This window comes from Eubacterium sp. (assembly GCF_057858645.1).
In genome coordinates, this window is record NZ_DBLZZO010000016.1 from 1 (window position 1) to 57,671 (window position 57,671).

Annotated in this window: 64 protein-coding genes (1 of these 64 running past the window's edge); 6 read left to right on the forward strand and 58 right to left on the reverse strand. The window is 33.1% G+C overall.

What is annotated here, in order from left to right:
* Window positions 1-418: 418 nt before the first annotated feature.
* A complete protein-coding gene (locus ACZM4J_RS06895) occupies window positions 419-1,594 on the forward strand; it encodes an IS110 family RNA-guided transposase (protein WP_428244844.1) in 1,176 nt (391 codons plus the stop codon).
* 155 nt (window positions 1,595-1,749) lie between these two features.
* Here the strand turns inward: ACZM4J_RS06895 and ACZM4J_RS06900 are convergent, their stop codons facing one another.
* From ACZM4J_RS06900 to ACZM4J_RS06965, 14 genes are all read right to left on the reverse strand, one after another.
* On the reverse strand, window positions 1,750-2,118 hold the full coding sequence (locus tag ACZM4J_RS06900; protein WP_428244846.1) for a reverse transcriptase domain-containing protein: 369 nt from the start codon (window positions 2,116-2,118) through the stop codon (window positions 1,750-1,752).
* Window positions 2,119-2,770: 652 nt separating this feature from the next.
* Window positions 2,771-3,859 (reverse strand): PDDEXK nuclease domain-containing protein, encoded by a 1,089-nt coding sequence (locus ACZM4J_RS06905; RefSeq protein WP_288933080.1) that lies wholly within the window; start codon window positions 3,857-3,859, stop codon window positions 2,771-2,773.
* A 71-nt stretch (window positions 3,860-3,930) separates the two neighbouring features.
* On the reverse strand, window positions 3,931-4,683 hold the full coding sequence (locus tag ACZM4J_RS06910; RefSeq protein ID WP_186840661.1) for a class I SAM-dependent methyltransferase: 753 nt from the start codon (window positions 4,681-4,683) through the stop codon (window positions 3,931-3,933).
* Window positions 4,684-4,961: 278 nt separating this feature from the next.
* On the reverse strand, window positions 4,962-5,420 hold the full coding sequence (locus tag ACZM4J_RS06915) for an NUDIX hydrolase (protein ID WP_118231551.1): 459 nt from the start codon (window positions 5,418-5,420) through the stop codon (window positions 4,962-4,964).
* Window positions 5,421-6,002: 582 nt separating this feature from the next.
* Entirely contained in the window at window positions 6,003-8,636 is a 2,634-nt protein-coding gene (gene ppdK, locus ACZM4J_RS06920) for a pyruvate, phosphate dikinase (RefSeq protein ID WP_428244847.1), read from the reverse strand.
* A 236-nt stretch (window positions 8,637-8,872) separates the two neighbouring features.
* Complete coding sequence (locus ACZM4J_RS06925; protein ID WP_428244848.1) at window positions 8,873-10,249, reverse strand: glycoside hydrolase family 30 protein; 1,377 nt, start codon at window positions 10,247-10,249, stop codon at window positions 8,873-8,875.
* Window positions 10,250-10,848: 599 nt separating this feature from the next.
* On the reverse strand, window positions 10,849-12,246 hold the full coding sequence (locus ACZM4J_RS06930; protein WP_022165704.1) for a glycine--tRNA ligase: 1,398 nt from the start codon (window positions 12,244-12,246) through the stop codon (window positions 10,849-10,851).
* A gap of 56 nt (window positions 12,247-12,302) precedes the next feature.
* Window positions 12,303-12,932 carry a hypothetical protein gene (locus ACZM4J_RS06935; protein ID WP_022165703.1) on the reverse strand — a complete coding sequence of 210 codons (630 nt, stop codon included), beginning with the start codon at window positions 12,930-12,932 and terminating at the stop codon, window positions 12,303-12,305.
* A 61-nt stretch (window positions 12,933-12,993) separates the two neighbouring features.
* On the reverse strand, window positions 12,994-13,737 hold the full coding sequence (recO, locus tag ACZM4J_RS06940) for a DNA repair protein RecO (protein WP_022165702.1): 744 nt from the start codon (window positions 13,735-13,737) through the stop codon (window positions 12,994-12,996).
* The gene (locus ACZM4J_RS06945; RefSeq protein WP_022165701.1) at window positions 13,682-13,867 is read right to left on the reverse strand and encodes a hypothetical protein; all 186 of its coding nucleotides are present in this window, start codon (window positions 13,865-13,867) and stop codon (window positions 13,682-13,684) included. Before ACZM4J_RS06945 ends, recO begins: the two co-directional genes overlap by 56 nt.
* Before the next feature lie 160 nt (window positions 13,868-14,027).
* Complete coding sequence (gene era, locus ACZM4J_RS06950) at window positions 14,028-14,930, reverse strand: GTPase Era (RefSeq protein ID WP_022165700.1); 903 nt, start codon at window positions 14,928-14,930, stop codon at window positions 14,028-14,030.
* Window positions 14,931-14,939: 9 nt separating this feature from the next.
* Window positions 14,940-17,864 (reverse strand): insulinase family protein, encoded by a 2,925-nt coding sequence (locus tag ACZM4J_RS06955; protein ID WP_489485907.1) that lies wholly within the window; start codon window positions 17,862-17,864, stop codon window positions 14,940-14,942.
* 127 nt (window positions 17,865-17,991) lie between these two features.
* On the reverse strand, window positions 17,992-18,390 hold the full coding sequence (locus tag ACZM4J_RS06960) for a DUF1284 domain-containing protein (protein WP_022164653.1): 399 nt from the start codon (window positions 18,388-18,390) through the stop codon (window positions 17,992-17,994).
* Window positions 18,371-18,934, reverse strand: coding sequence for a biotin transporter BioY (locus ACZM4J_RS06965; protein WP_022164652.1), 564 nt, complete (start codon window positions 18,932-18,934; stop codon window positions 18,371-18,373). The genes ACZM4J_RS06960 and ACZM4J_RS06965 overlap by 20 nt, the downstream gene beginning before the upstream one ends.
* A 250-nt stretch (window positions 18,935-19,184) precedes the next feature.
* Between ACZM4J_RS06965 and ACZM4J_RS06970 the strand changes: the two genes are divergently transcribed.
* Window positions 19,185-20,162, forward strand: a complete 978-nt coding sequence (locus ACZM4J_RS06970) for a biotin--[acetyl-CoA-carboxylase] ligase (protein WP_118000069.1) — start codon at window positions 19,185-19,187, stop codon at window positions 20,160-20,162.
* Window positions 20,163-20,279: 117 nt separating this feature from the next.
* Here ACZM4J_RS06970 and ACZM4J_RS06975 read toward each other — a convergent pair whose 3' ends face one another.
* From ACZM4J_RS06975 to fucO, 11 genes are all read right to left on the reverse strand, one after another.
* The gene (locus tag ACZM4J_RS06975; protein WP_022165594.1) at window positions 20,280-20,648 is read right to left on the reverse strand and encodes a hypothetical protein; all 369 of its coding nucleotides are present in this window, start codon (window positions 20,646-20,648) and stop codon (window positions 20,280-20,282) included.
* Window positions 20,645-23,344, reverse strand: a complete 2,700-nt coding sequence (locus ACZM4J_RS06980) for an autotransporter outer membrane beta-barrel domain-containing protein (protein ID WP_022165593.1) — start codon at window positions 23,342-23,344, stop codon at window positions 20,645-20,647. Before ACZM4J_RS06980 ends, ACZM4J_RS06975 begins: the two co-directional genes overlap by 4 nt.
* Window positions 23,334-23,678: a hypothetical protein gene (locus ACZM4J_RS06985; RefSeq protein WP_022165592.1), complete on the reverse strand. Its 345-nt coding sequence runs from the start codon at window positions 23,676-23,678 to the stop codon at window positions 23,334-23,336. The genes ACZM4J_RS06980 and ACZM4J_RS06985 overlap by 11 nt, the downstream gene beginning before the upstream one ends.
* Before the next feature lie 3 nt (window positions 23,679-23,681).
* Window positions 23,682-24,086: a DUF5011/hyalin repeat domain-containing protein gene (locus tag ACZM4J_RS06990; RefSeq protein ID WP_022165591.1), complete on the reverse strand. Its 405-nt coding sequence runs from the start codon at window positions 24,084-24,086 to the stop codon at window positions 23,682-23,684.
* A gap of 147 nt (window positions 24,087-24,233) precedes the next feature.
* Complete coding sequence (locus ACZM4J_RS06995; RefSeq protein ID WP_022165590.1) at window positions 24,234-24,374, reverse strand: hypothetical protein; 141 nt, start codon at window positions 24,372-24,374, stop codon at window positions 24,234-24,236.
* A gap of 58 nt (window positions 24,375-24,432) precedes the next feature.
* Window positions 24,433-24,579, reverse strand: coding sequence for a hypothetical protein (locus ACZM4J_RS07000; protein WP_022165589.1), 147 nt, complete (start codon window positions 24,577-24,579; stop codon window positions 24,433-24,435).
* A gap of 53 nt (window positions 24,580-24,632) precedes the next feature.
* Window positions 24,633-25,946, reverse strand: coding sequence for a hypothetical protein (locus ACZM4J_RS07005; protein WP_022165588.1), 1,314 nt, complete (start codon window positions 25,944-25,946; stop codon window positions 24,633-24,635).
* Window positions 25,947-26,024: 78 nt separating this feature from the next.
* Window positions 26,025-27,032 carry an ATPase, T2SS/T4P/T4SS family gene (locus tag ACZM4J_RS07010; protein ID WP_022165587.1) on the reverse strand — a complete coding sequence of 336 codons (1,008 nt, stop codon included), beginning with the start codon at window positions 27,030-27,032 and terminating at the stop codon, window positions 26,025-26,027.
* A gap of 50 nt (window positions 27,033-27,082) precedes the next feature.
* Window positions 27,083-27,265, reverse strand: coding sequence for a hypothetical protein (locus ACZM4J_RS07015; protein WP_022165586.1), 183 nt, complete (start codon window positions 27,263-27,265; stop codon window positions 27,083-27,085).
* 434 nt (window positions 27,266-27,699) lie between these two features.
* Complete coding sequence (locus tag ACZM4J_RS07020) at window positions 27,700-28,605, reverse strand: hypothetical protein (protein ID WP_022165585.1); 906 nt, start codon at window positions 28,603-28,605, stop codon at window positions 27,700-27,702.
* A gap of 182 nt (window positions 28,606-28,787) precedes the next feature.
* The gene (gene fucO, locus ACZM4J_RS07025) at window positions 28,788-29,936 is read right to left on the reverse strand and encodes a lactaldehyde reductase (RefSeq protein ID WP_022165584.1); all 1,149 of its coding nucleotides are present in this window, start codon (window positions 29,934-29,936) and stop codon (window positions 28,788-28,790) included.
* A 160-nt stretch (window positions 29,937-30,096) separates the two neighbouring features.
* Here fucO and ACZM4J_RS07030 point away from each other — a divergent pair, with 160 nt between their 5' ends.
* Window positions 30,097-30,732 (forward strand): endonuclease III domain-containing protein, encoded by a 636-nt coding sequence (locus tag ACZM4J_RS07030; RefSeq protein WP_302690084.1) that lies wholly within the window; start codon window positions 30,097-30,099, stop codon window positions 30,730-30,732.
* Window positions 30,733-30,920: 188 nt separating this feature from the next.
* On the opposite strand, the gene ACZM4J_RS07035 is transcribed toward ACZM4J_RS07030, so the two are convergent.
* The 23 genes from ACZM4J_RS07035 to pcrA all read right to left on the reverse strand — a co-directional run bounded on the left by ACZM4J_RS07035 (window position 30,921) and on the right by pcrA (window position 47,916).
* A complete protein-coding gene (locus tag ACZM4J_RS07035) occupies window positions 30,921-32,297 on the reverse strand; it encodes a sodium-dependent transporter (RefSeq protein WP_022165583.1) in 1,377 nt (458 codons plus the stop codon).
* Window positions 32,298-32,449: 152 nt separating this feature from the next.
* Window positions 32,450-32,707, reverse strand: coding sequence for a heavy-metal-associated domain-containing protein (locus ACZM4J_RS07040; protein WP_022165582.1), 258 nt, complete (start codon window positions 32,705-32,707; stop codon window positions 32,450-32,452).
* 63 nt (window positions 32,708-32,770) lie between these two features.
* Window positions 32,771-33,538 carry an SDR family NAD(P)-dependent oxidoreductase gene (locus ACZM4J_RS07045; RefSeq protein WP_022165581.1) on the reverse strand — a complete coding sequence of 256 codons (768 nt, stop codon included), beginning with the start codon at window positions 33,536-33,538 and terminating at the stop codon, window positions 32,771-32,773.
* A gap of 323 nt (window positions 33,539-33,861) precedes the next feature.
* Complete coding sequence (locus tag ACZM4J_RS07050; protein WP_022165580.1) at window positions 33,862-34,131, reverse strand: hypothetical protein; 270 nt, start codon at window positions 34,129-34,131, stop codon at window positions 33,862-33,864.
* Window positions 34,132-34,483: 352 nt separating this feature from the next.
* Entirely contained in the window at window positions 34,484-34,813 is a 330-nt protein-coding gene (locus ACZM4J_RS07055) for a hypothetical protein (protein ID WP_022165579.1), read from the reverse strand.
* A gap of 38 nt (window positions 34,814-34,851) precedes the next feature.
* Window positions 34,852-35,472: a methylated-DNA--[protein]-cysteine S-methyltransferase gene (locus tag ACZM4J_RS07060; protein ID WP_022165578.1), complete on the reverse strand. Its 621-nt coding sequence runs from the start codon at window positions 35,470-35,472 to the stop codon at window positions 34,852-34,854.
* A 49-nt stretch (window positions 35,473-35,521) separates the two neighbouring features.
* A complete protein-coding gene (locus tag ACZM4J_RS07065; protein WP_428244855.1) occupies window positions 35,522-35,980 on the reverse strand; it encodes a hypothetical protein in 459 nt (152 codons plus the stop codon).
* Window positions 35,959-36,309 carry an arsenate reductase family protein gene (locus tag ACZM4J_RS07070; protein ID WP_022165576.1) on the reverse strand — a complete coding sequence of 117 codons (351 nt, stop codon included), beginning with the start codon at window positions 36,307-36,309 and terminating at the stop codon, window positions 35,959-35,961. The genes ACZM4J_RS07065 and ACZM4J_RS07070 overlap by 22 nt, the downstream gene beginning before the upstream one ends.
* Before the next feature lie 32 nt (window positions 36,310-36,341).
* Window positions 36,342-36,794 (reverse strand): 8-oxo-dGTP diphosphatase, encoded by a 453-nt coding sequence (locus ACZM4J_RS07075; RefSeq protein ID WP_022165575.1) that lies wholly within the window; start codon window positions 36,792-36,794, stop codon window positions 36,342-36,344.
* Window positions 36,748-36,966, reverse strand: a complete 219-nt coding sequence (locus tag ACZM4J_RS07080; protein ID WP_022165574.1) for a hypothetical protein — start codon at window positions 36,964-36,966, stop codon at window positions 36,748-36,750. The genes ACZM4J_RS07075 and ACZM4J_RS07080 overlap by 47 nt, the downstream gene beginning before the upstream one ends.
* A 224-nt stretch (window positions 36,967-37,190) precedes the next feature.
* The gene (locus tag ACZM4J_RS07085) at window positions 37,191-37,730 is read right to left on the reverse strand and encodes a hypothetical protein (RefSeq protein WP_428244856.1); all 540 of its coding nucleotides are present in this window, start codon (window positions 37,728-37,730) and stop codon (window positions 37,191-37,193) included.
* A 3-nt stretch (window positions 37,731-37,733) separates the two neighbouring features.
* The gene (locus ACZM4J_RS07090; protein WP_302690074.1) at window positions 37,734-38,012 is read right to left on the reverse strand and encodes a helix-turn-helix domain-containing protein; all 279 of its coding nucleotides are present in this window, start codon (window positions 38,010-38,012) and stop codon (window positions 37,734-37,736) included.
* A gap of 162 nt (window positions 38,013-38,174) precedes the next feature.
* Entirely contained in the window at window positions 38,175-38,297 is a 123-nt protein-coding gene (locus tag ACZM4J_RS07095) for a hypothetical protein (RefSeq protein ID WP_428244857.1), read from the reverse strand.
* A gap of 43 nt (window positions 38,298-38,340) precedes the next feature.
* Window positions 38,341-39,102 carry a class I SAM-dependent methyltransferase gene (locus tag ACZM4J_RS07100; protein ID WP_022164698.1) on the reverse strand — a complete coding sequence of 254 codons (762 nt, stop codon included), beginning with the start codon at window positions 39,100-39,102 and terminating at the stop codon, window positions 38,341-38,343.
* A gap of 49 nt (window positions 39,103-39,151) precedes the next feature.
* Window positions 39,152-39,766: a YdcF family protein gene (locus tag ACZM4J_RS07105; protein ID WP_022164699.1), complete on the reverse strand. Its 615-nt coding sequence runs from the start codon at window positions 39,764-39,766 to the stop codon at window positions 39,152-39,154.
* Window positions 39,767-40,014: 248 nt separating this feature from the next.
* Window positions 40,015-40,569 (reverse strand): hypothetical protein, encoded by a 555-nt coding sequence (locus ACZM4J_RS07110; protein ID WP_412622954.1) that lies wholly within the window; start codon window positions 40,567-40,569, stop codon window positions 40,015-40,017.
* A 3-nt stretch (window positions 40,570-40,572) separates the two neighbouring features.
* Entirely contained in the window at window positions 40,573-40,851 is a 279-nt protein-coding gene (locus ACZM4J_RS07115; RefSeq protein ID WP_428244859.1) for a resolvase, read from the reverse strand.
* Between the two features lie 197 nt (window positions 40,852-41,048).
* The gene (locus ACZM4J_RS07120; RefSeq protein WP_428244861.1) at window positions 41,049-42,566 is read right to left on the reverse strand and encodes a hypothetical protein; all 1,518 of its coding nucleotides are present in this window, start codon (window positions 42,564-42,566) and stop codon (window positions 41,049-41,051) included.
* A 94-nt stretch (window positions 42,567-42,660) separates the two neighbouring features.
* Window positions 42,661-42,873, reverse strand: a complete 213-nt coding sequence (locus tag ACZM4J_RS07125) for an NUDIX hydrolase (RefSeq protein ID WP_302690220.1) — start codon at window positions 42,871-42,873, stop codon at window positions 42,661-42,663.
* Between the two features lie 106 nt (window positions 42,874-42,979).
* On the reverse strand, window positions 42,980-43,270 hold the full coding sequence (locus ACZM4J_RS07130; RefSeq protein WP_022164607.1) for a hypothetical protein: 291 nt from the start codon (window positions 43,268-43,270) through the stop codon (window positions 42,980-42,982).
* Window positions 43,271-43,534: 264 nt separating this feature from the next.
* Window positions 43,535-44,905 (reverse strand): 23S rRNA (uracil(1939)-C(5))-methyltransferase RlmD, encoded by a 1,371-nt coding sequence (rlmD, locus tag ACZM4J_RS07135; protein WP_428244862.1) that lies wholly within the window; start codon window positions 44,903-44,905, stop codon window positions 43,535-43,537.
* A 384-nt stretch (window positions 44,906-45,289) separates the two neighbouring features.
* Complete coding sequence (locus ACZM4J_RS07140; RefSeq protein WP_022164518.1) at window positions 45,290-45,526, reverse strand: hypothetical protein; 237 nt, start codon at window positions 45,524-45,526, stop codon at window positions 45,290-45,292.
* A 68-nt stretch (window positions 45,527-45,594) separates the two neighbouring features.
* On the reverse strand, window positions 45,595-47,916 hold the full coding sequence (gene pcrA, locus ACZM4J_RS07145) for a DNA helicase PcrA (protein WP_302690218.1): 2,322 nt from the start codon (window positions 47,914-47,916) through the stop codon (window positions 45,595-45,597).
* Between the two features lie 370 nt (window positions 47,917-48,286).
* On the opposite strand from pcrA, the gene ACZM4J_RS07150 reads away from it, so the two are divergent.
* Window positions 48,287-48,868, forward strand: coding sequence for a DUF1836 domain-containing protein (locus ACZM4J_RS07150; protein ID WP_302690217.1), 582 nt, complete (start codon window positions 48,287-48,289; stop codon window positions 48,866-48,868).
* 90 nt (window positions 48,869-48,958) lie between these two features.
* Here ACZM4J_RS07150 and ACZM4J_RS07155 read toward each other — a convergent pair whose 3' ends face one another.
* From ACZM4J_RS07155 to ACZM4J_RS07165, 3 genes are all read right to left on the reverse strand, one after another.
* Entirely contained in the window at window positions 48,959-49,270 is a 312-nt protein-coding gene (locus tag ACZM4J_RS07155; RefSeq protein ID WP_299056801.1) for a YerC/YecD family TrpR-related protein, read from the reverse strand.
* A gap of 227 nt (window positions 49,271-49,497) precedes the next feature.
* The gene (gene hslO / locus ACZM4J_RS07160) at window positions 49,498-50,373 is read right to left on the reverse strand and encodes an Hsp33 family molecular chaperone HslO (protein WP_022165646.1); all 876 of its coding nucleotides are present in this window, start codon (window positions 50,371-50,373) and stop codon (window positions 49,498-49,500) included.
* A gap of 16 nt (window positions 50,374-50,389) precedes the next feature.
* Complete coding sequence (locus ACZM4J_RS07165) at window positions 50,390-51,136, reverse strand: class I SAM-dependent DNA methyltransferase (protein ID WP_022165647.1); 747 nt, start codon at window positions 51,134-51,136, stop codon at window positions 50,390-50,392.
* 169 nt (window positions 51,137-51,305) lie between these two features.
* Here ACZM4J_RS07165 and ACZM4J_RS07170 point away from each other — a divergent pair, with 169 nt between their 5' ends.
* Entirely contained in the window at window positions 51,306-52,274 is a 969-nt protein-coding gene (locus ACZM4J_RS07170; RefSeq protein WP_428244864.1) for a DUF6709 family protein, read from the forward strand.
* A gap of 248 nt (window positions 52,275-52,522) precedes the next feature.
* Here the strand turns inward: ACZM4J_RS07170 and ACZM4J_RS07175 are convergent, their stop codons facing one another.
* A complete protein-coding gene (locus ACZM4J_RS07175) occupies window positions 52,523-53,032 on the reverse strand; it encodes an SEC-C metal-binding domain-containing protein (RefSeq protein ID WP_022165649.1) in 510 nt (169 codons plus the stop codon).
* A gap of 190 nt (window positions 53,033-53,222) precedes the next feature.
* Here ACZM4J_RS07175 and ACZM4J_RS07180 point away from each other — a divergent pair, with 190 nt between their 5' ends.
* Window positions 53,223-53,423, forward strand: a complete 201-nt coding sequence (locus ACZM4J_RS07180) for a hypothetical protein (protein WP_022165650.1) — start codon at window positions 53,223-53,225, stop codon at window positions 53,421-53,423.
* Window positions 53,424-53,708: 285 nt separating this feature from the next.
* Here the strand turns inward: ACZM4J_RS07180 and ACZM4J_RS07185 are convergent, their stop codons facing one another.
* From ACZM4J_RS07185 to ACZM4J_RS07210, 6 genes are all read right to left on the reverse strand, one after another.
* Complete coding sequence (locus ACZM4J_RS07185) at window positions 53,709-54,122, reverse strand: C-GCAxxG-C-C family protein (RefSeq protein WP_022165652.1); 414 nt, start codon at window positions 54,120-54,122, stop codon at window positions 53,709-53,711.
* A gap of 17 nt (window positions 54,123-54,139) precedes the next feature.
* Window positions 54,140-55,087 carry a type I phosphomannose isomerase catalytic subunit gene (locus ACZM4J_RS07190; RefSeq protein ID WP_302690215.1) on the reverse strand — a complete coding sequence of 316 codons (948 nt, stop codon included), beginning with the start codon at window positions 55,085-55,087 and terminating at the stop codon, window positions 54,140-54,142.
* The gene (gene deoC, locus ACZM4J_RS07195; protein ID WP_368074882.1) at window positions 55,065-55,745 is read right to left on the reverse strand and encodes a deoxyribose-phosphate aldolase; all 681 of its coding nucleotides are present in this window, start codon (window positions 55,743-55,745) and stop codon (window positions 55,065-55,067) included. The genes ACZM4J_RS07190 and deoC overlap by 23 nt, the downstream gene beginning before the upstream one ends.
* Window positions 55,746-55,797: 52 nt before the next feature.
* A complete protein-coding gene (locus tag ACZM4J_RS07200; RefSeq protein WP_428244865.1) occupies window positions 55,798-56,670 on the reverse strand; it encodes an SDR family oxidoreductase in 873 nt (290 codons plus the stop codon).
* 135 nt (window positions 56,671-56,805) lie between these two features.
* Window positions 56,806-57,618: a PTS system mannose/fructose/sorbose family transporter subunit IID gene (locus tag ACZM4J_RS07205; RefSeq protein WP_302690213.1), complete on the reverse strand. Its 813-nt coding sequence runs from the start codon at window positions 57,616-57,618 to the stop codon at window positions 56,806-56,808.
* On the reverse strand, window positions 57,619-57,671 hold the 3' end of the coding sequence (locus ACZM4J_RS07210) for a PTS mannose/fructose/sorbose/N-acetylgalactosamine transporter subunit IIC (RefSeq protein ID WP_022165656.1). The gene runs 757 nt beyond the window's last position; 53 of the gene's 810 nt are visible here — the last part of the coding sequence; its start codon lies beyond the right edge, outside the window; the stop codon is at window positions 57,619-57,621.

Consider the following 57,671-nt stretch of genomic DNA (forward strand, 5'->3'; position numbering starts at 1 on the left):
TGGGAATTCCCAATGATAATAATCTCCTCTTGCCTCTGTAGTACGTTTAATCAACAAAAACTTTCTTCCATAACATACTAATGCTTTAACAGCTACATAAAATTTTTTTTCCATCTATTTATCTTCCTCGTATTATATAGTAGTAGTTTTTAAAGACCCTCTCCAAGGTCTTCATAACTATTAAGTCATAGTCTTTTCTTTACCTTTTCTGTAGGTTCGACTATGATATTTAAGATGCTGTGGAGTGGTTTTGTTTTCCTACCACTTGATGGTTTTAGAAAGGCTCCAACCACAGTCTCTTTGTTCATTTGTTAATTAGTTAGATACCGCATGACGGTTTATTTAGAACGAGGTTACAATCGCAAGGAGCACCCTGTGGTTCTAAAACAGCATTAATACATTTTAAAGGAGATTTATTATGATTTACGTAGGAATTGATGTTGCAAAAGACAAGCATGATTGCTTTATCACAAACTCAGATGGAGAAGTATTATTTAAAGCATTTACCATCTCAAACAACTTAGATGGTTTCAATGAACTTTATCAAAAGATTAAATCCGTTATGGAAGACATAACAAAAGTAAAAGTAGGGCTTGAAGCCACCGGACACTATAGTTACAACCTATTGGGATATCTCATCGATAAAGGTTTGCCCACCTATATTATCAATCCGTTACATACAAATCTGTACAGAAAAAGTCTAAGCCTTAGACAGACGAAAACGGATAAAGTTGATGCCCACACGATTGCTTCTATGCTAATGTCTGACGTGAACTTAAAGTCCTACTCAGAAACGTCTTATCACAACGAAGAGCTAAAGTCATTAACCCGTTATCGTTTTGATAAGGTAAAAGAACGTGCTAAGTTAAAATCTTCCGTTTCAAGACTTGTCTGTATTCTGTTTCCTGAATTGGAAAAATTAGTTCCAACACTTCACATTGCATCTGTTTATGCAATGCTTTCTGAATTTTCCGGTGCCAAACAGGTGGCAAATGCTCATCTTACAAAACTTACCAATCTACTTTCTGAATCATCAAAAGGTCGATATGGTAAAGAAACTGCCATTGCATTTAGAAATGCTGCGAGAACCTCTATTGGTTCAAACATGCCGGCAAAATCCTTGGAATTAAAGCATACCATCAGGCTCATTCAGGAACTCACATCTGAGATTGATGAAATCAAAAATGAAATAAAAATCATTATGGATGAAATCAATTCTCCTATTCTTAGCATTCCCGGAATCAATTACCGTATGGGAGCCATGATTATTGCTGAAATTGGCGATTTCAATCGTTTTGCTTCTCCTGATAAAATCTTAGCTTATGCTGGTTTCTCACCATCTACATACCAATCCGGACAATTGGATGGTGCTTACTCACATATGGAAAAGCGAGGCTCCAGATATTTACGCTACGCTTTATATAATTCTGCCAAGTATGTCTGTATATGGGATCCAACATTTGCTGAATATCTTGCAAAGAAACGAGCTGAAGGCAAGCATTACAATGTTGCCATATCTCATGTCGTTAAAAAACTGGTTCGAGTTATTTACCATCTCGAAAAAAACAGCCAGAAATACATCAAAGCTTCTTAAATTTTTTCTAATTTAATACTCCTTTTTTGAGCACCTGCAACGATGCTCTTTTTGTCATGCAGTTTTCAATGTTCAAAGAACTCTATTGAGTTTAAAATCTATATAAAATACATTTCTGTACTTTACTCAAAAAATATCATTTTAAGGCTTGACTTTTAATAGTTAGTCTCATATTCATCGTCAATCATGATTCCGCTGACAAGATATTTCCTTATGATAGAGATAACATCTCCATCTTTTATAGTTCTGCCTATGATAGTCATAAGCTTGTCATGGTTTACCGTGTCAAAGAACTTTTCCAAGTCAATGTCTACAATCCAATCGTTACCATCATTCATCATGTCAAGTGCTGTTAGGATTGCTTGCTGTGCACATCTATTCGGTCTGAATCCGTAACTATGTTCATGGAATTGTTCCTCGTAGATTGGTGTTAATACCTGTGCAATGGCTTGCTGTATGAATCTGTCTGTTACTGTTGGTACTCCTAGGTTTCTGACACCGCCATCAGGCTTTGGTATCTCCACTCTTCGTACTGGTTGAGGTTTATACTTTCTTGTCCTCAACTGTTCCTTGATGATTTCGTCGTTCTTTTCAAGATGTTCTTTGAGTTCCGTGTACTTCATTCCGTCCACTCCCTCTGCACCTTTATTTCGTACGACTTGCAGATATGCGCTGTTGAGATTACCGCTAGATAAAATCTGCTCCATTTCCATTACAGAAACTTCTTCACTACTATGGGCTCGGCTGACTTCTCACAGTTCGTTGTTACTAGGCTAATGGAACCTCTGTGAGACCTCCACGCTTAAGGTGCACGCTCTTTTTCTCCATATATCCGCCACATTTACTCTGCTACTACAAAAGTGATAGTTATTAGACTTCGTTGCTTTTAGCCAACTTATCTCTCATAGCCTAGCCTTATATGTGATTTCTGTCCGTCGGACCAGAGATTTGCTTACAGCTTCCTTCAGATTCCATCTCACGATGGACACCCTTGCTGTTCAGCTATACACTTCCCACTATCTGGGCGTGTTCGAGACTTTCACCCGTTAGAGCGCGCCCATGGCGCGCAAACTAAAAAAATGGTTGGGACACGGGGGCCCAACCTGATAATAACCTTTCCAAATATACATATGCAAAATGTAGTAACTCATTAGTATTTCTATACTTTAATAAAAACTACTCGTCATTTTCCTGTTGTTGCAAATAAAACATTGTTTTCTGATTTTCAATCTCTGCTCTTAATTCTTCCTCTGTTGGTAAGTATAACTTATATTTTGATGCAAAAAGCTGTTCATTACCATGAAGAATAGAATACTTTGCAATATCCTCATCTGTATCAGAACAGAGTACAATTCCAATTGTAGGATTGTCTCCTTCACTACGTTTAAGTTCGTCATACATCCGAATATACATATCCATCTGACCTACATCCTGATGTGTAATTTTCTGCGTTTTCAAATCTATTAGTACAAAACATTTGAGAATATAGTTATAGAAAACAAGATCAATGTAATAATCCTGCTTTTCTGTATGAATATGTTGCTGTCTTGCCACAAAAGCATACCCTTTCCCTAATTCCATCAAAAACTTCTGTAAATTAGACAAAATGCTATTTTCTAAATCACTTTCAGTAAAATCTGTATTTGAAGCCATACCTAAAAATTCTGCAATAACCGGATTTTTTATAAATTCTAACTTATCATTCTGATATTCCTTGGTTAGTTCATTCATTTCATTTTCTACAAGATCCTTCTTTTGAGTCTGAAGCATACGGTAATAGTACTGTGAAGAAACATTACGTTGTAATGTTCTAACACTCCATGCTTGTTGAAGCGCTTCTTTCTCATACCATTCACGTGCCTTTTCATCTTTTACTTGTAATAAAATGCGATAATGTGTCCATGATAATATCGGTTGAGATTTTCCACTCGCTGAGTGGAAAATCTCTGGATAAGTTTTATAAAATGAATAAAAATTGTATAGATTTGTTTTTGTAAAACCTTTTCCATACTCTGTTGATAATTCCTTAGATAATTTCTTTATTATCTTTGTTCCATACTCTGCCCGCTTTTCACCATGCAATTCCTCACTGGCGATTCGATAGCCCATCATCCAATTTCTCTGTACCAGAGTCATATTAACTGCCTGATGTGCAGCTTTCTGTGAGGATTCAATAATCTGTCGCATGTCTTTTAATATATCATCTGTCTCAATAAAATTATCCATAATACTATTTTGACCAGTGTTTATTAGTTTATTCTCCATATGTATTATTCTCCTTTAACACTTCTTGATACTGATTTTTTTTCTGCAATAGTGCCTTAACCATTTTATCTCTATCCTTTTTTTGCTACAAAAGTAACTACACTTGTTTTCAATTCACATATTCCACTATCTCTCGGAATATCATATTGCTGATCCACCACAGTAGATTTTAATACTGTCCATTCACTAAAAGCTTTTTCAAAAATCCTTTGCATTTCTTCTGTAGGTAAGCATACTTCAAATTGTGGAAGTATTTCATTTCCTGTTTTCTTGTCAAACTCTTTTATATTAGAATTTACAACTAAACATACAATGCCATTTTTGCGGATGCCATGTTCTATTTCTCGCAATTTATTAACAAAGGTTTCTTTTGAATCTACGTGTTCCAAAGATGATACCGCCATTACTAAATCATAATTTCTTTCTTTAATTTGATAATCATCAATCGATTTAACTATTCCACATATATTTGATGTAACACCATATTCATCAGCATTAGCATAAAGTTTTTCGATAGCTAAATCCAGTATATCCACACAATCTATTTTACACAACCTATCATAATAATGTCGAGCAATACATATGCAATTTCTTCCTACTCCACAACCTAAATCCAAGACATTAATTTCTTCGTATTTATCAAACAGAGGTATCAAATCTACTACTGTTTTTATTGGTCTTATTAGCCAACTACCCTCTTTATATAGTTCGGCATTAGAATATATTTCTATATGTGATTTTCTTTCGTTTTTACGTATTTCTTTTAATCTCATTTCTTCCATTTTTCTTTTGTATCTTTTATTTTTACTCCACTGATTTATCACTTTTTTGATCTCCGTTATGAGTTGTTCTTTATTGGTAATATAATAAATATATTTTGATGCAAAATATTACTTACTAATCCTTCTAAAGCATATTCCGCAACCACTGAATCTTTATCAGTGCAAAGAATAATACCAGTTGGCTTATTAGATTCTTCGTCATTTACTATTTGCCAATAGCCCTAATTTTCAGCCTATATTTCAAAATCTAGAGCTTATGACAAGCTTACAACTGTAACACACTACAATTTTGTTGTATTTAAATCATAATATGAATATTCTTAATTTAATGTTCCTAATTTAATTTTACTATCTAATTCCCATAACGCAGTTTTATTACTATCATATCTAAGTCTTTTTAATGCAGTTTTATAATCAACCCATTCATATTTTGTATGCTCTTGAGACAATTCCAAAATTGTTGTATTCATCCTAGCAGCAAATGTATATTCAGGAATAACTAAACAATTTTCACCCCATATTTTTCTTGCTTCTTTAAAACAGTATGTTGGTATGCTATTTTGTGTATCAAGTACAGAATATTTACAATCCATACCTATGTTTGCTTCTTCATATGCCTCTCGTTTTGCAGATATTATTATAGTTTCATCCTCATCTTCTCCACCACCTGCTATAAATTGCCATACTTTCATATCATTTCTTTTAAATATGCAATATTTTACATTGCCGTTTTCAATATGATATGGAATGACTAATACCTGATATTTTGCTCTTGCCAATATATGTTCACCTCCCTAAATTTTAATTTATCATCTACCCAATTTTCTATTTTATACACAGTGCCATTAGTGTTTTATCACGCCATACTCGTGTTATTATATTTCGCTCAACATTTATACAGCTATATTCTACCATATCTATAATCAAATTGATATTTCATTATTTTATCAATTACAAAATTTCAGTTCAAATTATTTAGAATATTTGTGTCCAATTGACATCTCCTCAAAGCAGATGCACCCGCCAATACAACATTTGAGATATAGAGGTTTTAGGATTCTTCCTAACAAGAATGTATTTGTATATACAAATGCGTATCTTGCAATAGACCCGCCTCCATTTTCTTAATCTACTTTTGACAACCTGGATTTAATATTTTTCTTTTTTCAAACATACAAAAAGGGAACCATACTTTAAAAGTATGATTCCCTGATTATTTTTATCAAACCGTAATCGTTACGTTGATGTCTTCCCATTTACCCGCTTTTTTCATGTTTTTATCGAACTTTTTGTACTCTTTCAAGTAGTCCTTAGAAACTGTGAAATTGCCGATGTTTAGGGGCTTTTGACACCATAAACGATTATTTCCCACTTTCTGCAATAGCTGCCTGAGCTGCTGCTAATCTTGCGATAGGTACACGGAATGGTGAACATGATACATAATCAAGACCAATCTTATGACAGAATTCTACTGAAGATGGATCTCCACCGTGTTCTCCACAGATACCTACGTGAAGGTTAGGGTTAACTGGCTTACCAAGCTTGATAGCTGTTTCCATTAACTTACCAACACCAACCTGATCTAACTTAGCAAATGGATCGTTTTCGAAGATCTTAGCATCATAGTAAGCATCTAAGAACTTACCAGCATCATCTCTTGAGAATCCGTATGTCATCTGTGTTAAATCGTTTGTACCGAAGCAGAAGAAGTCTGCCTGCTTAGCGATTTCGTCAGCTGTTAATGCTGCTCTAGGGATTTCGATCATTGTACCAACCTGATATTCAAGTTCAGCACCTGCTGCTGCGATTTCAGCATCAGCTGTTTCAACAACGATATCCTTAACATATTTTAATTCCTTAGCATCACATGATAATGGAATCATGATTTCAGGCTTAACTGTCCAATCAGAATGTTTCTTCTGAACATTGATAGCTGCACGGATAACTGCCTTAGTCTGCATCTTAGCAATTTCAGGATATGTAACTGCAAGACGAAGTCCTCTGTGTCCCATCATAGGGTTGAATTCGTGAAGTGAATCAATGATAGCCTTGATTTCTTCTACTGATTTGCCCTGAGCGTCTGCTAACTTCTTAATGTCAGCTTCTTCTGTAGGTACGAATTCATGAAGAGGTGGATCTAAGAATCTGATTGTTACTGGACATCCTTCAAGAGCTTCATATAAAGCTTCGAAGTCTCCCTGCTGATATGGAAGAATCTTTTCAAGAGCTGCTTCTCTTTCTTCTACTGTATCAGAACAAATCATTTCTCTAAATGCAGCAATTCTGTCTTCTTCGAAGAACATATGCTCTGTACGACAAAGACCGATACCTTCTGCACCAAGTTCTCTAGCTTTCTTAGCATCTGCTGGTGTATCAGCATTTGTTCTAACCTTAAGAGTTCTGTACTTGTCAGCCCATCCCATGATACGTCCAAATGTTCCAGCGATTGTAGCATCAACTGTTTCAATGATACCATCATAAATATTACCTGTTGAACCATCGATTGAGATGTAATCTCCTTCATGGTATTCTTTTCCAGCTAATGTGAATTTCTTGTTTTCTTCATCCATTGTGATATCTCCACAACCAGATACACAGCAAGTACCCATACCACGAGCAACTACGGCTGCGTGAGATGTCATACCACCACGAACTGTTAAGATACCCTGTGAAGCCTTCATACCTGTAATGTCTTCTGGAGATGTTTCAAGACGAACTAAAACAACCTTTTCTCCTCTTGCATTCCAAGCTTCAGCATCATCTGCTGTAAATACAATCTTACCACAAGCAGCACCAGGTGAAGCACCAAGTCCCTTACCAGCTGGTGTAGCAGCCTTAAGAGCAGCAGCATCAAACTGTGGATGAAGTAATGTATCTAAGTTTCTAGGATCGATCATAGCTACAGCTTCTTCTTCAGTTCTCATACCTTCATCAACAAGGTCACAAGCAATCTGTAAAGCAGCCTGAGCTGTTCTCTTACCATTTCTTGTCTGTAACATATATAATTTTCTATTTTCAACTGTGAATTCCATATCCTGCATATCTCTGTAATGGTTTTCAAGTGTTTCACAAACCTTTACAAATTCTTTGAATGCTTCTGGGAATTCCTGTTCCATCTGAGCGATTGGCATTGGTGTTCTAACACCGGCAACAACGTCTTCACCCTGAGCATTCTTTAAGAATTCACCCATAAGCTTCTTTTCACCAGTTGCTGGATCTCTTGTAAATGCAACACCTGTACCACAGTCATCACCCATGTTACCAAATGCCATTGACTGTACGTTAACAGCTGTTCCCCATGAATAAGGGATATCGTTGTCACGACGGTAAACGTTAGCACGTGGGTTATCCCATGAACGGAATACGGCTTTAACAGCACCCATTAACTGTTCCTTAGGATCATCTGGGAAGTCTTCGCCGATTTTTTCTTTATATTCTGCCTTGAACTGTCCAGCTAATTCCTTTAAATCTTCTGCTGTAAGTTCAACGTCCTGCTTAACACCTCTGTCAGCTTTCATTTTGTCGATAAGTTCTTCAAAGTATTTCTTACCAACTTCCATAACTACGTCTGAGTACATCTGAATGAATCTTCTGTAGCAGTCCCAAGCCCAACGAGCATTTCCTGATTTTTCAGCAATAGCTTCTACTACTGTCTCGTTAAGACCAAGGTTAAGGATTGTATCCATCATACCTGGCATTGAAGCTCTAGCTCCTGAACGAACAGAAACAAGTAAAGGATTTTCCTTATCACCGAATTTCTTTCCTGTGATTTCTTCCATCTTAACGATGTATTCGTTAATCTGTCCCTGAATTTCTTCATTGATTTCTCTGCCGTCCTCATAATACTGAGTACAAGCTTCTGTTGTGATTGTGAATCCCTGAGGTACTGGAAGTCCTAAGCTTGTCATTTCTGCAAGGTTAGCACCCTTACCACCAAGAAGTTCACGCATGTTAGCATTACCTTCGCTAAAAAGGTATACCCATTTGTTTGCCATGTTTCTTTCCTCCTAATTAATTAGTATTTTATGTCATGAGTCCTATGGAATATGGCCATCATAAGTAACTCATACACTCTATTTTTGATGCCGCCCAGTCTTTTTAATAATATTCCTGTGTAAATCTACAGGCTGAAAAAGGGCGCATTTGCACCTAAAGTTAATTATAACATACGCACTTTTATAGTCAATAAAAAATTCCACTTTTTTCCTTTGTTATAAGGGGTTTTTGCATATTATTTGTCGACTATAAATGTTGTAATTGAATGTGCAGGTACTTCAGTATTAATACCCTTACCATCCACTGCCACTGCAAGTCTGTGACGTTTGCTTAGTTCATTTTGAACTACAACAATAATCTGTCCGTCGGGATTCTTATACGCAACAGAATAAATTCCCTTATCTGAATCATTTAAACAAAGTATTCTTTTTGCTCCCGGCTTAATATATTTTGAAAAATGTCCAATATAATAATATGAAATATTGTAAATAACTTCATTTGTTTCTGTATTTAACATAATTGGTGCTTCACAATAATTTCCTACATAGTTAGGACCACCCTTTTCGTCTAATACAAGATTCCAGTCAATCCAACCTTCTGTATAGTTATTGAAATCATTTATCATGTTGTGACCATAAATCTCACCATGTTTCCAAGCACCTATCCCTGCCTTAGAGCTTGTGTTTCCTGAATTGTTTACTAATTCAACACAACCTTCTGTAAAAATAAGATGCTGCTTAGGATATATTTCGTGTGCCATTGTAAGAATTTCAGATTTATCCGAGCCATACCAATGGTAAGCAATTCCCCAAATAATATCTTTTGCGTTCTTATATGCCAATGTTTCACGAACACGTCTAAACATTATGTCTCTGTTATGATCTAAAATTACAATCTTAACTTTTTCTTCAAGACCTTCTTTTTTCAACTCTTCATACATATAGTCAACAGCAAGCATTGCTTCCTCTGTTGGATCATATTTACATGAAGCCCATATCTGTTTAGCCTCTGGTTCATTTTGAACACTGATTGTTAAAATATTAATTCCTCTGTCAAGCATTCCCTTAACATACCTAACCATATACTTAGCCCATGTTCCATAATACTTTCTTAAAAGTCTACCACCATGGTTCATGTCCTTATTGTTTTTCATAAATGCCGGTGGACTCCAAGGAGCACAGAGAATTCCAATGTCTTCTCCTGCCTCTTCGCTTGCCTGTTTTATGAAAGGAACTACATATTTGTCTTCTCTTTCCATATGGAAAGTTTTAAGTTCAACATCTTCATCCTCTACGTATGTATATGGTTCTAATGAAAAGTCACAGCCATTAATAGATGTTCTTCCTAAATTGTAAGCTAAACCTGTTTCCTTATTAAAATATGCTTTTAAAATTTCTTTTCGTGCTTCTTCACTTGCGTTTTTCATAACGTACGCTGCCGCTTCTGTAAACGCTCCTCCAAATCCTAAATGTGTCTGAAACTCCTGGCTACTGTCTACAACAACTGTATCCATTCTGAAACTAAAATAATCTCTTAATTCCTGTTCACCTAAATCTCTCCACTTTACGTCATCACTTTGGACTGTCTGAATCATTTTGATTGTTGGTTCCATTAAACTACCTCATTTCGTAATAAAATGCATAACTTTCGGCATGTTATGCATTAGTATATTTTCATGTATAGTAGGTAACTCCAAAGTATTCTTTCAATTTCCCTGTATGGATTAGATTGAGTAATTCTTCTAATCCTAATCGTGCGAATCGTTACAGTTTTGCACTATCACAATCCTGTAAAAATTATAACATTTTACCCCTAAATGTATATTGTAATATTTATACAAATAATTTTTATTATTTTTATGAAAGTTGTATAAAATCGTTTCAATATGCTATTTTATGGGATTTTTGATTTTTCTCTTTATATTGTTTCACACCTGTTTGATTAGCTTTTTGATATAACGGAAAATAAAAAAGATTTCTTCGCTACACAAAAACAGACAGCCATATCTTTACTGTTGATTTCAAAAAATCTTAAACAGTTTCGATATTAGCTGTCTGGTTCTACTAGTGTTATCTTTAATATTAATATCTTAAATATTTTTATCTTTAATATTAAACATCTTCTAGTATTCTCTATCGTTTAATATTATTTAAGCTATTTATTTTTCAATATTTAAGATATTTATCATTTACTTTCTTTATAACTTATTATTTAAAATGCCATCTTTTCTTCAAAGTATGCTTTTAAATCTTCAATCTTAATTCTTTCCTGTTCCATTGTGTCACGGTCACGAACTGTAACTGCTCCATCTTCTTCTGAATCAAAGTCGTATGTTACGCAGAAAGGTGTACCAATTTCATCCTGACGACGATATCTCTTACCGATAGCTCCTCTGTCATCGTATTCACAGTTGTAATATTTGCTAAGTTCAGCAAATACTTTTTCTGCACCTTCATTTAATTTCTTTGATAATGGAAGAACTCCAATCTTAACAGGTGCAATTGCAGGATGAAAATGAAGAACTGTACGTGTGTCAGGCTTTTCAGGTGTTCCAATTTCTTCTTCATCGTATGCTGCACAAAGGAATGCTAATGTTACTCTGTCTGCACCAAGTGATGGTTCAATAACGTATGGCACATATCTTTCATGCTTTTCATCATCAAAGTATGTTAAATCTTCTTTTGAAGTTTCCATGTGTCTTGATAAATCATAATCAGTTCTATCAGCAATACCCCAAAGTTCGCCCCAACCAAATGGGAATAAGAATTCAATATCAGTTGTTGCCTTTGAGTAGAATGATAATTCTTCTTTTTCATGGTCTCTTAATCTCATTTCGTCTTCCTTAATTCCAAGATTAAGTAACCAGTCACGACAGAAACCTCTCCAGTATTCAAACCATTCTAAATCTGTATCAGGTTCACAGAAGAATTCAAGTTCCATCTGTTCGAATTCTCTTGTTCTAAATGTAAAGTTACCCGGTGTGATTTCGTTTCTAAATGACTTACCAATCTGACCAATACCAAATGGAATTTTCTTTCTTGATGTTCTCTGTACATTCTTGAAGTTTACAAATATACCCTGAGCTGTTTCAGGTCTTAAATATACTGTATTCTTAGCATCTTCTGTAACACCCTGGAATGTTTTAAACATAAGGTTAAATTCTCTAATGTCTGTAAAATTATGTTTTCCACATGATGGACAACAAATATTCTTTTCATCAATGTATGAAGCCATCTGCTCATGTGACCATGCATCAACTGATTCTTCAATTTCAATTCCGTTGTCTGCCATGTAATCTTCAATTAACTTGTCTGCTCTAAAACGTTCGTGACATTCCTTACAATCCATTAATGGATCAGAGAAACTTCCTAAATGTCCTGATGCTACCCATGTCTGTGAGTTCATAAGAATAGCACAATCAACACCAACGTTGTATGGATTTTCCTGTACGAATTTTTTCCACCAGGCTCTCTTTACGTTGTTTTTTAATTCAACACCAAGATTTCCATAATCCCAAGTATTAGCTAAACCTCCATAAATTTCTGAACCCGGATAAACAAATCCTCTGCTCTTTGCCAATGCTACAATCTTATCCATTGTCTTTTCCATTATAAAATCCTCCATTTTTATGTATTGTTATAAGCCATTTAGCTTTACATTAACATTTAATATACAATGTAACTCATTTCCTTGTCAGAAGTTGTTACAATTCCATCTTCATCTACTTTACAATTTGAGCTAATGTATTTTACATCACTGCCAATTTCCACTTTGTATTTTGAATCTACTACTAGAATGTTGGCATTGCTCATTTTCTTGATTTCTTTTGCCTTTAATGTTTCCTTTTTGTCAGGAGAAGTAAATTCACCTTTTATTTTGCAGTCACCTCGCTCTGCAATTGTTCCTGCATAAAAAGTACCCTCTTCTGCTTTGTTGTAATTCTGTATATATGAATTAAAATCATACACTGTAGCTAATTTTAAAATCAAATAAGCTTCTTTATCTTCAACTTCAAACTTATCCACTGAAATAGCATCATCAACTGATGCTGTACTACTACTGTTGTATTTTTTCACTTCATCATTAATGTATTTTTCAAGCGCATCTTTGTCATAGTCTTTGTCAGCGAACTTCTCTGTTACGCCGTAGCTGACTGCGCCATCCTCATCAATGTAAATTGCATTAACGCCACTGTCTAACTTAATGTCCCCAACCTTTTTCCCACAGGCTGTAAAACTTAAAATCATGGCAAGCACTAATGACAACGCACAAACCCTCTTTAAAATATATCTCATAATGTCCCTCCTGTATTTTTGCATACCTAAATAATAATTTTAAACTTTATGAGAACTAATTTCAATATAAATTTTCCAGAAATTCTAAAGAATTAAATTTTTTATGAATTATCTTATTTATGTAGCTCTCAATTACCTGTTTTAGTTGCGCTAATACTTCTTCTTTTACATTAAATGAGAAAAGCTTATTTGTTTTTGCTGTTACAATATACTGTAATGCATATACAGTTGACGGATTAAGAATCTTGTTTTTGCGTATTTTGCCATGGCAATTACTGCAAATTACCGAATTGTGTTCCAAATCAAAGTAATCAAGATTTTCTGTGTTACCGCATTTTCCACAATTAAAAACATTTGGATACTCACCGTTAATAACCAACGTACGCAATTCATATATACATCGAATCAGGTCAATGGGAATGGCTTTTTTGCTTAGCTGTTTCATTGCAATATACAAAAGCTCTAATGTATCTTTCGCCTCTATGCCTTCTCTTCCATAATAGTCGGCAAGTTCTAAAAAATACATTCCCATATACATACTGTCAATATCATTCATGGAGTTGCTGAAATACTCATTAATTTTCATTGCCGTAACTGTATATGCATTTCTCCCTCTATACAATGTAAACTCTCCAAAAGCCATTGGCTGACTGCCACCAAGAAATGGGCTTGTAGGCTTTCTTGCACCTCTTGCAAAAGCTGTTATTTTACCAAACTCTTTTGTGAGTATTACAAGTCTTTTATCGTATTCACTTATAGGTGTCGCTGAAATCACCATACCTACCGCTGTTATTGTCTCTACCATTTCTTTCGCCTTCTATTTTTGAAATAAAATTTTCTCTTGCTTTATTAATTTTTTTCTCTTTAGCATACTGTAAATAATCATCTATTTTTCCTGTGGATTCAAACATTCTCCAACTCTCTAAATTATCCATCTTATCCTCCCTGTAAATAGTTGTATGATTATAGTGTCAAAAGATAGGATTATGAGAGTGCTTTGCACGTAACAATCCGTTTAATTATAATCACAGTGTTTTGACACCCGCATCTATATAGTTAGGATTTACAATAGAAGATTTTGTATGCATTATTTAATTATCTTTCTTCCTTGTAGCCATAATTTTTCATTAGTAATTCGCTGTCACGCCAGTCTTTACGGACTTTTACCCAAAGTTGTAAATTTACTTTCATGTCAAGCTGCTGTTCAATTTCGTATCTGGCATTTGTGCCGATTTTCTTTAGCATGCTGCCTTTTTTGCCAATAATAATTCCCTTGTGAGAATCTCTTTCGCAAACGATAGTTGCCTCAATATCATAAATGTCCTTGTGACGTCTTTTCTTCATTCGCTCAATTGTTACAGCTATACCATGTGGAATTTCTTCATCTAATGCATGAAGGGCTTTTTCTCTTATAAGTTCAGCAACAATCTGTCTCATTGGTTGGTCTGTAACAGTATCTTCATCGTAATACATTGGTCCTTCAGGAAGATATTTAAAGATCTGCTCAATAACTGTATCCACATTATTTCCTTTAAGAGCTGATGCCGGAATAATTTCATCAAAATCCATTATCTTTCTGTAGGCATCAATAAACTTAAGAATTTCTTCCTGCTTTACTGTATCTGTTTTGTTGATTACTAAAATAACAGGAACGTCAATGTTCTTTAACTGTTCTGCAATGTGCTGTTCACCTGCTCCAATAAAAGTATCAGGTTCAACTAACCACATAATTAAATCAACTTCTTTTAATGTTTTTTCTGCCACATTAACCATGTATTCACCAAGTTTATTTTTTGCCTTGTGAATTCCCGGTGTGTCCAAGAAAACAATTTGCCCTTTATCACATGTATAAACTGTTTGAATTTTGTTTCTTGTTGTCTGTGGTTTCTTTGATGTAATTGCTATTTTTTGTCCAATGATTTGATTCATTAAAGTTGACTTACCTACATTTGGTCTACCGATTAATGCAACAAATCCTGATTTAAAATTCTTATCCATTTGTACCTCTTATCCTAATTCCTTTACTTCTTTTAAAATTTCCCGGTCTCTTGTTATTGCAGTTTTTCCACCAACTACACAAATGTAATTTTTATCCAACGCCTTCTTAAATTTAGGTGCCAGACTTCTTATTTTTTCAACAGTTGTTGTAAGCACTGCTTTTCGTTCATTAACTAATGTTTCAAATTTAACCTGTGCCATGTAGCTTGAAAATTCTCTTCCACTTCTGTCCGCCGCACTCATTGGGGTGTCCATGCCACTTATTGTACCGATAATATATTTTCTCATTTCCCTTTCACTTGCCTGGAAATTCTCAATATAGTTGGGTGCATCTAAGTAAACATCACTTGTTCTCTTACAATTTGGATCTCTGTAAGATGTAAACATAATGTCGCCTCCTCTGCTTACAGAGCAGCCACAACCATAAGCACCACCTAATACTCTAATGTTATTCCACAGGTATTCGCTACTCATAATGCTTGATAAAACCTGCATGCTACCGTCGAATTGTTCATCTGTGCTGTCCTTGTAATTACCGCAACGTGCCACATACTGAACCTGACCTGAAGTAGTGAAGCCTTCATTCTTTTCATTCTTTTCAAAAGTCCAGCCGTCAAATGATTCTTTAAAGTCTACAGTCTCATTCATTTTCTGTTGAAGATTTGAAACTAAAGCTTTTACTTTTTCAAAGCTTTCCTTATTTCCTGCGTAGTTAATAGTTATGTTGTCTTTTCTAAATACATATTTAACCGTATCAGAAATCTTCTTCGCTATTTCTTCCTTCTTATTATCAAAATCATCTAGCAGTTCTTCAACAAACTTGTAAAAAGCAATGCCTGATAATAATTCCCTAATGTAAGATTCACTGCCATAGTAAGACATTGTTCTCATTCTACTTGCAACATTACCTGACTGAATAATTGACTTATTTAGTCTTGACTTTGTTTCTTCTAAAATTTCTTTTAGACGTTTGTAATCATCAAATTTTGTTTTTGTAAGAACTTCTTCAATTATGTTTACTGCTTTCTCAAGGTTGTCGTAAAGGGCTTTTGTATGAACTTCCATCTGGTATTTTGATGTATTGTTATAACTGTTTACATAAATTCCCGTTCCAAAACCTAAACCACCAAGATTCATATCAATGTCAGTATTTAAGTCTGTGTAAGTTCTTTCTGTATCCATGTAACTTAAAACATATTTAAACAAACCTACATACGGAACATAATCAATTGGTAATTTTTCGAAATTAAATGTCACATCCAAATATCCAATACCATTAGTAAATAATTCATTATATACTGCCGTAAACTCAGGCAACTTTTCTTCATTGTAAATAAATGGTCTTGGACTTTCATTAATGTCTTCAATTTCCAATAAAGGTATTGTCTCAAGTTCCTCCGGTGTTGAAGGTGTTTCCTGATAATTCTTTAATTCCTTTGTTTTAATAATTAACGCTTCAATCTCTTCATCTGTCATTGAGTCTTTTAGACTCTTAAGTTTTGCTTCTAACTGCTTTTCTTTTTCCTCTGTTAAACCTTTTTTAGGTTCCATAATTACAGTTGAACGATGATTATTGTTAATCATGTATTTTTCTATAATTTTTTCAAAATAATCTGTGTCAATTTTTTCTCTTAACAAATCAAAAATCCTGTTTGTTTCCAAACTTGCAAATGGATTTTCTTCATTGTAAATCCAGGCACCCATTAAATTAAGTCCCCAAATCAAGCCTTTTGGGAAGCCTCCAAAGTCAGCTTCTTTTTCTTTAAATTCCAAACTGTTAAGACCTGCACGTAAAGCATTTTTGTCAATACCGTTCTTAACAATTTCTTTTAATGAATTATTGATTATTTCATTAAATCTGTCACTGTCCTTTTGGTTAGTGTATTTAGCTGTAATTGTATAAATTGGCTGTAAAACATCATCCTCGTATGAGCCTGAAATATCTTTTCCAATTTTTGCATCAATTAAAGCCTGCTTAAGTGGGGCTCCCGGCATTTCCATTATTGCATATTCTAAAATCTGAAAAGCGATACTTAACTCTGTATCTAAGTTGTCGCCAATTACAAAGTTGGAAATTAAGACTGCACTTTCATCTTCGTTCTCACTGTCTGAAATTGCATATTTCTTTGTAACTGTTACCGGCTTATCAAAAGGCTTTTGATATTTTATTTCTGAATCAACTTCTAAATAATCGTATTTTGATAAATAATTTTCATCTATCCACTGTAATCTTTCAACTACATCCATATCTCCATACAAATAAATATAGCTGTTTGATGGATGATAATATTTTCTATGGAAATCTAAATACTGTTCATATGTTAATTCAGGTATAAAATCAGGATCTCCACCTGACTCATTACTGTAGCCGTTGTCCGGGAATAATGATTGAAGTGAAACTCTTGCACCTAAACCGTCAACTGATGAGAATACTCCCTTCATTTCATTATATACAACACCGTTTATTGTAATGTTATCATCTTTATTTTCTAATTCGTAATGCCAGCCTTCCTGCTTAAAGATGTTTTCTTCCTTATAAATATTCGGATGAAAAACAGCATCCATGTAAACATGCATAAGATTGTTAAAATCTTTGTTGTTGTAACTTGCCACAGGATAAACTGTTTTGTCAGGATATGTCATTGCATTAAGGAATGTGTTAAGTGAACCTTTAACTAATTCCATAAATGGTTCCTTTACCGGAAAATCGTCTGAACCACATAAAACAGTATGTTCTATAATATGTGGAACTCCTGTGTCATCTGTTACCGGTGTTCTAAAACCAATATTAAAAACTTTATTGTCATCATCGTTTGATAAGATAACAACTCTTGCACCTGTTTTTTTATGTTTTAGTAAGTATGCATTTGAATTAACTTCTTCAATATGCTTATTTATAATAATTTCGTATTGTTGTAAGTCTTTTACTTCCATTGTCTACCTCTCTTTGTCAAAAATCTCTAGTGTATATACTAACATATTTTTTATTTTCTATCCATTATATATAAAAAATCTCTCCATACAGATTGGTTGTCTTCTGTACAAAGAGATTTTCTTAATATTATTTATTTTTGTTGTAAGAATCACATATATCTGACCATCGACATACTCCGCAAACCGCCCGTAACTTATTAACATCAATAATGTACTTGTGAACCATCTCTGTTAATTGGTTCCATGTAAGGTCACCTTTTTGTTTTTTCAGTTCATCCTCTATTGCTTCGTATGTGCGTCTATCATTACCTGAAACTGATTTTTCCTGAGTACATATTCCATTTTCATTATTAGGACAGTTTTCGCATATATCATCTGCCCCTTCTGTTAGTTCAACATAAGGATTCTTACTTAACATTTCATTATGAATTTTTGTCATATTTTCCACAAATCCATTGCTATACCCTTTTCCTTCAAAAAACTGAAGGCATAATAAATGGTGTGGTCTAATTGAATATCTGCACATATTTCTTAACTCTGTTTGCAATAATTGTTGCTACAACTATTTTTGCAATATCTGGAATAATGTATGGAATAACACAGTATGTTAAAGCAACTGCTACTGTATTATTTGTTACAACCATAAACCAAACTGTTCCTATTGCAAAACATGCTACATCGCCTAATACCATTGCAACTACTGTAATAACAAGTTTAACAACTTCGCTTTTTCCATTTGTTAAATTCATTAATAAACCAATAATAATTGCTGTTAAAATAAAGCCTACGATGAAGCCGCCTGTTGGACCTGCGATTACTGATGGGCCGCCTGTTAGTCCTGCAAATACAGGTACACCAATTATTCCAAGTAAAATATAAACCACAACTGCTATTGTGCCTCTCTTAGTGCCAAGTAAAGCTGCTGTTACAAAAACTGCAAAAGTCTGTAAAGTAAATGGAACAGGACCTGCAGACACGCTAATCCATGAACAAATTGCCATTATTGCTGTAAATACAGCTATTAGTACCATATCCTGAACTGATAAAAATTTCTTCTGTGTGTTACTCATAATTTCCTCCTAAATACATAACATTTTTTGCGACTAAGTCATTGTAAGTCAGTTTCTTTTGATTGTCAACCTATTTTATTGTTTGGGTGACGTTTCTTCTCTGTTATGTTGAAGCCCCAAAAAAATAATGTTATACTTGTTTCTAGTTCTTATTAATTTATGGAAGGAGCATGTGTGCCTATTAAACCGGCAATGAACTAAAGGATTAAACAGCAATGCAAATGGTTAAATAGCAACACACGAAAATATTATGAGTGTAAAAGATGAAGTTCTAAAAGAACTTGAAAATAACAAAGGTGACTATATTTCAGGTGGCCAACTTGCTGACAATCTGGGTGTCAGCCGTAATTCTGTCTGGAAGGCAATTAAAGCATTGGAAAAATCAGGTTACGAAATCAATGCCATACCAAACAAGGGTTATTGCCTTGCAGAAAAAAATGATATTTTATCTTCATACAGTATTAAACAACATTTAAAAAATCCCCATTTGGATATATCTGTTTTTTCTTCTGTTACATCCACTAATACCATTTTAAAAGAAATGGCTGAACAGGGTGCAAAAGAAGGTACTGTTATTATTGCTGAAGAACAAACTGCCGGTCGTGGAAGAACCGGAAAACAATTCTATTCTCCTAAGGGTACCGGAATTTATATAAGTATTCTTCTTCGACCTGATATACCCGCAGAGGAATCATTATTTTTAACTACATCTGCTGCCGTTGCCACAGCTAGGGCTATTGAAGATGTAAGTGACAAACGTGCCCTTATTAAATGGGTTAACGACATTTACCTTGAAGATAAAAAAACCTGTGGAATTCTTACTGAAGGTGCCTTTAACGTGGAGACCGGAAAACTTGATTATGCCATAGTTGGAATCGGTATAAACGTTTGCATTCCTGATGGTGGTTTTCCTGACAACATTAAGGATATTGCCACTGCAATTTTTGACAAACAAACAGATTCCATTAACAAACGTAGTATTTTGATTGCCAATCTCCTTGACTATTTTATGGAATATTACAAGGATTTCAAATCAAAATCCTATGTAAAAGAATATATTGAACGTTCAATGATTATCGGTAAAACTATTACCGTAATTGAAGGTTCTAAAACTTCCGTTGCCAAAGCAATTGACATTGACAAAAACTGCCGTCTTAAAGTTCAATTTGAAGACGGTACTACTAAATGGCTGTCATCCGGAGAAGTCAGCACAAAAATTCATAAATAAATATTTGTAGATGGTATTTTTGCATACCACAACTGCACATTATTTATTACGTTTTCTAAAAAGAACTATTTGATATTATTTTTTGATATTATTTTTTATATAATATTGTTCATATTTTTATTCATAAATGGCGCATTTTCTTACGGAAACTGTGCCATTTTTTCCTGTTAAATATTCAAACTTTTCCAGAACATATACGTCTAACAAGCCTTCTTTGTAATCAACTCCCATAACCTTTACTGATATGTCGCCTTTTGCCTTTAATGATATGCAAACATTTTGAACAAAATTTGCAATCATGTCTTTATCTGATTTTATTATTTTCTGTTCTTTAATCTGGCTATCTTTTACAGTTTGTTTAACTGCTGCTGCAACAACTCTCTCCAACTCATCTTTTCTGTCCTGCTTACTTTCAACTGAAAGAATTGTAAGAGCCGTAATTAAAATAACCACTATAAATCCTGATACAATAACTGTCTGTTTCATAGTCCTAATTTTCCTTTTATTATACTTGTTAAATTCTCACTGTTTTTGTAATTGTTTTCCTTTACCTTGTCTCTAATATTGTTTCTTTTGCTATCAGAAATTTCTATATAATACTTTGCCTGACTGCTATTTGTTCTTTTTATGGAATCTTGCAACTTGCCACTTAAGCTTCTACTCCATTTGGAATTAGCATCTAAAGTTCCAATATATTTTTCAGATATAAAGCGTACTCTCTGCCCACTTAAATCTGTATTTAACACATAGACTTTCATTGTTCCATAGGCTGTCACTTTTTTATCTGCCGAATTAGTTACAATCTTAATTGTATATTCTTTTATTTCATTAGTATTCAGGTAATTTTCTGCCTGTATGTCATTGCCTGTAACCAAGGCTGTATCCATATTTCTTTCTTTAATACTTACTACTTTTAAAACATATTTATAACCTGTATGTAAGTCATCATCTACTTTTACTTTCTTTAAAATCTCGTCTTTATTTAAAACTATCTTTTGACCGACCACATAATAACGGTCTGTGGTAGTAATGTATATTTCCTTCACAGTTATTTTTTCCCATATTGCATGTAATGTTAAATCTGCATTTCCACTATAAACACTTCCCGGACTATACTTTATTCCGTTACCCTTTTCACTTGTGTTCCAATGTTTTTGTGTATTTAATTCATAACCTGCTCTTTCAACATTTTTTGTACTAAGATTAATATTTTCATTCCAGTATTTGTGCTGACTATTAGGCATCCCCGTCACTATATCCTGACAGTTTTTTTCATACCTTATGGAATACTGCCGGCTTATAATAATCCAATTGTCCTCATAGCCACTTACTTCGTCTGTAGGACGTAATATTTTCGAACTACCATTACTTGTGCAGGTATATTTTTCTTCTCCATTTGCATAATATAATTCATCACTCCCCTTTTTATTTCCATAACCTACTTTTATGATTTTTGTACCGGGAGCTTCTTTTTCCGAATTAATTTTTGCAATAAAGCCACTTTTTCTACTTAAACTGCCCGTAATTTCCACATACTTATTTTTCTTTAAATATACATTGTTATTTTCATTAAAATAAATACTTCCTTTGATTTTTAACAAACCATTTACATATATTCCCTGACCGTTATTGCCTGTTTTGTTTCCGTATATTTCACCGCTGTTAAAAGTCACATCACCATTATTTATATGAATTCCACCACCACTTTTTACACCTTCATTATTAGACAACGTGTTTTTTGAGAAAATGACTTTGTTAGCAACTACAAGACCACCGCCTTTTCCTTGTGCGTAATTATTATCAATAACAGAATCTGTTATTTCTACATAGTCATTGTCGATACCTACTAACTTGCTTGGAAAATTAATGGCTCCGCCATCATTTACACTTTCATTTTGAGAAATATTTGCATTTTTAATTATTATTTTTGAAGAACCTGAGCTTCCACCATTTCCACAGGATATGCCGCCACCATTATCCTTAGTTAAGTTATTAGAAATTGTTCCACCATAGATTTTTGTTTCTCCGCCGGCATTCTTTCCACTACCACCGTTGCACCTGATTGCTCCGCCATTACCTTTGGCATTGTTTGAACTTATTAAAGGACCTTTTCCATTTTTTCCAATAGTTAAATTTGCCCCATATCCTGAAAATATGGCTCCACCTGATAAACCTGCACTATTCTGTTTTATTGTACCGTTCTCAACTGTACAACTTGAACTACCACTTACAAATATTGCTCCACCCTCTTCTTCTGCTACACAATTAGATACTGTTCCACCATTAATTTTGATGGTACAACCATCCATGCCAAAAATGCCACCGCCTTCTGTATATGATTTGCACTGATTAATTACAGCATTATTATTTATTGTTACACTTCCTTTCTTCACTCCAATTGCCCCGCCGTCAGAACCTTCACAGTTTTCAATGGTTCCATTTAAAATTAAAGTTCCAAAAGTGAAAATTGCAGAACCACCGTCCTCTTCCTTATTATTCATTACATTTTTCACTACGCAATTACTGTTTATTGTTGCTTTAGTTCCGCTTTTTAAATAAAGCCAGCCTGAGCTTCTCTTTTTAGCAGAAAAATTACTTTTGTTTCCACCTAAAGTTAAAGTCTTACTTTTTGTGGCCGTAACACCCATGTCTATCTCGGTAGTTCCACTTAAAGTCATACAATATTTAGGATACTCGCCTCCATTTATTGATTTTTCTCCATCTGATGATCTTTTTAATGTTACATTGCTATCATAGGCATAAATTTTAAATTTCCCCTTACTAATTGCTATGTTCCTTGTTATTGTTATTGATTTTTTTACACCCACGTAAACCCATGACTTTGTAGATTTTGTAAGCAATACGTCTCTTAGTTCATCCTCAATTGATACAATATACGGATCTTTTGCCGTACCTGAACCAGCTAAAGCATACACACTATTAAAGAAAAATGCTGTACTAAAGCCTAAAGCCAAAATAGTAACTATACTAATTTTGATACCAGTCATTTTCATACAGTTTATTATATATTTTTTTAAATTCGCCTTTTTGTTTTCTATTATTTCTAATAGATTCACCTTTATTCTTTTTAATAAATTCATTCCCCAATTTATATTTACATTTCGATTTTTTCTTTTATCTTTTCTTTTACTTTTTCTTTGTTTTTCACCTTTATCTGGCATACCCCTCAATCACCCCCTGCTTGCTTAAGCCATTACCAAACAGGCTAAACACCGGCATTGTAATGCTGTATTTTAATATTACAAGTCTGCTTGGCTGTTCATTATAAATAGTCAAATCTTCTATTTCCAAAGTGTATCCTTTTTCACCTGCCTCACTTTTACACTGGCTTATAACCTGGTCATTACAGTTACTATCCTCGATTCTATTTACGGCCACATTGTAAAAATCTCTTGCATTAGATACCTGATTGTTGCTGCTAATAAAAGAGGCAAACAATATGCACCCTAAAGTTATGGCAATTACAATCGAAAACATTTCTATTGCTACTCTCATATTTCACTCCACTATTACGTTTATGTATTTTGTGCATGTAAGTCCATTGTCTGACTTAACAACACATTTCAGTTTATAAATTCCCTTTTTTTCAAAATCTATATTTCCGTATACTTTGATTTTGTTTGATATGTCTTTTCCTGTATAATCTTTTGCTTTAATATATTTTGAATAATCAAATTCCTTACTTAAATACTCAAGATATATAACCTCCTGGCCTTCAATAACAGGATATTTGTCTTTACTTTCTTTTAAAAATTTTTCATTGCTTTGACTTTTTTCATTTTTGTATTCAGGTGTTATTTGGTTCCATTTGTTTTTACATAACCCACAGGTTATTACAACAACCATAATTCCAATTAGACCATATAAAATTATTTCTCCATGCTCGCTTAAAAAATTCTCCATACCTAATCACCTTACACCTTATACTTTCTAATAATCATCTTTTGTTTTTTCAAAAAACAACACTTTATATTTCTCCCTAACTACTAACATCTTCTATTTCCTCATCTTTTATTCCCTTATCTTCTATCTTCTTAAAATGCTAATATATTACTTCCCAATAACAGAATTTATCTCATATTCATCCATATTTCCTACTGCTGCCATGGCTGCCAAAATCAAAATAATAAGTAATACCGATATAATTCCGCTAATTAATGTTTGTCCATGTTCTGATAAAAATTCTTCCATATAACCTTTTCTCCCTTCTCCTATTATTTATTATCTTCTATTGTCTATCGCCGATTTTCTATCTTCTGCCTAATTCTTTTGTCTTCTTTTTTTCTTCTATTTCCCATTTTTCAAATATCTTTAACAAAACTAACCTGTTATTTTTTCTAATATTTGGTAAAATCCTGTAATTATAATCACAAATAAAACTCCATATATTATGCATTGACCTGCCTCTGATAATAATATTTTCACTTGCTCACCACCTTCCTTAACACCTTAACCATTGATAACATTTGCCACTGACGAGGTAAACACAATAATCATTAAAATCATGTCAATCATAATTTTCACTACGCCAACTGTCATTGGAACTGCCGTAAACATTGTTGCCGCTCCTATTTTGTCATTATTCTTCATTTGCTCACCCTGTCGTGTAAGCTTATTATTCCTGTCAATAATAGAATTAATCTGTTTTTCTGACTGCTCTTTTCCTAACTGATTCATTGAATAAAACATTTTAAGAGACGATTTAATATCCTCCAAATCTAACTCTCGTAAAAAGTTATCATAAGGCTCAATCCCTACCGGATATTGCTCAAAATCTATTAGTAGTTTTCTAACCGGTCTTTTTAAAACAAAAGGTAGATTTCCATAAGAATTTTCTATTGCCGACTGCACTGTCTCATTCTGTAAATTAATTGCCACTTCTCTTATCCAGTCAGGAAAAACTTTCTTAATTTCATTTTCTAAAGTCTTCTTTGCTTTTTTGTATGTAAGTCTTTCCGTAATGCTTAATTTTTCTTTGTCATAATATGCCTTCTCAACTAAAATATAATATTTCACAACCATGTTATCCTGCAGAGACTGTTTTTCCTTTATCCAGTCAAGGTTTAATTTTTTTACAATAAGAAAATAAGAAAATAACATTAATAAAATTACAATAGTTGAACAAATCTGATAAACAATATGGTCTGTATATCTATATTCTGTCGGTATTAAATATGCCATAAAACCACAGGTTATTAGCGTTGAAAATATAGATATTATTACGTTTCTTTTTACTCTGTTTACATTTTTTATAAATAGAGATGTTCTATCGCCCCACTCTTTTATGTCTTCTAAAAGAATATCCAAATAATTTTCGTATTCACCGCCATGCTGTTCTATTTTAATCAGGAATTCATGTAGGGACCTTAGTCGTTTACAATCATATTCCCGTCTTATAATCTCTAAGGATTCTTCATATATTTTGTCAGTCATTTTTGAATCTATGTTGACTATAACTTCCTCAATAATTTCTTTCATTCTGTTGGAGCTTACCTTCTGTGCATCTGACAGGGCAAGTCGTATTTTCGGTTGTTTCTTAAAGGAATAAATCATCTGTTCCATGTAAAGAAGCACATCATGGAATTTTCTTAAATAACCTTCCCTTTTTCTTTCTTCTTTTTGAAAAAAGAAATTAAATACTATGGCTGCCAACAGACAAACAGCTATACATAAAGGATCTAGTTTATAGACTAAACACACAATAATTACTACTGCCAGAATCTTCGTCGAATCCTTTATTATCTGTAAAATTTTTTCTTTCACCCATTTCCTCCCTTTTCTACTGCAATATATTTATGGCTAATATCCCTTACAGCCAGTAAGGAACTATCCATCCTGTTACTATCTTGTAAATGGATTATCAATACCCTGTAATTTAAACTTTCTTAAAATATCTTCCGGTATATCCTTAGTTAAAATTTTTCCATCTTCATATATCATAACTTTTTCATTTTTCTCGTTATGTCTTGATAAGCACATAACCTGAGCTATGTGTCTTGTTATTTTTTCTCCCTGTTTAACATTTGAATGTAACACCACACCAATATCTATAAAAGAATACACATCATTCTCATTTATGTTTTCTCCCATGTTTCTTAATCGGTCAGGAATTTTACCGGCATCATCAAGATGAATTGTTGTTAAACAATGAACTCCTGCTGATATATTTTCTAAAAGATATTTAACTTCTTTTCCTCTTGCCTCAGCCAGTAAAACCCAAGTCGGCAACTGTCTCTTGCTTGCCTTCAATGCCTCTGCATAACCAAAGTTTTCACTTACTTTTATTTCAACACAATCTTTATCCGGATTTATTGCCGCATATCTAAGCTCCAAATTATCTTCTATCGTGTAAACTCTTTCATATGCCGGTATATAACCGGTTAAATATTTTATGTATTCTGTTTTTCCAACTCCCGGAAGCCCGCCTACAATTACAGTGCAATGGGCTCGTATTGCATTCTCCATAAATGCATCAATTTCTTCTGTGCAATATTCTTCTGAAATTAATCTGTCCTTATTAATTCTTCTTATTGCCGGAGTTTTTCTAATACTAATACTTATTCCTGTATTCGTCACAGAGTCGTGTAGTATGGATATTCTTAAATTCTCTGTTTCCGCTTCTAATAAAGGGTTATTTTGATTAAACTGAACATTCATTAGGTTGCTTATTCGTGTATAAAACTGTTTTATAAAAATATCATCTAATTTGAAATTGTTAACTTTATATCTTCCTTTTTCCAAATGATTAATCCATAATTCCCTACTCCAATTAATGTCCGTTATATTATCGTCTAATATATATTTTAATAAATCGCCAAAGGCTCTATCCGGTAATGACAGTTTTCTCATCTTTCTACTCCTGACCTCTTAATATTAATTGTTACACAAATGCTATTTCTTTACTTTCCCGAAGGAATCTTCCCGGCTACTGAACCAAATGTTACAGATGATGAGTAGCTCTCTACAACGTCCTTCACTGCATTACTGATAATCGGTCCTATGACATAGGCAACACCCACTAACAGTAGAATACAAACTGCGATAAAAATCGTTTTTCCGTGTTCTTGTAGGAATACATCCATATATATTCACCTCCTTTTTTATTCCAAATAAATTGCCCTTAGGGGATTGATTTTTATAATAGACTAACCAGCTACAAAAATCACATTTTCCTTGCTTTGTTTTATCATATACACTACGTTGCTATTTATTCGGTGTTTGTATATTATCACGTTTTATTTGTGTAGTCAACATATTTTTATGTTTCTTTTTTTCTGAACGCACTTAATTTAGAACAAAACCAATCACTGGCGTAATTCTTTGCCCCCGCTATGCCACCGTTCACAACTATTTTCTTCCTGCACCAGGGTGCCTCCCTAGTGGGCCATTCATTTATGTAATAAGAATTTATGAAGGAATTTCTTATTAAACAAAAAACTGTGCATCAGCTAGTTACATAATTCTTTCACTAACTAATACACAGTTTTTATAATTTTATATTTTATTATTTTGTAATTTATTTTTCACCTGTAATAATCCATGGTGATGGTTGTGCCACAAATATGCTGTTCTTGTCTGTTTTTGATACTGTTATCTGCATTACCTCAGTTACATTAATTCCATGTTTTTCAAGGATGTATTTAATGTCTGATAAAATATCCAACTCCAATGTGTAGAACATGAATTTAATGTTAGGATTAATTGCAAGCAAACTTACAATATCATCCTCAATATGTTCTTTAGTTGCAACAATAAAAGCAATTCTTGGTGTTGGCAGATTCTTTAAAGTTTCCTCTTTCAAATCAGAGATAATCTCAATGTTATGTACACCAAATTTGTCCACATTTTCTTCCATTGTTCTGTATGAACCTGCATCTCTTTCATCAGCAATAATAACGCCTTCATAAGCAACCATTGAGGATTCAATAGCTATACTTTCTGAATTTACCATTAACGCTACGTCACTTACGTCTAATTCCAACTTATTCATAATTACTGAACGGATTTCGTGACCAACGTATTTTACAGTTCCCATTGAAAAATTATCATTCTTCATGCCGAAAATCATTGATTCTCTTGTATTTTCATTAACTATAAAAATAACTGTTGGACCTGAAATTCCATCATCCATTAAGTCGCTTACCTTACAGTGTTTCATTTCTGATGGTTCATAGCCTGTACCATAGTACATTTCATAATCACCATATCCTGCTTCCCAACATTTATATAACACATTGCTGTGTGTTTCATCAGCAAAAATTAAAATCATTTTGTGTGTAGCGATTGTTGCCAAAATGTTACGTCTTTTTCCACATGTGTTTAACATTTTAATTTTTTCAGGACTAACTTCCTTCAAATCAGCTACATACTCCATCCACTTCAACATTTGGGATGTTGTAAATTGTACTTTGTTATTTTCCATTATGTTCCTCTTTCTATTGCCTTGTCTTTTATGTAATTTCATTTAATCATCAACATGCAACTCTTTCTCATTTTTCGAAGAAGAGTTGCATGTAATGCTTCCTGTTCACTCACTACCTTATGGTAGAAATTATATTTACTTCTGCCCTCTATACTATTAAGGTCCAATAATGAGTCGCGAAATTATAATAATGACTTATATAATTCCTTAATTTCTTCTACAGATGTATCTCTTGGATTACCCGGTCTGCATGCATCATCATAAGCTGACTGTGCTAAGAAATCTAAATCTTTTGGATCTACAATTTCCTTTAAGTCTGTTGGAATTCCTACATCCTTTGATAACTGTTTTACAGCATCAATTGCTGCTTTTCTGTATTCTTCAACAGACATTTTTTCAGTTCCTTCAACGCCCATTGCTGCTGCAATATATTTATACTTGTCGCCTGTAGCTTCTGCATTATATTCCATTACAGTTGGCAAAATAATGGCATTTGCAACACCATGTGGTGTATCATAAACAGCGCCTAAAGGATGTGCCATTGAATGAACTATTCCTAAACCTACATTTGAAAATCCCATGCCGGCAACGTACTGACCAAGAGCCATACCTTCTCTTCCTTCAGGTGTGTTTTCTACTGCCCCTCTTAAACTCTTTGATATAATTTCAATTGCCTTAAGATGCATCATGTCGGTCATTTCCCAAGCAGCCTTTGTTGTAAAGCCTTCAATTGCATGTGTTAATGCGTCCATTCCTGTAGCTGCTGTAAGTCCTTTTGGCATTGATGACATCATGTCCGGATCAATAAACGCAACAACCGGTATGTCGTGTGGGTCTACACAAACCATCTTTCTATTCTTTTCAGTATCAGTGATTACATAATTAATTGTAACTTCTGCTGCTGTTCCTGCTGTTGTTGGTACCGCAAAAGTAGGTACAGCCGGCTTAGTTGTAGGTGCCACGCCCTCTAAGCTTACAACATCTGCAAAATCAGGGTTATTAATAATAATTCCTATAGCTTTTGCTGTGTCCATTGATGAACCGCCACCAATGGCAATTATGTAATCCGCACCTGATTTCTTAAATGCTTCAACACCTGTTTTTACATTTTCAACTGTTGGGTTTGGCTTGATGTTAGAATAAACCTCATATGCTAAATCCGCCCCTTCTAAAACATCTAAAACCTTCTTTGTTACACCAAACTTAATTAAGTCCGGGTCTGAACAAACAAATGCTTTTGCAAAGCCTCTTCCTTTTGCTTCTGTAGCTATCTCGCCAATAGCTCCTGCTCCGTGATAAGATGTTTCATTTAAAATAATTCTATTTACCATATATGCTCCTTTCCGTGACTAAAAATCACTATGGTACGTTCTTTTTTATATCTTTAATTATAACACTCTTTTAAAATAAAAAAACTTAAATTACTATGAAATATTTATTAAAGCTATGATATAATTTCTAATATTAATAAAACAAATGAAGGATTATATTATGAGAAAAAAAGATTTAGCATTAGAAGTTATAAAAAGACTGGAAAAGGAGTATCCTGACGCAGACTGCACCTTAGATTACAATGATGCCTGGAAGTTACTAATCAGCGTAAGACTGGCTGCACAATGTACCGATGAACGTGTCAACAAAATCGTGCCGGCTCTTTACGAAAAATATCCAACTATTGAAGCCGTTGCCGATGCTCCGGTTGAAGAAATCGAAAAAATCGTCAGACCTTGTGGCCTTGGAAAAAGCAAAGCCAGAGATATTAGTCTTTGCATGAAAATGTTACGTGATGACTTTAACTGCAAAGTTCCTGACAATATGAAAGATTTACTTAAACTACCTGGCGTTGGTAGAAAAAGTGCTAATTTGATTATGGGTGATGTTTTTGGTGAACCTGCCATTGTAACCGACACTCATTGCATCAGACTTTGTAACCGAATCGGTCTTGTAGACGGAATCAAGGAACCTAAAAAAGTTGAAATGGCTTTATGGAAAATTATTCCACCTGAAAAGGGAAGTGATTTTTGCCACAGACTTGTTTATCATGGAAGAGAAGTTTGCACTGCACGAACTACTCCACACTGTGATAAATGCTGTCTTGAAGATATTTGTAAGAAAAAAATAAAATAAGAATAAGTATTTAGAACATTCCCTTTTTATATTTAAAGAGTTATTTTACAATGATTACAATTTTTGTATTTTTCTTTTACATTTCTTAATACATAAAAAAATAGCTTGCAGATTCATCTGCAAGCTATTTTTCCAAAACATTTTAACATTCTACTTATAATTATTTTGCTATTTGTAAATCGCTATTTTTATTTTCCGAAAAATTTATTATATATTCCAATTACGAAAATAAATATGATTATAAGTGGCAATACATATGTTAAATAAGCTCTCATCCAATTATGTATTTTTACACCTTTTCCTGTATTTGCTTCTTCCTTGAAATTGTTCCAACCCCAGCCTGATTTTCTTGTACAGAATAAAAGGAATACTAATGAGCCAAGTGGAAGTAAAATATTACTTACAAGGAAATCTTCCAAATCAAGTATTGCTCCACCAAAAACATCTAACCATTTCCACTGCCATACGTTGTATCCAAGTACACATGGAAGTGATAATAAAGTAATAACGATAAAGTTTATAAAACTTGATTTCTTTCTGCTCCAGTGTGTAAGCTCGCTTACGCATGCAATAATATTTTCAAATACAGCAAGCACTGTTGAAAATGCTGCGAATGTCATAAATACAAAGAACAAGCTTCCCCACATTCTTCCTAATGGAATATTATTAAAAATATTTGGAAGTGTGATAAAAACCAAACTTGGTCCCTGAGTTGGATTAACATTAAATGTATAACAAGCCGGGAAAATTATTAAGCCCGATGTAAGTGCCACAAATGTATCAAGACAGGCAATGTTAACTGACTCCCCTAACAATGAACGGTCTTTTCCAATATAGCTTCCAAAAATTGCCATGGCACCAATACCTACACTTAAAGTGAAGAATGCCTGATTCATTGCCGAAACAACGGTGTTCATAATTCCTGCTTCTTTCATTCTTCCAAAGTCTGGAATTAAGTAAAAGCTTAACCCTTCTTTTGCTCCATCCATAAAGAAACTATTTACAGCAAGCACTACCATAATTAAAAGTAATGCCACCATCATAACCTTTGTTACTTTTTCAAGTCCGTTCTGTAAGCCTCTTGAACAAATAAAAACTCCAACTGCTACAACAATTACCATGCACACACCCATGGTTACAGGTTGTCCTAACATTTCATTAAATACATTTCCAACCTGCTTTGAATCTAACCCTTCAAATTTTCCTGTAGCTGTTAAATAAAAATAATATAGCATCCAACCTGCAACTGTTGTGTAAAACATCATAAGTGCATAGTTACCAATTAACGCTATATATCCATGTATGTGCCATTTTGTTTTTGGCTTTTCCAATGCTTTATAAGCTCTTACCGGTGTTTTCTGGCTGGCTCTACCTATGGCAAATTCCATTGTCATAATAGGAAGACCAAGTAAAACTAAAAATATTAAATATATTAATACAAAAGCTCCACCTCCACCTTGTCCTGCAACATAAGCGAATTTCCATACATTACCAATACCAATGGCACACCCTGCTGAGATTAGCAAGAATCCCAATCGTGATTTTAATTTTTCTCTTTCCTGCATCTTTTGTCCCTGTTTTAACAGTAACTGTTAAATTGCCACAAGGGCATCCTTTCTTTGAAATTTTCTATTATATGAAAAAAATCCTCTAGCGCAAAAAAGCGCCAAAGGACATTTTAACATTAATATTAATTTCTGTCATTATTTTTTAACTCTTAATTTCTGTGGAATAATGAAAAACCTTTCTTTTCATATTCTTCTGTATTAATAGATGTCATTGTGTAACCAGTATCAGCAACAACCTGCTTTAACTTATCTTCGTCTAACTGACCTTCTGAAATAATTTCTGTAGTCTTATTTGCATGTGAAGAATTAACCTTCTTTACCTTGAAATTATTTCTAATTGCATCATTCATGTGGCTTTCACACATGCCACACATCATACCATCTATTCCTAATGTTGTCTTAATCATAATAACCTCCTAAACATTCTTTATGTAGGAAATTATATACCCCCTATGGGTATATGTCAAATGTTATTTGCCTTGTTTTCTTTTTTGTTGTTTTGCAACAATTTTCAGTAAAATACATTCCGGTAAAAGTTTCTGTCCTGTAACGGCAAGCTTCATTTTTAAGGATGGCACTATTATTGTCTTTCTATACTTCATTCCCATTAAAGCTTCCTTAACGCAATAATCTGCTGTGATTCCCTTTAATGCAAAAACTACATCTGCATTGTCATTAAACTCTGTGTCAACAGGTCCCGGACAAAGAGCGCCAACATATATATTGCTTTTTCTTTCCTTTAATTCCTGTGCCACTGCTTTGGTAAGGCTAACTACATACGCCTTTGTTGCATAATAAGTAGCCATGTAAGGGCCTGCCGGAAGAAGTCCTGCTGATGATGCCACATTCAAAATTCTTCCATGTCCCTGCTTAAGCATTTTCTTAAGGACTTTCTTAAATAAAATATGCATTGCTTTAATATTTACATTAATCATTGAAAGTTCTTTTTCAAGTTTTGTGTCACTGAAGTTTCCACAGTCACCGAATCCGGCATTATTAATAAATACATAAATATCTTCATCTGCTATTTCTTCAAGCAATTCATAGCAGCCTGATTCTTTTGACAAATCTGCCGGAATTATTCTACATGGAACGCTAAGACTTTCGCTTAACTGTTCTAAACGCTCCACTCTTCTTCCTGTTAAAATAAGTCTGTAGCCCATATTTGCAAATCTCTTTGCAAACTCCATTCCAATACCTGATGTTGCACCTGTTATAAGGGCTGTTTTAATTTTCATAAAATTTACCTTCTTTCTGTTATTTAAGTTTTCTACTAAAATAATTATTGTTCGTCTTCTCTAAGAATTATTTTCATCTTATTTAAGAATTATTTTCTATCTTCAATAATAAATATTTTTCCTCTACTTAAATAATTTACCACATTTCGTCTAAGATAACACCTTATGAATAATCTTTTATTCTGAAATATGTTATTTCTTTTCATCTAACAACATTACGCCTTGTTTTGGATTTGTTTTTATTGCCCCTACAATTGGATGTGGCACATATAACTCCTCTAAATAATCAACGTTTTCTTTTGTTAATTTTACATCTAATGCACCTACTGCATCAACATAGGATATAATGCTTTTTCTATCTTCGCCGTATCTGCTCCCGTTTTTGTTTTCTCATTAAAAATCTTTGATGCCCCATAACTAAAACTGTTCGAATTTGATGCTAAAAATGATGGCACAATTACAATGACGAATATTACGAAAACAGGTATCATTACTTTTCTTACAACATTTCCGAAACCTTTAAATGATGGCACAAATGGTATGTATTCAAATTTATCAAGCCACTTGTAAGTAGCCAAAATAAGACATGGCATAATTTGTGCAAATACGGACAAATATTGTTAGAGATACAGAAGCAAAATACAATGCTAAAATAACCGACCATTTTAGGTTTTTCTTATGCAATTTTTATACTGAAGCATTGGCTGGTATGTTAATTAACTTATTTCAGAATCCAAACAAATGCGACCCAACAGAATTGTTTGAGTATTTTTCAGTTATTTTGTATAACTCACTACCAGCTGTAATTTGTTCCCAGAATACTGAGAAGAGTGATATGTAAGATTTTTTTCTGCACAATAAAAGAGGTAATTACAATTTTCATAATCAAATCATAATTACCTCTTTTTTCAATATTTAACTTATATAATCAAATACTTTTTATATTTATTTTTCTCTAACCCAAACTCTTCTCTTAGGGCTCCATGGACCATATTTTTTTCCAACTTTTGCACGAACAGAAATACCATAGTATTTATCACCTTTTAACTTTTTTGATAAATAAGATGTTTTCTTAATTGTTTTTACTTTACCACCAATTTTAACCTGATATTTCTTTGCGCCTGCAACTTTTTTGAATTTTACTCTAACTTTCTGACTTTTCAATCCTTTAGTTTCTGTTACATTAACACCATTAACTGGTTTCTTTTTAATAGTGAGTGAAATTCTTTCCGGACTTGGGCAATTATGCCAATCAAAGTAAGAGTAAAATGACATCTCTGCAACTACTCTGTACTTTCCCGGTTTAACAATTTTTATATTCCATACTTGGACAAATCCACTTTTCCATCCACAACTTCAACGCCATCCTTAATAAGCCGTCTAGCCTGCTCATCTTTTCCGCCAAAGGCAAAAGCTCCCGAAAGTTCTCCTTTTGAATTAACCACCCTAAAGCAAGGTATGTTTTCCGGGTCCGGATTCTTGTGTAGTGCGTTGCCAACAGCTCTTGCCATTTTCGGTTCTCCTGCCATCTCGGCAATTCTGCCGTAACTTGCTACATGACCCTTCGGTATCTTTTTTACAGCTTCATATATTCTCTTGGTTGGACTGTCAGTGATAATATCGTAACTTTCAGCTATCATTCTTTTTACTTCTTTATCAGGTACACTTCCATCTAAAATTATAGTATTCCAATGTTCCTTGTTCTGATGGTAACCGGGGATTACGGATTCATAAGTCTGCCTCCAAAAATCTCTCCACTGGGGGTCTACTTTTACATTCAAATTCACAAAGCCATCTTTCTCGTACACCCAAAGGAATGCCTTTTTGCTGCCTTTAACTCTTATAAGTTGCCAATTAGTGTCTTTGAAAGGTGTGTCTAAATATGTATTTTCAAATGTTAAACCAAAATCTGTTGCCTGTTTTCTTGTTTTCATGGTTGCACCTCTTTTTTATAAACCTTTCTTGAAGTTGCTCTGTTTTTTATTAATCTAAATTCTCTTTTTTTATAGTTCTTTTAGAATCAAACAAAGCTACATAATACACTGTGTCTCCTCCTGTTATCTTGGCGCTTCTTAGAAAGCTTATACCATCTTTCCAATATGCATCTTCTCCAACATATTTTACTTTAATGGCGTATTCACATTCAAATCCATTAATATCTTTATTATATGCAATATCCTTTATAGTTCCTGCCTTCTCCATTCCACCATCTTCTTCCCAGTAAAAAGTGATACCTTTAGATAAATATCCATCTGCATCTATGTATTTTACTCCACCATATTCAATGACATCATCCGAATTAACAGTATATGATTTTATACTTGCTCCATCTTTATTTTCTGAAACTTTAAATCTATTTTTCAGTAATTTATATTTTGAAGCTTTCTTTACCAAAGCAAATCGAACACTAAAATCTTTCTTTACAGAAGTTTCTCTGTCCACTCCGCTTCTCTAAATCCAGTCAATACCTGACTTTCACCCACAACTAACGGACGTTTTACCAACATACCATTTGTCGACAATAACTGTAATTGTTCATCCTCGCTCATTGTTGGTAACTTATCCTTAAGATGCATTTCTTTATAAAGCATCCCACTTGTGTTGAAAAATTTCTTTAATGGCAATCCACTTTCGGTGTACCATTTTTTCAATTCATCATAAGACGGATTTTTCTCCACAATATGACGTTCTGTATATTCTATACCATGCTCATCAAGCCACTTTTTAGCCTTCTTACATGTTGAACATTTTGGGTAACAAATAAATAACATTTTCTTCACCATCCTTTTCATTATTTTGTTTACTATTTTAGTTCGTGTTTCCATTGACCATTTTCCACAGTGTAATGGAACTCACTAATATCATCTTCCAGAAAAACTTTCAGCATATCATCCATATCCATTGCAAGATTTCCTTTTTTCATCTCCTCCAGTGGAATCCATTTTACTTCTCCTTCCTCAGAAGATTTTAGCTCTCCACTAAACTTATTTGTCTTATAAAAAACAACTATGTATCTGCTGCCATCTTTTTCCATCCAGTCCTTTGTCCCACAAATTCGTGGATTTTCTATTTTCAACCCTGATTCTTCGTATACTTCACGTATGACCGAATCCACAAAAGATTCGCCCTTTTCAATATGACCACCCGGAAATGTTAAGCCTCCCCAATCGTTGTCAACTTTATCCTGTACAAGCACATTGCCGTCGTCATCATACACCATACACATGTTGGTAAGCGTTACCTGCTCCGTTCTCATTTGCTACTCCTGTTCTTTTGTTATAATTTTTTTGGATATCCAGTAAATCTTCATTAAGTCCCGGCACTCTTCCTAAAGCATTTTTTGCTTCAAGAATCATAAAAATAAGGTCATCTCTATACTTATCTTGATATGGAATTATCTTCATTATTATTTTAGCTTTATCCAGCATTGGCGTCCTCTCTTATTGCTATTTATAATCTTATTGTAACATTCATATGGGTGAATTAAGCCACACATACTCTTTTAAAACAGTATAACATAAAGTAATATAAAGGCTGTTATTTTTCTTCAATTTCAAGTAAATTTAATAATAACTTTCTATTTTTATCTTGACAATTCTCAAAAAAATTGCTACCATTTAGCCAAGAAATGAGTTTTCAACTGAGTAAAGTCTTATGACTGGAAAAGGCTACTCGTTTCTTTTTTTATGTTCATAATATCATATAAATATTTCTTTCCATCTTCTGAATGACGAAATACAATAGCTACATGAAATACATTATACCTTACAATATCCCCACCATCTTCAAATACAGGCAAAGCAAATCTTGATTCATACCTATACCAACCATATTTTGCATCATTATTATGTTTACTCTTTGTATTTGGCGTAAATCTCTTTCCCGTTGATATTTCAATTAATTCAGGTATTCCCTGTGCTGCATTGGCTTTTGCTTTTGCGTTTGCCCCCTTTAAGATATTTGTATATTCTGAATGGGCATATTCATCCGGAAGATCTGAACCTATATACACTACCTCCTTGCTATCTGCAATTGTATAAAATTGACCCACATACTTAGTTAAATATTTCTCAACATCATTCCAACTAATATTTTGTCTACCTTTAAAAATAATATCATTAATTATAACAATGTTATTTCCATTTAAATCTTTAACAATAGATACATTTCTTGAATTTTGTTTTTCTTCCATATACTACTTTTTCTCCTTCACACTTTTTAATTCATCATAATAAGCTTTATACCGATATGCAGTTCTCCTACTAATATCGCCTTCTGCTACAATTTCGTTAATAGTCATACCACTCTCATATTTACCGGCAAAATCATTATAAGCAGCCATCCATGCCTCGTTATGTTTCTTTCTTCCACCATAATTTCTATTTCTATAATATTCCAACTCCGACAACAACTTCTTGTTCTCTTCTTCCAGTTTCTTAATGCGTTCTAATGCTTCCTCCAATGTTTTTATCATGACTACCTCCTATTAGTTTATTTTGTGCCACTTTGATATTTGTCACAACAATAACATTGATTTTATTTAGTGTCAATTTGATTTTTGACATTTTTTTAAGTATTTCAAAAAGAAAACAACCATTCATTTTCAACCTTTTTTGAAAACGAATGGTCGCCCAAATCACTTACTAAATCTATATTTTTCTTTTATGTATTCTATCATTTTTCCTACAATACTCTGGTCCTGATAATCACGATATACTAACATATAATGAATTTGTGCAAGTATTTCTGTATCATTCACCACTCCTTGCTAACCCTATTGTTCTTTTATTATAAAACTTATGCTACATATAATACCAAGTTAAAAATAATTTATGTTTTATTGTAAATTTCTCAGGATATTTTTCCTGTAACATTGCCATATGTTCGTTATCAAACTTTTCAATTTTTTCTGCATCCATAGATGCCATAACACCTCTACTTGCCATCATTCTTCCATGCCATGTTTCTCTTGTAAACGGCAAATCTACAATCAAAGTATCCATATGCGGATTGTCAAAATAATGAGTTTTCAAATCTTTTATGGACGCAGATGCTCCATTCCATGAGCCATTAATTTTCTTCACTAATGCATTCGAATCCTGCGTGATTTGTTCTTCTTTCATATAGCTCATGTATATCTTAAGAAAAATTCCACCTGACTTCAACATTGATTTTATTTTAGGAACAATAATATTAGGATCAAAATACCAAAAACACTGACATGCCGTTATCGCATCAAAAGAATTTTCCTGATAATTTATTTCTTCTGCCGATTTTACTTCATATTTGATATTAGGCATTTCCTGAGATAGCAATTTTGCTTCTTCAATTTGACTTTTTGAAATATCTGTGGCTGTAATATTTGCACCATATTTAGCCATTCCTCTTGGAACCACACCTGTGCCTGTGCCTAAATCAAGCCAATTGCTTCCTTCTTTTCCTATTCCAAGTTCATACAATTTATCAAAAAATTCCTTTGGATAAATGTCTCTATACTTTCCATACTCTTTTGATGTTTTTCCAAAATCAAATTTTTGTCCGTCGTCAACTATTATTTTTTCCATTTGATATTCCTCCCTTTTTTAAGATTTAGGTCCGATAATTTTTATAATCTTATTTCAACTGTCTTATTTCAAAATCGTCAATTCTTCCCTGACAAACATAATATATTATCTTCTCCACTTCACCAATCGCTCTTGCTCGACCATTATCATTGGTAAACCATTTAGCTCTCCTTGTAGAATTATCCTCGCCGGGTAGCGAAATTATTTTAACATTATCATTTTCAAAAATTCTTTTTGCTATCACAAGACTTCGTCTCATATGAAAAGACGATGTAACAATGGCAACATTCATAGCTTCTTTTAACAATCCATTTTTTATAATTATTTCACGTGAGAATTGCATATTTTCCCACGTTGTCATTGCTTCTCTTTCAACGAAAATATCTTCTTTATCAACACCCTGTTCTATTGCTTTTTCTTTTAAGAATTCACCTTCTCCTATACCACTGCTTTCAATGACACGTCCACCTGACACTATGATTTTTGATATTAATCCTTTTTTATAAACATTGACTGCATAGGGAAGTCTATATGTATGGGCCTTGCTACTTCCTAATATTATTGCAACGTCTATCGGCTGTTGCTTATATTCCATTCCTTCATATAATATTTTGTCTACAAGTTCATCGTTGATTTGTTCTTTGGTGATTTGTGATACTTTCATTGTTTATGTTAATCCTTTTTCAGTTATAATATGGATAAATAAGTTTCTAAAAACAGTATAGCATAAAGTTTAATATGACTGTTATTTTTCTTCAACTATTCCCTAACCTTATTATTTTTCATAATTATTTATTAATACATTTGCTCTTAACTTTTATATCTGCTCTGTAACAATCACTATTCTTTTTTGTTTCCATCTTGACAATTGTAAAATAAACTGCTACCATTTAACCTAAGGAATGGGTTTTCTCACTGAGTAAGGTCTTGTGACTGGAAAAGGTTGCTCGTTTCTTTTTTTATATTCATAATATCGTATAAATATTTCTTTCCATCTCTAGCATGACGCAATAACATCGCCACATGAAATACATTAAATCTCAATATCTCACCATCTTCACCAAATACAGGTAATGCGAATCTTGATTCATACCTATACCAACCATATTTTGCATCGTTATTATGTTTTTTCTTTTTATTTGGAAAATATTTTAATCCCGATGAAATTTTAATTAATTCGGGAATACCTTGTACTGCATTGGCTTTAGCCTTAGCATTTGCACCCTTTAAAATATTAGTATATTCTGAATGTGCATACTCATCTGGCAAATCTGCTCCTATATAAACCACTTCGTTAGTAGCTGCTATTGTGTACAATTCCCCAACATATCTCATCAAATATTTTTCAACATCTTTCCAACCAATGGATTTTTTCCCCTTAAAAACAATATCATTAATTATAACAATATTATTTCCATTTAAATCTTTAACAATAGATACATTTCTTGAATTTTGTTTTTCTTCCATATGCTACTTTTTCTCCTTCACACTTTTTAATTCATCATAATAAGCTTTATACCGATATGCAGTTCTCCTACTAATATCGCCTTCTGCTACAATTTCGTTAATAGTCATACCACTCTCATATTTGCTGGCAAAATCATTATAAGCAGCCATCCATGCTTCGTTATGTTTCTTTCTTCCACCATAATTCCTATTTCTATAATATTCCACCTCAGACAACAACTTCTTGTTCTCTTCTTCCAGTTTCTTAATGCGTTCTAATGCTTCCTCCAATGTTTTTATCATAGCTACCTCCTCTTAGTTTATTTTGTGCCACTTTGATATTTGTCACAACAATAACATTAATTTTATTTAGTGTCAATTTGATTTTTGACATTTTTTTTAAGTATTTCAAAAAGAAAACAACCATTCATTTTCAACTTTTTTGAAAACGAATGGTCGCCCAAATCACTTACTAAATCTATATTTTTCTTTTATGTGCTCTAACATTTTTGCATATTAAGTCTTTTTATCATCCTTTCAATCGTCTCTCTCCCGGTAACAGTTTTTCGATTTTGAAAACTACCTATCCATTCTTCTAAATTGTTCACATATTCATTCATTACTTCAACGTATGACTCATATACAGCATTCGGGAAATCGGCCTCTGCGTCATAAATAATACTTTCATATGCATCAACTAAACTCTCACATGCGCTATCAATATAAAAACTATAATCGTCTTCATACTCTTCACAATATTCGCATTTTTCAAATAATTCCTTAATACCAGGTACTTCTTTTTCCTCTTCATCGAACGATTTTTCAATAGCTTCTGCAAATGCTTTTTGACATTTTTTTTGGATTTGTTCTTCCCAACTTTCGTCTGGTTTATTAACTGAAGTCTTTAAATCATCAATTTTTCTTTCAACGTACCCTTTCGTATTGCCTGTACAATAGACATCCGCAAATGCCTCACAAGATTCAAAAAATACATTTTTCAAGAATGCTGCAATTGAAAATGTTAATTCTTTATAGCATATTTCTGTGGTATCTATTAATTCTTTTTTTACGTTCTCATATAATCCTTTAACTTCAGATACTGCTCTTGACAGTTCCTCCTTACATGCAGCTTTTGCTTTCGCTTTTATGTAATAACCCGAATCATTGTAATCATCAGCCTCACACTCAATAGAACCGTCATATTCATATAAGCCTTCTTCTTCGTTTTCAAATGCTTCATCTACAAACTCTTCTAAAATTTCACTTATGTTATCCACAAATTCGCTTATCTCATCCAAATCAATATTACTTAATGCTTGACTATCATTCGATTTTTCTTGGCATTCCGATTCTGAATCAAAAATATCATTAAAGATATCAAATTTACTATCCGCCTTGCTTTCTTTGTTCTCTGCTATTACTGACAAATTCTTTTCTTCTGCGCCTACTATCTTCCTATATTTCTCATCAAATTGACAATTTACAAATGAAATGGATTTTGATTCAAAATCAACAGGCTGTTTTGCCTCTATCACAACCTCAACTCCATCAATAATTCCAATATACTTTGTATTACCTTTAGATATCGGCACTGAAAATCTTTTACCACACAAATAAATTTCTTTTGCGTTCTCATCAAGTAAATCATATAAATCGTCCTGATCAAAAGCTACATAGTCAACATTCTTTGCATATTTCATAGTATCAGGATATTCCTTAAGCAGCTCTAATTTACGCTTTCTTTCTTCAGCCATACCTTCTTCTTCAGATGTATTTTCATCATATTTTACATCTAAAACTTCACAAATTTTCTTTTCAACATCTTCTTCGTTTGGATTAATTGCTTTGATTTCTTCTGCAATAGTATTTTCATACCTGTCCTGAAGCCATGTTACAAGCCTTCCGTCATTAAAGTATCCCAAAACTCTTGATAATGAAAAATTATCACGTAATTCTTCCATACTTCTTACTTCAACACCATCTTCCATTTCTAATGGAAATCTAACCTTTTTTGCCATATTTATTCCTCCGTATCTTTGACACAAATCATTAACTTTTACATTTTCATTGTAGTTTGACACAAGGACATAATATGTCATTGTACTATTTTTCTCAAAAATTAATATGTTGATTGTACATTTCGTCTGTTAAATTTTCTCCTTCTTCAACACCCCCACCTGCCGTTTCAATCAATGTTGCTTTTCCAAAATCATCATCACGTTCTGCTCTTACAAAATAAAATTGTTCTTTTTCATCATAAACAATTGCTCTAGCTATATTTCTGTCATGATTAATATAAGCAAGTTTCCATTCTGTATCCTGCAAATTTATTTTTAATTCAGTGTTTTACATTGCTATCTCCTCATTTCATCTAGCATTAATCTAATTTTTTATCCTGCACCCATCTACATCTATTTTTCCATAATTACCACTATTGGCAATTATTATTTTTCTTATCTGCAATTGTAATCACATTTGCCAAAATCAAAACGACAGCATACACACACAATATTACAAGCGTTGATGGCATAATATCCATTAACGCTGTCCAGTCTTTTTTATTAACCCAATTTAATGCCATTTTGTACTGAACCAAAAGTGTAGCTATCGCAAATGCTAACGAGCAGACTGCTGATAATACCGCCCTATCACTTTCTTTAATTTTTAATATCCAACCACCAATACAAAATATAATGCTGATTGCTCCACAAATAATCCACATATTTCATTCTCAGTATATCGAAATGGCTCATTAATCATTTATTAATATACCTTCTCCTCCTTGTTCTTTTATTCAATAATACTTTTATTGCTTGTGCCATAGCCAAAGGATTGTACACCTTCTTTAAATAGCAATCTGACTTTTACTACTGCATCCTTAGTTTTTCCTATTTGCTAATTGTCTGTCTATCTTTCTGCATCCATAAAAAACTCCCACCTAAGTGGGAGCTACCGATGGATTTCCAAATCCACGGAATTCCTTTATTTATCGGCTAAGTTTCACCACCGTCTCCACATGCACCGTATTAGGAAACATATCCACTGCACATGCCTTTTCTACTCTATATCCCTGCTCCTGTAACATTTCTAAATCTCTTGCAAGGCTTGTAGGTTTACAACTTATGTAAACCAAATTATTTACACCAAAATCAATTATTTTCTGCAATGCTTTTGGATTAATTCCATCTCGTGGTGGATCAAGAATAATCATATCCGGCTTGTCCTCAATTTCATCTATAACTTTCAAAACATCACCGGCTATAAATTCACAGTTATCAAGACCGTTTAAGCCTGCATTAACTTTTGCCGCCTCAACAGCTTCTTCAACGATTTCAACACCAACTACTTTTTTAGCAACAGGTGCGATAATCTGGGCGATTGTTCCTGTTCCACTATAAAGGTCAAACACTGTCATATCTTTAGTGTCACCAATGTACTCTCTTGCTTTAGAATAAAGAACTTCTGCTCCTAAAGAGTTTGTCTGGAAAAATGAGAAAACTGAAATTTTAAATCTTAATCCAAGCAACTCCTCATAAATATATTCATCACCAAATAAAATTCTTGTTTCGTCACTTTGAACCACATCAGCCAAACCGTCATTAATAATATGTATTACTCCGCAAAGTTTTGCTGACAAATCAAGATTCTTTAAAATTTCAACTAACTCAGTCCAGTTTGCCTTCTCTTCCATTTCCTTGTCCGATGTTGTGACCACCGCAACAAGTAACTGTTTTGTAACTGTTGTTCTTCTTACCAAAAGGTGTCTTAAATATCCTTCATGACGTAATTTTTTGTAAAAAGGTAATTCTTTACCGGCACAAAATTCCAACACAGCATCAAGAATTTTTCTGTAATCACTATCTACAATTTGACACTCATCAACTGTCACAATATCATGGAAACTATTGCGCTTATGCATTCCAAGAGCAAGTGGACCATCTTTTACTTCATCTCCAAAAGAGAATTCCATCTTGTTTCTATACTCCCACTGCAATGGACTTTGCAAAATCCCCTGAAATTCGTATGACTCATTAATTGCGTTATCAAGAATTCCCTTAACTGTATCTTTCTTTAATTTTAACTGGTTGTCATAGCTCATTGTCTGATAAGAACAGCCACCGCAAAATTCAAAATGCGGACACTTTGGAGAAACATCTTCAAGTTCAGATTTTTCAACAACTTCCTTTAATCTTCCAATGGCATTTCCTGATCTCTTTTTTGAAACTACGAATTTGACAGTTTGTCCCGGTACTGTTCCTTTAACTACTGCCATTCCTTCTTCTCTACAATCAACTTTTCCCTTATTAGGAAATGTAAGTCCCACAACTTTTCCTGTGTATTCAACACCTTTTTTCATCTATATAATCTTACATAATCCACTCTCCTTCATAAGCAATGGATTATTCTCCTTTCTCTAAAATACTAAAGTATCAACTAATCTATTAATATTATTTTTACAACCAATATCTCTTAACAATTTGTTTGCTATTTTTTAACTGGTTCCCTTTATCTGATTTTTTTACTAATCTTCTAACTTACTTCTTTTCTTTTATCAATCAAATTTTTAACTGATTTTTATTAATTTACCAAAATAGAATTTTAACTGTAATCCTTTATTTTTACAAAGAAAGAGTTTCAAAATGATACTTTCAAATAAAAAATCTGTAATAAAAATTCTTCCATAAGAAACATACCAATATTGAAACTCTTTCATAAAGATTAACTATTCAAAGAAAAACGATTAATCTTCAAAATCATCTTCATCTTCTTCATCTTCATCAAATAAATCATCAAAGTCATCTTCGAAATCATCATAATAATCTTTGTTAATTAATCTATAAATTCCATAAGCTGCACCTGCTACTGCTGCAATTGCTGCGATAACACCAAGAACAACTGCTACGATTTTGCAAGTTTCCTTCTTCTCATCTTTTCCAATGAGTTTTCCGATTTTTACACCCTTCATTAATTCGTCCATATTATTCACCTCTTTTTGTTTAATTTCGTTTTTAATAGTAATATTATATCATCAATCATAGTCTTTTACTACACTTTTTTAAGTTTAGCAAATGATGCCATCATAACCTTTTGACCTACTAAATCAAAATTAACTGTTACCTGATAATCTCTAGGTCCATCCTCAATTCCAAGCACTGTTCCTTCACCAAACTTCATGTGCTTCACTCTATCTCCAACATGATAATCTATGTCAGCTTTGGTTACTACAAACTCTTTTCCAAAGCTAGGTTTGCTACTTGGTTTACCATAAGCAGGCTTCTTGGACATAGCTCGATATGAGTTATCTTTCGAATCACTTCCATATCTCTTAGAACTTCCCATATAACCACCGCCATGACTTAGTGAACCTTCATAACCGCCAAAGCCACTAAATGAAGGTTGCTTCTTCTCAACACCTGCTGCTCTTGTATCTGTCACATTCTTGCTATTAACAATCATTGGCGGAATTTCCTTAACGAATCTTGATACAATATTATATTGCATTTCTCCACGAACCATACGCTTCTTTGCGTAACTAATTGTCAAATGTTTCATGGCTCTTGTTATTGCCACATAGCAAAGTCGTCTCTCTTCTTCTAATTCCTGTGCATCATCAGCCATAATGCTCATATAGCCTGGGAACAATCCGTCTTCCATTCCACATAAAAATACATACGGAAATTCCAATCCCTTTGCACTGTGAACTGTCATTAGCACAACATAACTACTGTCTTCATCAAGATTATCGATTTCTGCCACTAAAGCAACTTCTTCCAAAAATTCTGATAAAACAGGCTCATCAGTATTTTCTTCATATTCAATAATTTTATTAATTAATTCTTCAATATTTTCAATTCTGCCATTTGCCTCGTCAGTATTTTCAGCAACCAAATCACCCATATAGCCTGTGTCTGTCAAGATTGCATTTACTAATTTTAGAATATCATTCTCGTATTCTTCTGTCTTATAACCTTCAATTAAATTAGTAAATCCTTTAATTTTCGAAACTGCTCTTGAAAGTCCCGGAATATTCTCAACTTCTAAAAAAGCATCATACAAATCCATTCCGTATGCTCTTGCGTAATCCTTCACACGCTCAACAGTTGTTGCACCTATTCCTCTTTTTGGAACATTTATGATTCGCTCTACTGCAATATCATCTGTTGGATTACTTATAATTCTCAAATATGCAATAATATCCTTAATTTCTTTTCGCTGATAGAAATTCTGACCACCAATAATCTTATAAGGAATGTTCTTCATCATTAATTTTTCTTCCAAAGCTCTTGACTGTGCATTAGTTCTGTACAAAATTGCATAATCATTATAATCTGCTTTTCCGTAATCTACTTTTTCCTTTATCTCACTTGCAACCATTTCTGCTTCAGCATAACCGTCTTCTGCCTGATATAAATCAATCTTATCTCCCTGCTCATTGTCACTCCAAAGAGTCTTGTCTTTTCTTCCGGCATTGTTATGTATAACCGAATTGGCAGCTTCTAATATGTTCTTTGTAGAACGGTAATTCTGTTCCAGTTTGACCACCCTTGCATTTGGAAAATACTTTTCAAACTGCAAAATATTTGTAATATCAGCCCCTCTGAATTTGTAAATAGACTGGTCATCATCACCAACTACACATAAATTCTGATTCTTAGATGCTAACTGTTTAATAAAAGCAAACTGTGCCGCATTAGTATCCTGATACTCGTCCACCATAATATACTGAAGTCGATTCTGATACCCTTCCAAAACTTCTGGACACTTGTTAAACAACTGCACTGTTTTCATTATTAAATCATCAAAATCCAACGCATTATTTTTCTTCAAGGCTTCCTGATATTCATCATAAATCTTAGAAATATTAACCATCTTAAAATCATTTCTTGCCATTGCCACCACATCACCTGTGGTAATAAGCTTGTTTTTAAAATCAGATATCTTTCCAAGCATAGCATTTTCTTTGTAAATCTTTGTGTTAAGGTTAAGTTCCTTAATAATATTCTTCATTAATCGTTTCTGATCATCTGTATCATAAATTGTAAAATCTGTGCTATAACCAATTCTATCTATATATCTTCTAAGAATTCTCACACAGGCTGAATGGAAAGTGCTGACCCAAACCTGCTCAGCACCAAAACCAACAATCTTATTTACCCTACTTCTCATTTCCGCTGCCGCCTTGTTGGTAAATGTAATTGCCATAATGTTGTATGGATTCACACTTTTTTCTTCTATTAAATATGCAATTCTATGAGTAAGAACTCTTGTCTTTCCTGAACCTGCACCAGCCAGAATCAGCAACGGTCCATCTGTGTGAAAAGTTGCCATCTGCTGCATGTCATTTAAAGTATCATATATTTTGTTCATTTATAAACCTCGTCATATAAAAATCAAACAAATGTTTGTCTCTCTATTCTAACATAATCCTAATAATAAATAAATTCATTTTTTACAATTTAAATTCTTTCTTTTAGTTTTTTTCTCTAATCATATCCCCTAATTATTTTCCATTTTTCTCTAATTATTTTATTTAATCAAATTATATAATTTCACATAACCCTTTTTTGTACCATCTCTCCATATTTTGAAAAACATATTAATACATATTTTTTTTACTTTATGCATTATTTTTATACTTTTTTCACATCTTGTATTTTTTTTTTGCATGATGAGTTTTATTTTTTATATCTTGTAGTTTTCATTACTAGGTATTATACTATAGAAAGGAGGAGACGTTATGCATTCAGAAGATTTTATTAAAAAGATACTAGATGATATAGACACCTTTAATATTGATGATATTCCAAACATTGATTTATATATGGATCAGGTAACTACCTATCTTAATGATAAATTTGCCAATACTAAAAGGCACGAAGATGACAAGCTTATGACTAAAACAATGATTAATAACTATGTCAAGAGTCGTCTGCTTCCATCACCTGAAAAGAAAAAATACACAAAAGACCACATGATGGTTCTTATTATGATTTATTTTTTCAAAAATATCATTTCCATCAATGATGTAAATAAACTTATTACTCCATTGCTGGATTCATATTTTCACAACGAAGAAATACCTCTTGAAAATATAATAAATACTTTTTTAACTTTTGCCAAACAGTGCAATTTAACTGACAGTATTTTAACTGAATATAATGAATGTCGTGAAATTTTCAAAGACGCAAATGTTAAAGATAAGGAATATCTTGAAACAATGGGCTTGATTACAATGTTAAGTTACGACACTTTCGTTAGAAAAATTGTTATTGAAAAATTAATCGACTCATTGCCTGACACAGAAAATACCGAAAAATAATATTAACGCAATAATCCCGTAAACATACATTTTACCTGTACGTTTACGGGATTATTTTTTTTATAAAGAATGTCTCTTTTAAATATTTACCTAATTGTTTTTATTTTCAGCCTCTTGTTCATTTACACGTTCAAGAACCAAGTCATATCCATCGTTTCCATAATTAAGTGAGCGATTAACTCGGCTAATGGTTGCTGTTGATGCTCCTGTAGCATTTGAAATATCAAGATATGTTTGTCCTTCTCTTAATAATTTTGCCACTTCATATCGTTGGGATATTGATAGCAATTCATTAATTGTACACACGTCTTCAAAAAAAGTATAACACTCTTCCTTATCTTTTAAGGTAAGTATAGCTTCAAATAAATGATCTACTTCCGTTCTTCTAATATTCTTACTCATAATATACCTCTCAATTGTCAGGTTTCTTTACTTTTAGATTTTAACACTCTAAAGTTTGAAAGTCCAGTATATATTGTTATTTTATTGCAAGATTTTGTTGCAAGTCCAATCTAAAATTTGAAATTAACTCTCCAAATTTCACGGTAAAATTTTATTTTACTATCTACCGCCTATCACCCAAACTATTGAATCACATAAATTACCTAAACTGTATTTAGTCACCTAAATTATCTGAACTGTTTTCTCAAAGTCTGTAATTCTTCAACACTAAACTTGTATGTTGTGTTGCAGAAATCGCATTTAACTTCAATTTCCTTACCGTCATTAATAATTTCGTCCATATCCTTTTTGCTAATACTTGCTAAAGCTTTTGCAATTTTTTCCTTACTGCAGTTACAAACAAAACCTGTCTCAATTTTATCTGTAAATTCAACATCCATGTCACCCATTACTTCTTTTAAAATATCTTCAGGTGTCATTCCTTTTTCAAGCATTTCTGTTACTGAACTAATGTTGTTTACTCTTTCTTCTAATTTATTTATTACTTCTTCATCAGCAAATGGCATAAGCTGGACAATAAATCCACCTGCCTGTTTTACCGTATTATCCTTTGACATTAAAACACCTAATCCTACAGCAGAAGGAACCTGTTCTGATGACGCAAAATAATATGTTAAATCTTCTGCTACTTCACTTGTGCCTAAAGGCACCTGGCTAACGTATGGTTCTTTTAAACCCATGTCTTTAATTACTGTAAGTGTTCCGTATCCAATAGCCGCACCTACATCAAGCTTTCCTGCGTAATTTGCAGGAATAAGTACATTAGGATTTCCTACATAGCCTTTTACATTTCCTTTTGAATCAGCAGTAACTGTCACTCCGTTAATTGGGCCGTCACCCTTCATCATTAAAGTAAGCATATCCTTTTCGCCCTTCATCATTACACCCATCATTGCACCACCTGTTAATAATCTGCCAAGTGCTGCTGTTGCAACGGGACTTGTATTGTGATGCTGTCTTGCTGTTTCAACCATTTCTCTTGATGTAATGGCAAATGCTCTAATCTGTTTATCTGCTGCTACCGCTCTAACTATATAATCCATTTTATTGTTCCTTTCTTTATTTAGCATTACTTTTTCTAACTACCACGTACACTCTGTCATTTTCTTCAGTACCTTCATTATCAGTAAAAGCTTCATATATTTTTTCTAACTTAAGCCCTGACTTTTCAACTGCTTTTTTTACTTCATTTAAAGTATACCCTCTTTGAAAATGTTCCTCTTCATATTTATCATATCTGCCATCTTCAGCCCTAACAAATACTGACAAATAATATTCATTAATGTTTGTTTCTTCATCAAAATAATTTTCCCAAATAAAACTGCCATCTTCCCTATCTTCAGCTATGGTTTTCTCTCCAATATCAGAAAAATACTTCTTTGTTTTTAAATCAAAAACAAACACTCCGTCGTCCTCTAAATATTCATTAACTCTCTCAAAAACCTTAGTAAAATCACCATAATCTGTAATATAGTTCATGGAATCACCAATGCTAACCATTGCAGGCACTGCATATGGAAGTTGAAGATTAGTTGCATCCTGTAAAACGTACACTATGTCTTCCTCTTCCTTTTTGCTTTCAGCAATTTCAAGCATTTCCTGGGAAAGATCTATTCCTATCATATTGTAACCTTTTTCGTGAAGCAGCATTGTGCCCGTTCCTGTACCACAACCAATTTCAACCAAAGTACCGTCTTTTGCACCGTATTTTGTTAATAACTTTGCTGCATAATCACACCATTGATGATAATCTACATTGTCCATAAATTCATCATACACCAGTGCGAATCCACCGTATGCTTCCATTTTATTCTCTCCGATTTCTTTATATTTTATCTTTATAACATAGTGATTTTACCAACAATCTCTGCTAAACGCAACCTTGATTAATGCCACCTGCTCATTTATACTATTTAAAGAATTAGGAATACTATTTATGTTTCTATTTTCTTTAATTAACAATAGGAGAATTTCAATGCCAGTTAGTATATATAATAAAATTAAAATATCGTCAAAAATGCAGTTTGAAAAATATCTTATACTTTTAATTGCATGCATTATCATTTTTTTAAATTGTCCATTTATATCTGTTTTTCATCCAACAGAAATAAATAACATTAACACAGTAACTTCAAAAAACAAATACATTAATGTAACCACATCTGATTTACATTACACCGGCTACACCTTTGAAAAAATCGGCCACAGAAAATATGGTTACTACTACACAATAAAAGACAATAAAAGTCTTTTTGTGCTTCTGCCGGTTGACTCAACTCCAAAAGAAACTTTAAGCAACTATTCTTTTAAGGGAAAAGTCACAAAACCTAACAGAACCTACAAAAAGATGCTCTCTATGTTAGTTAAAGATTTAAACTGGAACGAAGCTTCAATGAATGATGTAAATAACGACTTTTTCATTAGTAATGCAGACTACAATATTGTTCCCTACATTATTTTATTTTGGCTTTTAATTTTTATTTTGCTTACTTCTATATATAAGCTTATAAATTATGCCTTATATTTTGCAAAGCCTTATACTTACAACGTCTGCCCTTTTAAAAGTAAAGAAGAGCAGCGTTACTTAATTAAAAATGCCAATATTGAACTTAACAGCGACAATTACATTCAAATTAACAGCATGTATATAACAGAAAACTATCTTGTGGATTTAACTGTTCCAAGAATTTATGTTATACCACTTAACGATATAATCTGGTGCTATCGTGTTGGGAAATTTGCTTTTAATTCTAAAAAGACTGCCACTGAATTTTCCCTTGTACTTACTTCTTTTGATGGAATTACAACTACACTTAAACACAAAACCAGTGACGAAGCTTTGGAACTTTTAAATACAATTCGTGCAACAGAAGCCAACATTATCATTGGTTTTTCTGATTCAAAAAAACACGAAGCCAAACAAATTATTGCAGCCAATAAATAAATAAATAATTAATTAATTAAATAATAAATAAAGAAGTGTGCAGCCCTAGCGGAATATTTTTGTGTAATAATACCTTTAAAGAATTTTTCTATATTAAAAAAGATAATCTAATTTTGATATTTGCGTATTCTCTATAAGTAAGGCTTTTATCTCCATCCTTTTGAGATACTGTTCAAAATTAAATTATCTTTTTTATTTTTTATAATTGTCTAATATAAATTTTGTACTTTTTTTATGATAATCTTATATTATCTTCCGCAACAATATTTATATTTCTTTCCTGAACCACATGGACAAGGATCATTTCTACCAATCTTCTTTTCCTTAACGATTGTTCCTGAACGTTTTTCTTCCTTGTATAATTCCTTCTGTCTTTCAGGTGTAATGATATCGTTCCATTCTTCTAATTCGTATAACCACTGTGCCTTAGCAGCTACCATGTTCTTATATAATAATTCAGGTTCATAATCTAATGAAACTTCTGTTGTTTCAGTAAGCTGGTCCATTGGATTTTCTTTTTTAAGGCTTTCACTAATACCATCTAAAAATCCTACCATTGTAAGAACTTCCATGTCGTACTTCTTTGCAAGTTCTTCAACTGTGCCTGAAACTACTGTGCCATAATTTTTAAGAATATCCTTATATACTTCCTTTTCCTGTAAAAAATATGCATTCCAGAAATCGTTGTACTGCTGCTGAGTCTGTTCCTGATTGTATGCTATTTCTCTCCATGTTTCTAATAAATACTTATCTGCCATTTTTTCCTCCAAAAGTAATTATTTTAGTTTATCCTCTGATAGACATTCAACTTATTAGATTATACTTATTTAAAACAATAATTGCAATATATTATTGGTCTGTTATAATCTTTTATGTTAAATAATTTTAATATAAGCTTCTACTTTTTAGGCTTATATTATAGTAGAAAGGATTCGTTAGGTACATAATATGGAAAAATTAAAAAGAATCATGGCACTGCTTGGTGTTATTGTCGTCGTTGTATGTGCATTACTTACTTTAGTGTTTGCATTGTTGGGATATAGTACACTTTGGAAAGCTTCAGCCTATTGTATGGTTGTGATTCCAGTGATTATTTATGTTATGATGTGGTTAGCAAAGCTTTTAGAAAATCGTGGTAACAAAAGATAATTTTAGTATCTTTACTCATAAAACCAAGTCATTCTAAGAATCTAACAAATAACAAATGTTGTCATATAATTTATATTAATGCAAATAGAAACAGTGCCGTTAAAGGCACTGTTTCATTCTAAATACATAAAAACTTTATTAAAACAATCCACAACCAATTATTTTCTCAAATCATTCATTAATTCACCATAAGATTGTTCTTTTCCTGGATTTTCCATATTAGCATATGCTAATGATGGTATTAACTTAATATCCATAAATTATGCTCCACAAAAATGCAATTCTCTAATTTACATACTTGTCAACTCTTCTAACAACATCTTGAACCATTTCTCTACATGGTCTCTTGTGTGTTACTACTTCTCTATTTGTAATTCCTAACAAATCGCCACAAGTAACAGCTCCATAATCTTCTCTAAACTCATCAATAAACTTCTTTATTTTTTGTTCTACATCATGTTTCTGTTCCCTGTTTGCATTATAACCACCAAATTTTTTACTAATAACCATAGCACCGCCTAGAACCGTTCCACAAATTTCATAACTTTGTCCAACTCCACGGCCAATGCCCATTGTAGCAGTTATAATATCTTCCATTGAGTCAAATAAATCTTCGTATCCCATTAATACAGACTGAACACAATTATATCCGGCGATATGAGCCTCAGTAGCTTTCTGAACTCTCTCTTCAATATCCACAATGCTACCTCCATTTTCTATCTAACGTAACTAATTATAATTCTTCCTTTTCCTTTAAGTGTTACATTTTCACATTGGGCTGGGATAAATATACTTTCTGTAAATGGAAAATCCATAACTTCCCCTTCACACTCAAGTGTTATATCATTTTCAACGTTTGTTAAACAGAAAAATCTCTTCTTATCTGTTTCCAAAACATATTCGCCATCTAAATCAAGAATTTCCATTGTAAATTCATCAATGTCCAAAACTTTTTCAGGTTTGTTAATGAATTTCTTATCTAATGGAAAAGCTTCCTTTTCACATTGTTTTGTACAATCTACAACATCAAGTGATTTCTTTACATGAAGTTCTCTTTCATTTCCCTGATCATCTTTTCTGTGAAAGTCATAAAATCTGTATGTAACATCACTATTTTGACTTACTTCAAGAGCAATCATCCCTGCTCCCATTGCATGAAGCTGTCCTGCGTCAATGCAAATTAAGTCTCCTTCTTCCATATCATGTTTCTTACAAATATCTTCTACTGTATCATTTTCAACAGCTTGTCTAATTTCATCAACCGACTTTGCTGTTGTTCCTGCAATAAGTGTTGAATTAGGTTCAGCCTTAATAATATACCAAGCCTCTGTTTTTCCTTCATCATTCTCATACTTATGTGCATAATCATCTGTTGGATGAACCTGAACAGAAAGTGTTGCTGCTGTATCTAAAATAGATAAACGAAGCATTTGACTTCTTTTCTTTTCTCCTAACATTTCTTCAGGATATGTATCTAACATTTCTGATAGTTTCATTCCTTTGTACTCACCATTTAATACTGTATTATCAGCATGTGGGTGTGCACTTATGTCCCAACTTGAACCATGTGATTCAGGATTATTTCTAATTTTCGCTAATTTGTCATTTCCCCAGATTCTACGATCGTAAACTGGTTTTAATTTAAGCGGATACATGTGTCTCATCATAACCCTCCAATATCTTCTTTCCTGAGCTTGTTCCAATACGTGTTGCACCTGCATCTATCATTGCAGCACATGTTGCCCAATCTCTTATTCCTCCTGCTGCTTTAACCTGTACATCGTCTCCTACATGTTCTTTCATAAGTTTAACATCTTCCACAGTTGCTCCACTTGTTCCAAAACCTGTACTTGTTTTCACGAATGTAGGCTTAACCTTCTTAGCAATTTCTGCTAACTTTACTATTTCTTCTTTTTCTAAATAGCAATTTTCAAAAATGACTTTTGAGATTTTATTATTTTCATTACAGATATCAACTATCTGCTTCATTTCTTCCTCAATATAATCCCAATTTCCACTTTTTAATTCACCTATGTTGATCACATAGTCAATTTCATCTGCGCCATCTTCAATTGCTTTTTTGGTTTCAGCAACTTTAACTTCCAATGTTGTCTGTCCAAGTGGAAATGAAATTGCTGCTCCAACGTGAACTTTTGAATCTTTTAAAAATTCAGCACACCATTTCACTGGTGATGAATTAATTGCCACCATTGCTGTCTGCATTTCTTCTGCCTCATCGCACAATTTTTTTAAATCATCTTTTGTTGCAAATGCCTTCAAATATGTGTGATCAAATAAACCTGCTAATTCTTCTCTTGTAATTGTCTTGCTATCCACTATGTTCTCCTTTCATGTAACAACCTAACCTTACAACTTAGTGTATAATTTCAAATTCTTTTAAACAATTATGAATTGCTTCCTTTGTAGGACTAAATACTATACCTTCACTTTGTAATTTTGTTGTATCTAACCTTAATTCTCTAATACTTTCTTTTGAATATTTAGAATTATCTTCTATTAATAACTCCTCAATTCTATTTTTTTCTAAACCAATTTCTTCTAATATAAATCTAACAATTTCATATCTGCTATCATTATTTACTGAACCAAAATTATAGGTTCCATATGGTAATGATAGTAGCTTTTCTAAATTAATACATATTTCGTTTACATCACTCATTCCTCTGAATTCATAGTTACTTGCCTTGATTGGTTGGTTCAGGTATGCTGCTTTTATAGTATCCCATAAAATATTCACACCTATGGTGCAACCTCTTTCCGGCAATCCGAAAAGCCATGTAAAACGAACAACCCAATATTCGTCAAGAATATCCGGTAATTTTTCTTCAACTTCTAATTTATTTTTTCCATATACTGCCTTAGGTACGGCAGTGTCCACTTCTTTGTAGGGACCTTCTTCTTCACTTCCATCAAACAACTGCTCTGTAGAAGTAAAAACCATTTTTGCTCCTACTTTTTTACAAGCTTTAGCTACATATAATGCACCATCTACATTGACTGCCCTTGCCTTTTCAGAATTATCAATACAAAATTGTTGATTTGGAATTCCTGCTGCATGTATTACATAATCTGGTTTTTCTTCCAAAATGTACTTCATAACTGCGTCTTCATTTGTTACATCTAAATCTTTTGATCCTAAAGCTTTTATTTCATATTTATTGTTCCACATTTTTGCAAATCTAGATCCTAAAAAGCCTTTTCCACCTGTTATTATAATTTTCTTCATATAATATTCCTTTCAAAAAAACAAATAATAACTACCAATATAACTTATTTTTCCGCTATATTCGAGAAACACAGATTTTACCCTGTGTTTCCCAAAAAGTTATGTGATAATTTGTTATGTGTAACCTACAATTGATTATAAAATTCCTACGAATGCACAAACAATTGATACGATTACGAGAAGGATAAGAACTTTGTTAGCCTTCCATCCTCTCTTGCTGATTAAATAGTAGCTTAATAAAACTACGATTAATCCAAGAAGGCCTGGGAAGAAACTATCAAATGTATCCTGAACCTTAAATGTTGTTTTAGCTGCCTTATTGGCAAACTTAAGTGGTGTAGTTACGCTTACGAAACTTGCACAACATCCACCTACAACCATTGTACCTAAAACAGTGATTGCATCTTTAACTCTCTGTGAATTTTCACCTACTAAAATATCAGCAGCTGAAAGTCCTAACTTGTAACCTTTCATATATAACCAGTAGTTTACACTAAGCATGATTCCTAAATAGAAAACCATGTAGAATAAAACTCCGGCAGGACTACCTGCAGATGAGATTGACATAGCAATACTTAATAAGATTGGGATGAAAATACCCTGAACTATTGAATCTCCAATACCTGCGATAGGTCCCATAAGTGATGTTTTAACTGTATGTAATAATTCATCTGGAACATTTGCTCCTTCGCTTTTTTCTTCTTCAAGTGAAGCAACGATACCATTTACTACTGAACCTGTCTGTGGTTCTGTGTTGTAGAATACTGAATGTCTACTTAAACAATCAGCATATTCTTGTGTTCCTTTTCCATATAATTTCTTAGCGATAGGTACGATACCTTGGGCAAAACCATTAGCCTCTAATTTTTCATAGCTTAATGTTGACATAGCCCAAAACTGCCAAGACCAAAAACCCTTTTTTAAATCTTTCTTATCTAATTTTGCCATTTATATCACCTCGTCATCATCAATATCTGAACTTGCAGCTTCTACTGTAGCGT

What these genes read in the sequence shown, in the direction of transcription:
- ACZM4J_RS06895 (WP_428244844.1), top strand. Translation starts at nt 419, where the DNA reads ATGATTTACGTAGGAATTGATGTTGCAAAAGACAAGCATGATTGCTTT.
- ACZM4J_RS06905 (WP_288933080.1), bottom strand. Translation starts at nt 3,859, where the DNA reads ATGGAGAATAAACTAATAAACACTGGTCAAAATAGTATTATGGATAAT.
- ppdK (WP_428244847.1), bottom strand. Translation starts at nt 8,636, where the DNA reads ATGGCAAACAAATGGGTATACCTTTTTAGCGAAGGTAATGCTAACATG.
- ACZM4J_RS06925 (WP_428244848.1), bottom strand. Translation starts at nt 10,249, where the DNA reads ATGGAACCAACAATCAAAATGATTCAGACAGTCCAAAGTGATGACGTA.
- ACZM4J_RS06930 (WP_022165704.1), bottom strand. Translation starts at nt 12,246, where the DNA reads ATGGAAAAGACAATGGATAAGATTGTAGCATTGGCAAAGAGCAGAGGA.
- ACZM4J_RS06935 (WP_022165703.1), bottom strand. Translation starts at nt 12,932, where the DNA reads ATGAGATATATTTTAAAGAGGGTTTGTGCGTTGTCATTAGTGCTTGCC.
- recO (WP_022165702.1), bottom strand. Translation starts at nt 13,737, where the DNA reads ATGGTAGAGACAATAACAGCGGTAGGTATGGTGATTTCAGCGACACCT.
- ACZM4J_RS06945 (WP_022165701.1), bottom strand. Translation starts at nt 13,867, where the DNA reads ATGGATAATTTAGAGAGTTGGAGAATGTTTGAATCCACAGGAAAAATA.
- era (WP_022165700.1), bottom strand. Translation starts at nt 14,930, where the DNA reads ATGGATAAGAATTTTAAATCAGGATTTGTTGCATTAATCGGTAGACCA.
- ACZM4J_RS06955 (WP_489485907.1), bottom strand. Translation starts at nt 17,864, where the DNA reads ATGGAAGTAAAAGACTTACAACAATACGAAATTATTATAAATAAGCAT.
- ACZM4J_RS06960 (WP_022164653.1), bottom strand. Translation starts at nt 18,390, where the DNA reads ATGTGCAGATATTCAATTAGACCACACCATTTATTATGCCTTCAGTTT.
- ACZM4J_RS06965 (WP_022164652.1), bottom strand. Translation starts at nt 18,934, where the DNA reads ATGAGTAACACACAGAAGAAATTTTTATCAGTTCAGGATATGGTACTA.
- ACZM4J_RS06970 (WP_118000069.1), top strand. Translation starts at nt 19,185, where the DNA reads ATGAGTGTAAAAGATGAAGTTCTAAAAGAACTTGAAAATAACAAAGGT.
- ACZM4J_RS06975 (WP_022165594.1), bottom strand. Translation starts at nt 20,648, where the DNA reads ATGAAACAGACAGTTATTGTATCAGGATTTATAGTGGTTATTTTAATT.
- ACZM4J_RS06980 (WP_022165593.1), bottom strand. Translation starts at nt 23,344, where the DNA reads ATGCCAGATAAAGGTGAAAAACAAAGAAAAAGTAAAAGAAAAGATAAA.
- ACZM4J_RS06985 (WP_022165592.1), bottom strand. Translation starts at nt 23,678, where the DNA reads ATGAGAGTAGCAATAGAAATGTTTTCGATTGTAATTGCCATAACTTTA.
- ACZM4J_RS06990 (WP_022165591.1), bottom strand. Translation starts at nt 24,086, where the DNA reads ATGGAGAATTTTTTAAGCGAGCATGGAGAAATAATTTTATATGGTCTA.
- ACZM4J_RS06995 (WP_022165590.1), bottom strand. Translation starts at nt 24,374, where the DNA reads ATGGAAGAATTTTTATCAGAACATGGACAAACATTAATTAGCGGAATT.
- ACZM4J_RS07000 (WP_022165589.1), bottom strand. Translation starts at nt 24,579, where the DNA reads ATGCATAATATATGGAGTTTTATTTGTGATTATAATTACAGGATTTTA.
- ACZM4J_RS07010 (WP_022165587.1), bottom strand. Translation starts at nt 27,032, where the DNA reads ATGAGAAAACTGTCATTACCGGATAGAGCCTTTGGCGATTTATTAAAA.
- ACZM4J_RS07015 (WP_022165586.1), bottom strand. Translation starts at nt 27,265, where the DNA reads ATGGATGTATTCCTACAAGAACACGGAAAAACGATTTTTATCGCAGTT.
- ACZM4J_RS07020 (WP_022165585.1), bottom strand. Translation starts at nt 28,605, where the DNA reads ATGGAAAATAACAAAGTACAATTTACAACATCCCAAATGTTGAAGTGG.
- fucO (WP_022165584.1), bottom strand. Translation starts at nt 29,936, where the DNA reads ATGGTAAATAGAATTATTTTAAATGAAACATCTTATCACGGAGCAGGA.
- ACZM4J_RS07030 (WP_302690084.1), top strand. Translation starts at nt 30,097, where the DNA reads ATGAGAAAAAAAGATTTAGCATTAGAAGTTATAAAAAGACTGGAAAAG.
- ACZM4J_RS07035 (WP_022165583.1), bottom strand. Translation starts at nt 32,297, where the DNA reads ATGCAGGAAAGAGAAAAATTAAAATCACGATTGGGATTCTTGCTAATC.
- ACZM4J_RS07040 (WP_022165582.1), bottom strand. Translation starts at nt 32,707, where the DNA reads ATGATTAAGACAACATTAGGAATAGATGGTATGATGTGTGGCATGTGT.
- ACZM4J_RS07045 (WP_022165581.1), bottom strand. Translation starts at nt 33,538, where the DNA reads ATGAAAATTAAAACAGCCCTTATAACAGGTGCAACATCAGGTATTGGA.
- ACZM4J_RS07050 (WP_022165580.1), bottom strand. Translation starts at nt 34,131, where the DNA reads ATGCCATGTCTTATTTTGGCTACTTACAAGTGGCTTGATAAATTTGAA.
- ACZM4J_RS07055 (WP_022165579.1), bottom strand. Translation starts at nt 34,813, where the DNA reads ATGTCATTTTACTCTTACTTTGATTGGCATAATTGCCCAAGTCCGGAA.
- ACZM4J_RS07060 (WP_022165578.1), bottom strand. Translation starts at nt 35,472, where the DNA reads ATGAAAACAAGAAAACAGGCAACAGATTTTGGTTTAACATTTGAAAAT.
- ACZM4J_RS07070 (WP_022165576.1), bottom strand. Translation starts at nt 36,309, where the DNA reads ATGTTATTTATTTGTTACCCAAAATGTTCAACATGTAAGAAGGCTAAA.
- ACZM4J_RS07075 (WP_022165575.1), bottom strand. Translation starts at nt 36,794, where the DNA reads ATGAGAACGGAGCAGGTAACGCTTACCAACATGTGTATGGTGTATGAT.
- ACZM4J_RS07080 (WP_022165574.1), bottom strand. Translation starts at nt 36,966, where the DNA reads ATGCTGGATAAAGCTAAAATAATAATGAAGATAATTCCATATCAAGAT.
- ACZM4J_RS07085 (WP_428244856.1), bottom strand. Translation starts at nt 37,730, where the DNA reads ATGGAAGAAAAACAAAATTCAAGAAATGTATCTATTGTTAAAGATTTA.
- ACZM4J_RS07090 (WP_302690074.1), bottom strand. Translation starts at nt 38,012, where the DNA reads ATGATAAAAACATTGGAGGAAGCATTAGAACGCATTAAGAAACTGGAA.
- ACZM4J_RS07100 (WP_022164698.1), bottom strand. Translation starts at nt 39,102, where the DNA reads ATGGAAAAAATAATAGTTGACGACGGACAAAAATTTGATTTTGGAAAA.
- ACZM4J_RS07105 (WP_022164699.1), bottom strand. Translation starts at nt 39,766, where the DNA reads ATGAAAGTATCACAAATCACCAAAGAACAAATCAACGATGAACTTGTA.
- ACZM4J_RS07110 (WP_412622954.1), bottom strand. Translation starts at nt 40,569, where the DNA reads ATGGAAGAAAAACAAAATTCAAGAAATGTATCTATTGTTAAAGATTTA.
- ACZM4J_RS07115 (WP_428244859.1), bottom strand. Translation starts at nt 40,851, where the DNA reads ATGATAAAAACATTGGAGGAAGCATTAGAACGCATTAAGAAACTGGAA.
- ACZM4J_RS07120 (WP_428244861.1), bottom strand. Translation starts at nt 42,566, where the DNA reads ATGGCAAAAAAGGTTAGATTTCCATTAGAAATGGAAGATGGTGTTGAA.
- ACZM4J_RS07130 (WP_022164607.1), bottom strand. Translation starts at nt 43,270, where the DNA reads ATGTGGATTATTTGTGGAGCAATCAGCATTATATTTTGTATTGGTGGT.
- rlmD (WP_428244862.1), bottom strand. Translation starts at nt 44,905, where the DNA reads ATGAAAAAAGGTGTTGAATACACAGGAAAAGTTGTGGGACTTACATTT.
- ACZM4J_RS07140 (WP_022164518.1), bottom strand. Translation starts at nt 45,526, where the DNA reads ATGGACGAATTAATGAAGGGTGTAAAAATCGGAAAACTCATTGGAAAA.
- pcrA (WP_302690218.1), bottom strand. Translation starts at nt 47,916, where the DNA reads ATGAACAAAATATATGATACTTTAAATGACATGCAGCAGATGGCAACT.
- ACZM4J_RS07150 (WP_302690217.1), top strand. Translation starts at nt 48,287, where the DNA reads ATGCATTCAGAAGATTTTATTAAAAAGATACTAGATGATATAGACACC.
- ACZM4J_RS07155 (WP_299056801.1), bottom strand. Translation starts at nt 49,270, where the DNA reads ATGAGTAAGAATATTAGAAGAACGGAAGTAGATCATTTATTTGAAGCT.
- hslO (WP_022165646.1), bottom strand. Translation starts at nt 50,373, where the DNA reads ATGGATTATATAGTTAGAGCGGTAGCAGCAGATAAACAGATTAGAGCA.
- ACZM4J_RS07165 (WP_022165647.1), bottom strand. Translation starts at nt 51,136, where the DNA reads ATGGAAGCATACGGTGGATTCGCACTGGTGTATGATGAATTTATGGAC.
- ACZM4J_RS07170 (WP_428244864.1), top strand. Translation starts at nt 51,306, where the DNA reads ATGCCAGTTAGTATATATAATAAAATTAAAATATCGTCAAAAATGCAG.
- ACZM4J_RS07175 (WP_022165649.1), bottom strand. Translation starts at nt 53,032, where the DNA reads ATGGCAGATAAGTATTTATTAGAAACATGGAGAGAAATAGCATACAAT.
- ACZM4J_RS07180 (WP_022165650.1), top strand. Translation starts at nt 53,223, where the DNA reads ATGGAAAAATTAAAAAGAATCATGGCACTGCTTGGTGTTATTGTCGTC.
- ACZM4J_RS07190 (WP_302690215.1), bottom strand. Translation starts at nt 55,087, where the DNA reads ATGAGACACATGTATCCGCTTAAATTAAAACCAGTTTACGATCGTAGA.
- ACZM4J_RS07200 (WP_428244865.1), bottom strand. Translation starts at nt 56,670, where the DNA reads ATGAAGAAAATTATAATAACAGGTGGAAAAGGCTTTTTAGGATCTAGA.
- ACZM4J_RS07205 (WP_302690213.1), bottom strand. Translation starts at nt 57,618, where the DNA reads ATGGCAAAATTAGATAAGAAAGATTTAAAAAAGGGTTTTTGGTCTTGG.